Source organism: Flavobacterium sp. P1_E4 (assembly GCF_056405915.1).
Genome location: NZ_JBFUBE010000004.1, coordinates 1 through 57,671, shown reverse-complemented (window position 1 = coordinate 57,671; position 57,671 = coordinate 1). Strand labels below are relative to the sequence as shown.

General features: G+C 33.7%; 47 protein-coding genes and 1 tRNA gene (1 of these 48 running past the window's edge). 20 read left to right on the top strand and 28 right to left on the bottom strand.

The features are described from left to right. The 4 genes from rpoB to AC1DY0_RS05495 all read left to right on the top strand — a co-directional run. On the top strand, positions 1-647 hold the 3' end of the coding sequence (gene rpoB, locus AC1DY0_RS05510) for a DNA-directed RNA polymerase subunit beta (protein ID WP_477187649.1). Its footprint begins 3,166 nt before the window's first position; the window shows 647 of its 3,813 coding nt (coding positions 3,167-3,813); the start codon falls outside the window, past its left edge; its stop codon occupies positions 645-647. A 237-nt stretch (positions 648-884) separates the two neighbouring features. After that, the gene (gene rpoC, locus AC1DY0_RS05505) at positions 885-5,195 is read left to right on the top strand and encodes a DNA-directed RNA polymerase subunit beta' (protein WP_477187648.1); all 4,311 of its coding nucleotides are present in this window, start codon (positions 885-887) and stop codon (positions 5,193-5,195) included. A gap of 63 nt (positions 5,196-5,258) precedes the next feature. Beyond that, positions 5,259-5,570 (top strand): DUF3467 domain-containing protein, encoded by a 312-nt coding sequence (locus AC1DY0_RS05500; protein WP_116795918.1) that lies wholly within the window; start codon positions 5,259-5,261, stop codon positions 5,568-5,570. 292 nt (positions 5,571-5,862) lie between these two features. Next, positions 5,863-6,213, top strand: a complete 351-nt coding sequence (locus AC1DY0_RS05495; protein ID WP_477187647.1) for a hypothetical protein — start codon at positions 5,863-5,865, stop codon at positions 6,211-6,213. Between the two features lie 83 nt (positions 6,214-6,296). Here AC1DY0_RS05495 and AC1DY0_RS05490 read toward each other — a convergent pair whose 3' ends face one another. Beyond that, complete coding sequence (locus AC1DY0_RS05490) at positions 6,297-7,886, bottom strand: peptide chain release factor 3 (RefSeq protein WP_326399498.1); 1,590 nt, start codon at positions 7,884-7,886, stop codon at positions 6,297-6,299. Between the two features lie 161 nt (positions 7,887-8,047). Next, entirely contained in the window at positions 8,048-9,490 is a 1,443-nt protein-coding gene (locus AC1DY0_RS05485) for an alpha-amylase (protein ID WP_477187646.1), read from the bottom strand. 737 nt (positions 9,491-10,227) lie between these two features. On the opposite strand from AC1DY0_RS05485, the gene AC1DY0_RS05480 reads away from it, so the two are divergent. From AC1DY0_RS05480 to AC1DY0_RS05465, 4 genes are all read left to right on the top strand, one after another. Beyond that, entirely contained in the window at positions 10,228-11,658 is a 1,431-nt protein-coding gene (locus AC1DY0_RS05480; protein WP_477187645.1) for a peptidylprolyl isomerase, read from the top strand. A gap of 78 nt (positions 11,659-11,736) precedes the next feature. Beyond that, the gene (locus tag AC1DY0_RS05475; protein ID WP_326399494.1) at positions 11,737-12,690 is read left to right on the top strand and encodes an AAA family ATPase; all 954 of its coding nucleotides are present in this window, start codon (positions 11,737-11,739) and stop codon (positions 12,688-12,690) included. A gap of 286 nt (positions 12,691-12,976) precedes the next feature. Continuing rightward, positions 12,977-15,745: a bifunctional aconitate hydratase 2/2-methylisocitrate dehydratase gene (locus tag AC1DY0_RS05470; protein ID WP_477187644.1), complete on the top strand. Its 2,769-nt coding sequence runs from the start codon at positions 12,977-12,979 to the stop codon at positions 15,743-15,745. Between the two features lie 402 nt (positions 15,746-16,147). Next, on the top strand, positions 16,148-18,415 hold the full coding sequence (locus AC1DY0_RS05465) for an aconitate hydratase (RefSeq protein ID WP_477187643.1): 2,268 nt from the start codon (positions 16,148-16,150) through the stop codon (positions 18,413-18,415). A gap of 479 nt (positions 18,416-18,894) precedes the next feature. On the opposite strand, the gene AC1DY0_RS05460 is transcribed toward AC1DY0_RS05465, so the two are convergent. The 5 genes from AC1DY0_RS05460 to AC1DY0_RS05440 form a co-directional block, all read right to left on the bottom strand. Beyond that, positions 18,895-19,740 (bottom strand): HEPN domain-containing protein, encoded by an 846-nt coding sequence (locus tag AC1DY0_RS05460; RefSeq protein WP_477187642.1) that lies wholly within the window; start codon positions 19,738-19,740, stop codon positions 18,895-18,897. 8 nt (positions 19,741-19,748) lie between these two features. Further along, positions 19,749-20,945, bottom strand: a complete 1,197-nt coding sequence (locus AC1DY0_RS05455; RefSeq protein WP_477187641.1) for a GmrSD restriction endonuclease domain-containing protein — start codon at positions 20,943-20,945, stop codon at positions 19,749-19,751. Positions 20,946-21,220: 275 nt separating this feature from the next. Then, entirely contained in the window at positions 21,221-21,628 is a 408-nt protein-coding gene (locus tag AC1DY0_RS05450) for a hypothetical protein (RefSeq protein WP_477187640.1), read from the bottom strand. Between the two features lie 186 nt (positions 21,629-21,814). Next, positions 21,815-22,177 (bottom strand): hypothetical protein, encoded by a 363-nt coding sequence (locus AC1DY0_RS05445; protein WP_477187639.1) that lies wholly within the window; start codon positions 22,175-22,177, stop codon positions 21,815-21,817. A gap of 342 nt (positions 22,178-22,519) precedes the next feature. Continuing rightward, positions 22,520-23,017 carry a hypothetical protein gene (locus AC1DY0_RS05440; RefSeq protein WP_477187638.1) on the bottom strand — a complete coding sequence of 166 codons (498 nt, stop codon included), beginning with the start codon at positions 23,015-23,017 and terminating at the stop codon, positions 22,520-22,522. Between the two features lie 496 nt (positions 23,018-23,513). Here AC1DY0_RS05440 and trhA point away from each other — a divergent pair, with 496 nt between their 5' ends. Then, entirely contained in the window at positions 23,514-24,146 is a 633-nt protein-coding gene (gene trhA / locus AC1DY0_RS05435; protein WP_477187637.1) for a PAQR family membrane homeostasis protein TrhA, read from the top strand. A 220-nt stretch (positions 24,147-24,366) separates the two neighbouring features. Then, the gene (locus AC1DY0_RS05430) at positions 24,367-25,776 is read left to right on the top strand and encodes a C40 family peptidase (RefSeq protein WP_477187636.1); all 1,410 of its coding nucleotides are present in this window, start codon (positions 24,367-24,369) and stop codon (positions 25,774-25,776) included. Positions 25,777-25,865: 89 nt separating this feature from the next. On the opposite strand, the gene AC1DY0_RS05425 is transcribed toward AC1DY0_RS05430, so the two are convergent. Next, a complete protein-coding gene (locus AC1DY0_RS05425; protein WP_477187635.1) occupies positions 25,866-27,062 on the bottom strand; it encodes a TIGR03118 family protein in 1,197 nt (398 codons plus the stop codon). Positions 27,063-27,663: 601 nt separating this feature from the next. Between AC1DY0_RS05425 and AC1DY0_RS05420 the strand changes: the two genes are divergently transcribed. Further along, on the top strand, positions 27,664-29,073 hold the full coding sequence (locus AC1DY0_RS05420) for an APC family permease (protein ID WP_477187634.1): 1,410 nt from the start codon (positions 27,664-27,666) through the stop codon (positions 29,071-29,073). Positions 29,074-29,255: 182 nt separating this feature from the next. Here AC1DY0_RS05420 and ald read toward each other — a convergent pair whose 3' ends face one another. Then, positions 29,256-30,380, bottom strand: coding sequence for an alanine dehydrogenase (ald, locus tag AC1DY0_RS05415; RefSeq protein ID WP_477187633.1), 1,125 nt, complete (start codon positions 30,378-30,380; stop codon positions 29,256-29,258). 212 nt (positions 30,381-30,592) lie between these two features. Between ald and AC1DY0_RS05410 the strand changes: the two genes are divergently transcribed. Then, entirely contained in the window at positions 30,593-31,051 is a 459-nt protein-coding gene (locus tag AC1DY0_RS05410; protein ID WP_077370209.1) for an Lrp/AsnC family transcriptional regulator, read from the top strand. A 278-nt stretch (positions 31,052-31,329) separates the two neighbouring features. Here AC1DY0_RS05410 and AC1DY0_RS05405 read toward each other — a convergent pair whose 3' ends face one another. Beyond that, a complete protein-coding gene (locus AC1DY0_RS05405; protein ID WP_077370208.1) occupies positions 31,330-32,778 on the bottom strand; it encodes a glyceraldehyde-3-phosphate dehydrogenase in 1,449 nt (482 codons plus the stop codon). 155 nt (positions 32,779-32,933) lie between these two features. Next, a complete protein-coding gene (locus AC1DY0_RS05400) occupies positions 32,934-34,334 on the bottom strand; it encodes a trypsin-like peptidase domain-containing protein (protein ID WP_477187632.1) in 1,401 nt (466 codons plus the stop codon). Positions 34,335-34,473: 139 nt separating this feature from the next. On the opposite strand from AC1DY0_RS05400, the gene dapF reads away from it, so the two are divergent. From dapF to AC1DY0_RS05380, 4 genes are all read left to right on the top strand, one after another. After that, a complete protein-coding gene (dapF, locus tag AC1DY0_RS05395; protein WP_477187631.1) occupies positions 34,474-35,256 on the top strand; it encodes a diaminopimelate epimerase in 783 nt (260 codons plus the stop codon). 85 nt (positions 35,257-35,341) lie between these two features. Continuing rightward, positions 35,342-35,896, top strand: a complete 555-nt coding sequence (locus AC1DY0_RS05390) for a GNAT family N-acetyltransferase (RefSeq protein ID WP_477187630.1) — start codon at positions 35,342-35,344, stop codon at positions 35,894-35,896. Positions 35,897-35,912: 16 nt separating this feature from the next. Beyond that, a complete protein-coding gene (gene mltG / locus AC1DY0_RS05385; protein WP_477187629.1) occupies positions 35,913-36,953 on the top strand; it encodes an endolytic transglycosylase MltG in 1,041 nt (346 codons plus the stop codon). A gap of 582 nt (positions 36,954-37,535) precedes the next feature. Next, positions 37,536-38,171, top strand: a complete 636-nt coding sequence (locus AC1DY0_RS05380) for a peptidoglycan-binding protein LysM (protein ID WP_477187628.1) — start codon at positions 37,536-37,538, stop codon at positions 38,169-38,171. Positions 38,172-38,250: 79 nt separating this feature from the next. On the opposite strand, the gene AC1DY0_RS05375 is transcribed toward AC1DY0_RS05380, so the two are convergent. The 6 genes from AC1DY0_RS05375 to udk form a co-directional block, all read right to left on the bottom strand. Then, positions 38,251-38,787: a hypothetical protein gene (locus AC1DY0_RS05375; RefSeq protein WP_477187627.1), complete on the bottom strand. Its 537-nt coding sequence runs from the start codon at positions 38,785-38,787 to the stop codon at positions 38,251-38,253. Between the two features lie 629 nt (positions 38,788-39,416). Next, positions 39,417-39,953, bottom strand: a complete 537-nt coding sequence (locus AC1DY0_RS05370) for a hypothetical protein (RefSeq protein WP_477187626.1) — start codon at positions 39,951-39,953, stop codon at positions 39,417-39,419. A gap of 558 nt (positions 39,954-40,511) precedes the next feature. Next, positions 40,512-42,641, bottom strand: a complete 2,130-nt coding sequence (gene scpA / locus AC1DY0_RS05365; protein WP_477187625.1) for a methylmalonyl-CoA mutase — start codon at positions 42,639-42,641, stop codon at positions 40,512-40,514. A gap of 79 nt (positions 42,642-42,720) precedes the next feature. Next, positions 42,721-44,085 carry a methylmalonyl-CoA mutase subunit beta gene (locus AC1DY0_RS05360; RefSeq protein WP_477187624.1) on the bottom strand — a complete coding sequence of 455 codons (1,365 nt, stop codon included), beginning with the start codon at positions 44,083-44,085 and terminating at the stop codon, positions 42,721-42,723. A 35-nt stretch (positions 44,086-44,120) separates the two neighbouring features. Next, positions 44,121-44,444 (bottom strand): FtsB family cell division protein, encoded by a 324-nt coding sequence (locus AC1DY0_RS05355; RefSeq protein ID WP_116795895.1) that lies wholly within the window; start codon positions 44,442-44,444, stop codon positions 44,121-44,123. Positions 44,445-44,568: 124 nt separating this feature from the next. Then, a complete protein-coding gene (udk, locus tag AC1DY0_RS05350) occupies positions 44,569-45,177 on the bottom strand; it encodes a uridine kinase (protein WP_477187623.1) in 609 nt (202 codons plus the stop codon). A gap of 355 nt (positions 45,178-45,532) precedes the next feature. Here udk and AC1DY0_RS05345 point away from each other — a divergent pair, with 355 nt between their 5' ends. Next, positions 45,533-45,895 carry a BlaI/MecI/CopY family transcriptional regulator gene (locus tag AC1DY0_RS05345; RefSeq protein WP_116795893.1) on the top strand — a complete coding sequence of 121 codons (363 nt, stop codon included), beginning with the start codon at positions 45,533-45,535 and terminating at the stop codon, positions 45,893-45,895. Next, on the top strand, positions 45,892-47,898 hold the full coding sequence (locus AC1DY0_RS05340; protein ID WP_477187622.1) for a M56 family metallopeptidase: 2,007 nt from the start codon (positions 45,892-45,894) through the stop codon (positions 47,896-47,898). Before AC1DY0_RS05345 ends, AC1DY0_RS05340 begins: the two co-directional genes overlap by 4 nt. Before the next feature lie 142 nt (positions 47,899-48,040). Here the strand turns inward: AC1DY0_RS05340 and AC1DY0_RS05335 are convergent, their stop codons facing one another. The 9 genes from AC1DY0_RS05335 to AC1DY0_RS05295 all read right to left on the bottom strand — a co-directional run bounded on the left by AC1DY0_RS05335 (position 48,041) and on the right by AC1DY0_RS05295 (position 55,518). Beyond that, on the bottom strand, positions 48,041-48,511 hold the full coding sequence (locus AC1DY0_RS05335; RefSeq protein WP_477187621.1) for a CHRD domain-containing protein: 471 nt from the start codon (positions 48,509-48,511) through the stop codon (positions 48,041-48,043). Positions 48,512-48,684: 173 nt separating this feature from the next. Continuing rightward, entirely contained in the window at positions 48,685-49,227 is a 543-nt protein-coding gene (locus tag AC1DY0_RS05330; RefSeq protein ID WP_477187620.1) for a YceI family protein, read from the bottom strand. Between the two features lie 9 nt (positions 49,228-49,236). Beyond that, a complete protein-coding gene (locus tag AC1DY0_RS05325) occupies positions 49,237-49,581 on the bottom strand; it encodes a hypothetical protein (RefSeq protein WP_477187619.1) in 345 nt (114 codons plus the stop codon). 108 nt (positions 49,582-49,689) lie between these two features. Next, positions 49,690-50,553, bottom strand: coding sequence for a DUF5777 family beta-barrel protein (locus tag AC1DY0_RS05320; RefSeq protein WP_477187618.1), 864 nt, complete (start codon positions 50,551-50,553; stop codon positions 49,690-49,692). 5 nt (positions 50,554-50,558) lie between these two features. After that, positions 50,559-50,954: an OB-fold protein gene (locus AC1DY0_RS05315; RefSeq protein WP_477187617.1), complete on the bottom strand. Its 396-nt coding sequence runs from the start codon at positions 50,952-50,954 to the stop codon at positions 50,559-50,561. 19 nt (positions 50,955-50,973) lie between these two features. Next, the gene (locus AC1DY0_RS05310) at positions 50,974-51,342 is read right to left on the bottom strand and encodes a c-type cytochrome (RefSeq protein WP_477187616.1); all 369 of its coding nucleotides are present in this window, start codon (positions 51,340-51,342) and stop codon (positions 50,974-50,976) included. A 175-nt stretch (positions 51,343-51,517) separates the two neighbouring features. Beyond that, positions 51,518-54,016 carry a carboxypeptidase-like regulatory domain-containing protein gene (locus AC1DY0_RS05305; protein WP_477187615.1) on the bottom strand — a complete coding sequence of 833 codons (2,499 nt, stop codon included), beginning with the start codon at positions 54,014-54,016 and terminating at the stop codon, positions 51,518-51,520. A 36-nt stretch (positions 54,017-54,052) separates the two neighbouring features. Next, positions 54,053-54,952 carry a FecR family protein gene (locus tag AC1DY0_RS05300; protein ID WP_477187614.1) on the bottom strand — a complete coding sequence of 300 codons (900 nt, stop codon included), beginning with the start codon at positions 54,950-54,952 and terminating at the stop codon, positions 54,053-54,055. Positions 54,953-55,002: 50 nt separating this feature from the next. Beyond that, complete coding sequence (locus tag AC1DY0_RS05295) at positions 55,003-55,518, bottom strand: RNA polymerase sigma factor (protein ID WP_477187613.1); 516 nt, start codon at positions 55,516-55,518, stop codon at positions 55,003-55,005. A gap of 196 nt (positions 55,519-55,714) precedes the next feature. On the opposite strand from AC1DY0_RS05295, the gene AC1DY0_RS05290 reads away from it, so the two are divergent. Continuing rightward, positions 55,715-56,734 (top strand): hypothetical protein, encoded by a 1,020-nt coding sequence (locus AC1DY0_RS05290; protein WP_477187612.1) that lies wholly within the window; start codon positions 55,715-55,717, stop codon positions 56,732-56,734. Between the two features lie 210 nt (positions 56,735-56,944). On the opposite strand, the gene AC1DY0_RS05285 is transcribed toward AC1DY0_RS05290, so the two are convergent. Continuing rightward, positions 56,945-57,118 carry a GIY-YIG nuclease family protein gene (locus AC1DY0_RS05285; RefSeq protein WP_477187818.1) on the bottom strand — a complete coding sequence of 58 codons (174 nt, stop codon included), beginning with the start codon at positions 57,116-57,118 and terminating at the stop codon, positions 56,945-56,947. A 120-nt stretch (positions 57,119-57,238) separates the two neighbouring features. After that, a tRNA-Pro gene (locus AC1DY0_RS05280) sits at positions 57,239-57,313 on the bottom strand. A gap of 149 nt (positions 57,314-57,462) precedes the next feature. Between AC1DY0_RS05280 and AC1DY0_RS05275 the strand changes: the two genes are divergently transcribed. Beyond that, on the top strand, positions 57,463-57,671 hold a 209-nt coding region (locus AC1DY0_RS05275), incomplete at its 3' end, for an FAD-dependent oxidoreductase (protein WP_477187611.1).

Below are 57,671 nucleotides of genomic sequence, written 5' to 3'. Positions count from 1 at the left end.
AAGGTATTGTTGCTCGTATTGTTCGTCATGAAGATATGCCTTTCCTTGAAGATGGAACACCAGTTGATATCGTGTTGAACCCACTTGGGGTACCTTCACGTATGAACATTGGACAAATTTATGAAACGGTATTAGGTTGGGCTGGTATGAATTTGGGTAGAAAATTTGCTACTCCAATTTTTGACGGAGCAACTCTTGATCAAATCAATGAATTGACTGATGAAGCTGGAGTACCACGTTTTGGACATACACATCTTTATGATGGTGGTACTGGAGAGCGTTTCCATCAAGCGGCAACCGTAGGAGTTATCTATATGTTGAAATTAGGACATATGGTTGATGATAAGATGCACGCACGTTCTATAGGTCCATACTCGTTGATTACTCAACAACCACTTGGAGGTAAAGCTCAATTTGGAGGTCAACGTTTTGGAGAGATGGAGGTTTGGGCACTTGAAGCTTATGGAGCATCAAGTACTCTTCGTGAAATCTTGACTGTTAAATCTGATGATGTTATAGGTAGAGCCAAAACTTACGAGGCAATCGTAAAAGGAGAGTCTATGCCAGAACCAGGATTACCAGAATCATTCAATGTATTAATGCATGAATTGAAAGGTCTTGGACTTGATATTCGTTTAGAAGAATAAATTAAAGTTTAGTAGTAATCAGTCCGATTTTTTCGAGACTGATTACTCATTTTTACGAGTTTTTAGGATTTATGCCCGTAACCCGTTCCGATTTTTTATAAGACTTTAAATGTTTTATGACTAGCACTTCAAAATTTAGTTTGAAGTTTAGAGAAGTAATCCGAGGTAGTAGAAACGTAGCACTGCTCGTCTTTACAAAATCAATTTTTAATTGCAAATAAATCAATAGTAAAAACTATGATGAATAATAGAAATAATAATAAAGATAAGAATCCTGTAAAAAGATTTGATAAAATTTCAATAGGATTAGCTTCTCCTGAATCGATCTTGAAAGAGTCAAGAGGTGAAGTTTTGAAACCTGAAACTATCAATTACAGAACTCACAAACCAGAGCGCGATGGTCTTTTCTGTGAAAGAATTTTTGGACCTGTAAAAGATTTTGAATGTGCTTGTGGTAAATATAAAAGAATACGTTACAAAGGAATCATATGTGACCGTTGTGGTGTAGAAGTTACTGAGAAAAAAGTACGTAGAGATAGAGTAGGGCATATCAACCTTGTTGTGCCTATTGCACACATCTGGTATTTCCGTTCACTTCCTAATAAAATTGGTTATATCCTAGGTCTTCCATCTAAGAAATTAGATATGATCATTTACTATGAAAGATACGTAGTAATTCAAGCGGGTATCGCTAAAAATGCAGATGGTGAATCTGTACAAAGATTAGATTTCTTGACTGAAGAGGAATATTTGAATATTTTAGATACTCTTCCTGCAGACAATCAATATTTAGATGATTTTGATCCAAATAAATTTGTTGCCAAAATGGGAGCAGAGTGTATTATGGATTTATTGGCTCGTATTAATCTTGACGAATTGTCATATGATTTAAGACATAAAGCTAATAATGAAACATCTAAACAAAGAAAAACTGAAGCGTTAAAGAGACTACAAGTTGTAGAATCTTTCCGTGAGTCTACATTGAACAGAGAGAATCGTCCTGAGTGGATGATTATGAAAGTGATTCCGGTAATTCCACCAGAGTTACGTCCTCTTGTGCCTCTTGATGGAGGTCGTTTCGCAACTTCAGATTTGAATGATTTATACCGTCGTGTAATCATCCGTAACAACCGTTTGAAAAGATTAATCGAGATTAAAGCTCCTGAAGTAATCTTAAGAAACGAAAAACGTATGTTGCAAGAATCTGTAGATTCACTTTTCGATAATACTCGTAAAGCGTCTGCAGTAAAAACTGAATCAAACAGACCTTTGAAATCATTATCTGATTCATTAAAAGGTAAACAAGGACGTTTCCGTCAAAACTTACTTGGTAAACGTGTGGATTATTCTGCTCGTTCGGTAATTGTTGTTGGACCTGAATTGAAATTGTTTGAATGTGGATTGCCAAAAGATATGGCAGCTGAATTATACAAACCTTTCGTTATCCGTAAATTGATAGAAAGAGGAATTGTAAAAACAGTAAAATCTGCTAAGAAAATTATAGACAAAAAAGAGCCTGTAGTATGGGATATCCTTGAAAATGTAATTAAAGGACATCCAGTATTACTGAACCGTGCTCCTACTTTGCACAGATTAGGTATCCAAGCTTTCCAACCAAAATTAATTGAAGGAAAAGCAATCCAATTGCACCCTTTAGTTTGTACTGCATTTAATGCGGATTTTGATGGGGATCAAATGGCGGTTCACTTACCGTTAGGACCAGAGGCTATTTTGGAAGCACAATTGTTAATGTTGGCTTCTCACAATATCTTGAACCCTGCAAATGGTGCTCCGATTACTGTACCTTCTCAAGACATGGTACTTGGTCTTTATTATATGACCAAAGAGCGTTTGTCTACACCTGAGAAAACTATTTTAGGGCAAGGAATTACTTTCTACTCTGCAGAAGAGGTTAATATTGCTTTAAATGAAGGAAGATTAGAATTGAATGCTCAAGTAAAAATTAGAGCAAAAGATTTTAATGAAGAGGGTCAATTAGTATATAAAATTATTCAAACTACTGCTGGACGTGTATTATTTAATGAAGTAGTACCAGAAGCAGCTGGATATATCAATGACGTATTGACTAAGAAAAACCTTAGAGACATTATTGGACACGTATTGAGTTCTACTAGTGTTCCTGAAACTGCGGCTTTCTTGGACAATATGAAAGATATGGGGTATAAATTTGCATTCAAAGGAGGATTGTCATTCTCTCTTGGTGATATTAGAATCCCAGAACAAAAACCAAAATTAATTGCAGATGCTAGAGAACAAGTTGAAGGTATTTCTGCGAATTATAATATGGGTCTTATTACCAATAACGAGCGTTACAACCAAGTTATTGACGTATGGACTTCAGCAAATGCTCAATTGACAGAGTTGGCAATGAAAAACATTAGAGAAGACCAACAAGGTTTCAACTCTGTGTATATGATGCTTGATTCTGGAGCAAGGGGTTCTAAAGAACAAATTCGTCAGTTAACCGGTATGCGTGGTTTGATGGCTAAGCCTAAAAAATCTACTGCTGGTGGTGGTGAAATTATTGAAAACCCGATTCTTTCTAACTTTAAGGAAGGTCTTTCTATCCTTGAGTACTTTATCTCTACTCACGGTGCTCGTAAAGGTCTTGCGGATACGGCTTTGAAAACGGCCGATGCTGGATACTTGACTAGAAGATTACATGACGTTTCTCAAGATGTTATTGTTAACATCGAGGATTGTGGTACTCTTAGAGGTATTGAAGTTTCTGCTTTGAAGAAAAATGAGGAAATTGTTGAATCATTAGGTGAAAGAATCTTAGGACGTGTTGCATTGCAAGATGTAATTAATCCTTTAACAAGTGAGATTTTAGTTCATGCTGGTGAGCAAATCACAGAAGCATTAGTGAAAGGTATCGAAGCTTCTCCAGTGGAGAAAGTGGAAGTGCGTTCACCATTAGTTTGTGAGGCTACTAAAGGTATTTGTGCTAAATGTTACGGTAGAAACTTAGCTACTGGTAAAATGACTCAAAGAGGTGAGGCAGTTGGTGTAATTGCAGCACAGTCTATTGGGGAACCAGGTACACAGTTGACTTTACGTACTTTCCACGTTGGAGGGGTTGCAGGAGGTATTTCTGAAGAGTCTAGTATTATCACTCGTTTTGCAGGTAAACTAGAAATCGAAGATTTAAAAACTGTTAAAGGTGAAGATAGCGAAGGTAACGCAGTTGATATTGTAGTTTCTCGTTCAACAGAATTAAAATTAATTGACGAAAAAACAGGTATTTTATTAAGTACCAATAACATTCCTTATGGTTCTAGTATTTTTGTAGGTGACGGTCAGTCTGTTGCTAAAGGAGATGTAATCTGTAAATGGGATCCATATAATGGAGTTATTGTTTCTGAGTTTACTGGTAAAATTGCTTATGAAGATTTAGAGCAAGGACAATCGTTCATGGTTGAAATTGATGAGCAAACTGGTTTCCAAGAAAAAGTAATTTCTGAGTCAAGAAACAAAAAATTAATACCAACTTTATTGGTTTACGGTAAAGAAGGAGAGTTAATCCGTTCTTACAACTTACCGGTTGGAGCTCACTTGATGGTTGAAAACGGGGAGAAAATTAAAGCTGGTAAAGTTTTGGTTAAAATTCCACGTCGTTCATCTAAATCTGGGGATATTACAGGAGGTTTACCAAGAATTACAGAGTTGTTAGAGGCTCGTAATCCTTCAAACCCAGCTGTAGTTTCAGAGATTGATGGTGTTGTTTCTTTTGGAAAAATCAAAAGAGGTAACCGTGAAATCGTTATTGAGTCTAAATTTGGGGATATTAGAAAATACTTGGTTAAATTATCAAGCCAAATTCTAGTTCAGGAAAATGACTTCGTAAGAGCTGGTGTTCCTTTGTCTGATGGTGCAATTACTCCAGATGATATTTTGAGAATTCAAGGACCTGCTGCTGTTCAACAGTATTTGGTAAATGAAATTCAAGAAGTATACCGTCTTCAAGGGGTGAAAATCAACGATAAGCACTTTGAGGTTGTTATACGTCAAATGATGCGTAAAGTTAGAGTTCAAGATCCAGGAGATACTTTATTCTTAGAAGATCAATTGATTCATACTAAAGATTTTATCGTTCAAAATGATAATTTATACGGAATGAAAGTGGTTGAAGATGCTGGAGATTCAAGTATTTTAAAACCAGGTCAAATCATAACGCCACGTCAGTTGCGTGATGAGAATTCATTATTGAAGCGTACAGATAAAAACCTTGTTGTTGCACGTGATGTAATTACAGCAACTGCAACACCTGTATTACAAGGTATTACTAGAGCTTCTCTTCAAACTAAATCATTTATTTCTGCTGCTTCTTTCCAAGAAACAACAAAAGTATTAAACGAAGCTGCTGTTGCAGGTAAAGTTGATTTATTAGAAGGATTGAAAGAAAATGTAATTGTAGGACATAGAATCCCAGCTGGTACAGGTATGAGAGAATATGACAATGCAATTGTAGGATCTAGAGAAGATTATAATGATATGATGGCTAATAAAGAAGAATATATTTATTAATTCTTTTCCTCAATGTTCTCTCTCTGCTTTTGTAGGGAGAGAATTTTGATAAAAATAAATTTTATGAGCAATTCTAAACAACAACAAGAGCAGATTAACATAGAATTAGATGAAAAGGTAGCTGAAGGAATTTATTCCAATTTGGCTATAATTAATCATTCTTCGTCTGAATTTGTATTAGATTTTGTATGTATTATGCCAGGTGTTCCAAAAGCAAAAGTGAAATCAAGAATAGTTTTGACTCCACAACATGCTAAAAGATTACTCAAAGCGTTAGGTGAAAATATTCATCGTTTTGAAGTAACTCATGGTGAAATAAAAGAGGTAGAACAACCTGCAATTCCCATTAATTTTGGTCCTACAGGACAAGCATAATTTAAAATAAAGACTCCAGAAATGGGGTCTTTTTTTATTTAGGGTAAAAATTGCTACCTATATTATTTGTAAAAAAAAAATCATCTTATTTTAATGTTGAATTGTAATTGTAATACAGGTTAATTTTTCTTAACCGATTTTGATTTCGTATTTTTTGCACTTAAACGTTTTTTTTTACACTTCAACGACTATTTTTTTTCTGGCTTATCTATTCAATTAGTTTCGCGTCCTGTTGATGTTCCTTAATTCATCACAGACGAAAAAAATGAATAGAACTTTTAAAATAGTAAAAATGAACAATAATAAAATTCAATTTTGGGTTTTAGTTATGTTCGTATTTTTTGCAAGTTCTAATATTTTTGCTCAAAAGTCAGATTTTGAGATTTCTTCAAATGAAGTTTCAATCAATTCAAATAGTAATATTGATGACACAACTCCAGTAAAAGTTAAAGCATCTACTTCAGAATTGAATTCGAATATGAATTTTATTTTGTGGTTTATGGGAACGAAAGAAGATGTTAATAGTACTCTTTCTAGTGATTCATTCTACTCTAAAAAAAGTATTTTAACTTCCGGTAGAGAGCCAAACCACTTATTGGTGAAAACGCTTTTGAAAAAAGCTGTAAACAGCAAATCTTGTTAGTAGTATTTAAGGTTAAATTTAATTTGTATATATAAAAAACGCCAACTTTATGTTGGCGTTTTTTTGTATTTCTAATTGAAAATTTAATCAAATTCGGAAGTGAAAAATAATTTGACACTGGGGTATTTGCTCTGTGTCATTTGAATGGTAAAGTCAGAATCCGCAAGAAATACTAACTGATTGTATTTGTCTTTTGCGAGGAACTTTTGCTTTATGCGTTTAAATTCTTTAAACTCTTCATTCTTAGCATCGTCTGGTTTTACCCAGCAAGCTTTGTGAACAGGGAAGTTTTCATAAGTACATTTTGCACCATATTCGTGCTCCAATCGGTATTGAATAACTTCATATTGTAATGCTCCTACAGTACCAATTACTTTTCGATTATTCATCTCCAATGTAAATAATTGAGCGACACCTTCGTCCATCAATTGATCAACTCCTTTGTCAAGCTGTTTGGCTTTCATTGGGTCAGCATTATTGATGTATCTAAAGTGCTCTGGAGAGAAACTTGGGATTCCTTTGAAGCTCATAATTTCTCCTTCGGTCAAAGTATCACCAATTTTGAAATTTCCAGTATCATGTAGTCCAACGATATCTCCAGGATATGAAATGTCAACTATTTCTTTTTTCTCAGCAAAGAATGCATTTGGACTTGAGAATTTCAAGTTCTTTTTCTGGCGAACATGGAAATAGGGTTTGTTTCTTTCAAAAGTTCCGGAAACAATCTTTATAAATGCTAATCTGTCTCTGTGTTTAGGATCCATATTAGCATGGATTTTAAATACAAATCCAGACATTTTTTCTTCTTTTGGGTCTACTAGTCTAGTTTCAGAATCTTTTGGTCTTGGTGATGGTGCGATAGCTACAAAACAATCTAATAATTCCCTAACCCCAAAATTATTTAATGCAGAACCAAAAAATACAGGTTGTAATTTTCCGTCCAAATAATCTTGACGATCAAACTTTGGATACACTTCATCTATTAATTCCAGTTCCTCACGCAAACGATCGGCAGGTTTTTGACCAATTATTTTTTCTAATTCAGGACTTTGAACATCTGAAAAAGCAATTGTTTCTTCGATGTTTTTACGACTGTCACCACTAAATAAGTTGATGTTTTGTTCCCAAAGATTGTAAATACCCTGGAAGTCATATCCCATACCGATGGGAAAACTAAGAGGAGTAACTGTTAAGCCAAGTTTTTGTTCCACTTCGTCCATCAAGTCAAATGCGTCTTTTCCTTCACGGTCTAATTTATTGATGAAAACAATGATTGGAATTTTACGCATTCTACATACAGAAACCAATTTTTCGGTTTGCTCTTCTACCCCTTTTGCAACGTCTATTACAACAATTACACTGTCTACAGCTGTTAAGGTTCTAAAAGTATCTTCAGCAAAATCCTTGTGACCTGGTGTGTCAAGAATGTTTATCTTTTTTTCTTTGTAATTAAAGGCCAAAACAGAAGTGGAAACCGAGATTCCTCTCTGACGTTCAATTTCCATGAAATCACTCGTTGCTCCTTTTTTTATCTTATTATTTTTAACCGCACCAGCTTCTTGAATAGCTCCTCCAAAAAGAAGTAATTTTTCAGTCAGTGTTGTTTTTCCGGCATCGGGGTGTGAAATAATCCCAAAAGTGCGTCGTCTTTGTATTTCTTTTAAAAAACTCATATTTTTATATCAATAGTTTGCAAAAGTACTATTTATAAATTCTATATAAAAAAATATAGTTATAATAAAAGAGGTAGTTATATGCTCATTATTGTGATTATTCGAAAAAAAACAAAAAAAGCTACCCTTACTGGATAGCTTTAATTTGTAAATAATCATCTTTATATATTAAGTGACCAAACAGTATAGCTTTTTGGCGGGCATTGTATTTTTACCCATTGGTCTCCCTGAGTTGTTGGGTACCAAGTAGAATTTCCTGTAAAGTCTTTGATTTGTTTTGAACTCCAATTGGTTTGAATCCATCTTTCTAGAGTTGCTGTGGAATTATTAATATAAACGACTAATCCGGGGTTGCCATTATAGCCATTTCTTCTGGCAATGTATTCGTCATTATCAGCGTATAATATTGAAGTATTTCCTGTTGCCTTGTTGTTGTGAATCCAGATAAGATTATTCAATTTTGCTTTGTTAAGCCATTCTTCATAATCTCTATAGAAAATGGTTGGATAGCCTTCGTGTGTAAGAATGTATGCGTAAGCCAATTCTTTTGCCCAAATTTCATCAGTATCGTGATTAGTTACGAAAGTGACTGCTTTATATGGGTTTCTTTTCCACATCATATCGTCTGTCAATAAATTCAGATTATTTCCATCAAATGCATCATTCATTTTATAATAGCAGGCAAAATCAAATACAGAACTGTTTGCATTGTTTGCCCAGTCATTAAGAACATTTACATTAGAATCCCATAATTCACCAACGGAAAATCCACCTACATTTGCATTCCAGTCTCTTACTACCCAAGAGCCAAAACCTTTAACGTAGTCAAATCTCCATCCGTCAAATTTCATTGTGTTTTTGTAATATTTACCTACACCGTCTGTTCTTTTCCAAAGCCAGTCTTGTACGTTTGGAGCTGCATGACATAAATCAGGGAATCCACCAAATGCACCTTCGTCATTGTTTCCAAAGGAGTTTTTATAAAAATCCGCGTATGTTCTTTTGAATTTCCCAGAAGCGATACCTGTAAAATTTGTCCAAGTATTGGTTCCTGTAAATGGATTGCTTTCAGAAGCTCCTCCGCTGTTATGATTGATTACAATGTCGGCATATACTTTTATGTTTTCGGCATGGGCTTTTGTAATTAAATTGACTAATTCAGTTTTTGAACCAAACCGAGTTTCTGTAGAGCCATTTTGATTATAATCTCCAAAATCAAAGTAATCTGTTGGGTCATATCCCATTGAAAAAGCCCCATTTTGCGCTTTTGATGCTGGAGGTAGCCAAATAGAACCGATACCTGCATTCCCCCAAGCGGTTACTTTGGTTCCTACAGTGTTCCACCAATTTCCTCCGGAAGGTACATCCCAGTAAAAGGCTTGCATCATTACTCCTCCTCCTGGATTGTCCACATATTTCCCTGTTAGAGACGTTTTTGTGATTCCTAGGCTGAATGGGCGACCATCATGTGTTGTTACATTTATAACCTTGAAAGGTGTAGTAGCTGAAGTGTTTGAATTACTGATTTCATCTGATGAATTACACGAATAAAGTCCCACCAGTAAAGCGGTTAAGAAATACATTTTAAAAATTGGTTTTTTCATAATTTGGTTAATTTTTGGTTGGTAATTGGTTTTTTTGGGTTTAATAAAAATTTTGTGCTTAATACAAATCTATTTTATTTAAAGTTTTTTTATAATTAACTGTAAATTATTGGATTAACTTTTAAGCGTAGCGAATGTATTTAAAATACAAGAAGATTTGTAAATTTTTTATTTCAAAAGATAACTACAACGATATAGTGTTTATAAATTATTTTAAAACGCTATTAATTAATTGGTTGTGGATTTGTTTTTTAGGGATTCTGATAAAATTAAATGTTTTTTAGAGAATCGGTAAAAACATAAAAAGCGATTTAATTGATTAAAAATATTAATTTGATATTTATAACATTAATTAATAGTATTCTGTTAAAAAAAGAATAAAATGAATGGGATGGGAAAAGTAAGTCAGTATGAAGTTTTATTGAAATTTTTTAAGATTTTGTTCTTTTAAAATAGAATCCAATTTTTGAATTGGAAGCTATGAATATGCATGCGTTAAGGAACTTAATAATTTTTTGTTAATACTACTGAGGAAACTTGTTTAATGCAATCGAATTGTTATTTTTGTTCGGTTTAAATTCGGGAAACTGTAAGTATTTTGCTGAATTAATGTGTTTTAATTCATAGAACTTTAAAGTAAATAAATATGATTTGTTTTAAAGTGTTCTATTTGAGTAGGATGCGTTTTTTTTTGAAACAAATCCTATTTAAAATAATAATAATATAAAATATAAAAAATGCCTTTAAAAATTGTACAAATGAAATCCATAACTAATAAAGTTGTGTTGACTTTTTTTCTTTTGTTTTCTGCTTTAACCTTTGTAAATGCTCAAGAAATTATAAAAGATAGTGTTGCTGCTGTTGCTAAGCCAGTAGTTTCTTCTGGAAAAAAATTAAAGATTGATGGAGTTGTAGGGACTGTTGGAGATTATATTATTCTAGATTCTGATATTGATAAAGGTTTTTTGGAGATTACGGCTTCAGGAGGTTCTGCAAAAGACGTAACCAGATGTCAAATTTTAGGTAAATTATTAGAAGATAAATTATATGCACATCAAGCTGTTCAGGATAGTATAATTGTTAGTGATGCTGAAGTAAAAGGTCAGATGGATGAAAGATTAAGTTATATGATTGAGCAAATCGGATCTATGGATAAGTTAGTTAAATACTATCAAAAGGATTCAGAGGAAGAATTTAGAACTTATTTCTTTGATGTGTTGAAAGAGCAACAATTAACTAAAGAAATGCAGAAGAAAATTGTTGAAAAGGTAGAAATAACACCAGAAGAAGTAAGAGAGTTTTTCAAGAAGATACCCTCTGCAGATTTGCCTGTTTTTGGTGCAGAATTAGAAGTGGCTCAAATTGTTATAAAACCAAAAGTTACTGATGAAGACAAGAAAAAGGTAATTGATAAACTCAATGGTTTTAGAAAAGAATGTCTTGAAGGATCTAGTTTTGCGACCAAAGCGGTATTGTACTCGGAAGATCCTGGATCCAGTAAAAATGGTGGATACTATAAAATGACCCGTAAAACCCCTTTTGTAAAAGAATTCAAAGATGTGGCTTTTAGTCTTGCAGAGGGTGAAATTTCAGAGCCTTTTGAAACTCAGTATGGTTTTCATATTATTTATGTTGAAAAAATTAAGGGTCAAGAAATCGAGTTGAGACACATATTGATATCGCCCGTAGTTTCTCAAGAATCTTTGAAAGAAGCTAAAGAAAAAATTACTTTGATAAGAAAGAAGATTGAGGATAAAGAAATCACTTTTGCGGAAGCGGCAAGAACAATGTCGGATGAAAAAGAGACAAGGGCTAATGGAGGAACTTTGGTGAACCCAAAAACACAAGATACTCGTTTTGAATTAACTAAAATGGATCCTTCTATATATAGTCAAGTTTCTAATTTAAAAGACAACGAAATATCTATGCCGTTTCTAGAAGATGTTCAAGGGAAGAAAGATTATAAAATTATGATTGTAACTAATAGAATAGATTCTCATACTGCTGATTATGCTAAAGATTATATCAAAATTAAAGATTTGGCTTTAAAAGAAAAGCAATTTAAAGCTATTGGAAAATGGTTTGATACAAAAATAAAGGATACATACATTAAAATTGTTGATGAATATAAAGATTGTCCTTTTACTAATAATTGGATGAAAAAATAATTTTCGTTAAATAGATAAAAAGAGTTAGTTTTATGTTTTCATAGTACTAACTCTTTTTAATTTTAAAAAAGATATAAAATGTCGGATGTAACAGCGATACAAAATTTAGTTGAAAAGCGTAACGAATTAAAAAAAGAAATTGCCAAAATCATTGTTGGGCAAGAAGCGGTTGTTGATCAAATTTTGCTTTGTATTTTTTCAGGAGGTCACGCCTTGTTGGTTGGAGTTCCTGGACTGGCCAAAACTTTATTGGTAAATACATTGGCGCAAGCTTTAGGGTTGGATTTTAAAAGAATTCAATTTACTCCAGATTTAATGCCATCAGATATATTAGGGAGTGAAATATTAGATGAAAATAGACAGTTTAAATTTATAAAAGGTCCTATTTTTTCCAATATTATTTTGGCTGATGAAATCAATAGGACTCCACCAAAAACACAAGCGGCTTTATTAGAAGCAATGCAAGAAAGATCAGTTACTATTGCTGGTGCCAATCATAAATTAAGTTTGCCTTATTTTGTATTAGCTACTCAAAATCCAATTGAGCAAGAAGGAACTTATCCTTTGCCTGAGGCGCAATTAGACCGATTTATGTTTGCTATAAAACTGGAATATCCTTCTTTTGAGGAAGAAGTGCAAGTGGTGAAACGTACAACTGCAGACTCAGATACAAAAGTAAATGCATTGTTTACAGCTCAAGAAATTATAGATTTTCAGCATTTGATTCGTCGAATTCCTGTTGCGGATAATGTAGTGGAATATGCGGTAACACTGGTGAGTAAAACGCGTCCTGATAATGCGCTTTCTAATGGATTTGTAAAAAACTATCTGGATTGGGGTGCTGGACCAAGAGCATCTCAGAATTTAATTTTGGCGGCCAAAGCCAATGCTGCTTTTCATGGTAAGTTTTCTCCAGATATTGAAGATGTAAAAGCAGTTGCGACCGGGATATTAAGGCACCGAATCATTAAAAATTACAAAGCCGATGCTGAAGGGATTTCTGAGGAAATGATAATTGATAAGCTGATTTAAAAATAAAAAATAAGAAATTATTGAAAAGTGTCATGTTCTAATGGGAATGTGGCACTTTTTGTTTTAACAATAGTTTTTATTTTTGTTAAAATCCAATTTTAGAATTGCTGAATTTGTAAATTTGATAGGTGAAATATGCGTATTTCTTATTTTAACGCATCGAAATCTTTTATTTTGCAATAATAATTTTTAAAAATGGCACATCCATTAAATTTTTTTTAATTATCAGCTTTAATTCCTAAATTTGCGTACAAAAAAATAAAAATACCTATAAAAGACTTCTGTTATGACTTATAAGGATTACATTCAAGAGATTGAAGAAAGAAAAAACCAAGGGCTTAACCCGAAGCCAATTGATGGTGCTGAATTGCTAAGCGAAATCATTGTACAAATTAAAGATTTGAATAACGAGTACAGAGAGGATTCTCTTAAATTCTTTATTTATAATGTTGTACCAGGAACTACTCCTGCGGCTAATGTAAAAGCTAATTTTTTAAAAGAAATCGTTCTAGGTCAATCAGTAGTTGCCGAAATTACTCCTGCTTTTGCTTTAGAGTTATTAGCACACATGAAAGGTGGAACTTCTATAAAGGTATTACTTGATTTAGCTTTAGGTAATGATGTTTCTATTGCGAAACAAGCTGCTGAAGTTTTGAAAACACAAGTTTATCTTTATGAAGCGGATACAGATCGTTTAGAAGCAGCTTTCAAAAGTGGTAACGAGATAGCTAAGGATATTTTAGAGAGCTATGCTAAGGCTGAGTTCTTTACTAAATTGCCTGAAATAGCAGAAGAAATTAAGGTAGTTACTTTTATTGCAGGTGAAGGAGATATTTCAACTGATTTACTTTCTCCAGGAAACCAAGCGCATTCCCGTTCAGATCGTGAACTTCATGGAAAATGTTTAATTTCTCCTGAAGCACAAGCTGAAATTAAAGCGTTAGCAGATGCGAATCCTGATAAGAGCGTGATGTTAATCGCTGAAAAAGGTACTATGGGCGTGGGTTCTTCAAGAATGTCAGGTGTAAATAACGTGGCACTTTGGAGTGGAAAGCAAGCTAGTCCTTATGTTCCATTTATTAATATTGCTCCAATCGTTGCAGGAACAAACGGTATTTCTCCGATTTTCCTAACAACTGTTGATGTTACTGGTGGTATTGGTCTTGACCTTAAAAACTGGGTAAAAAAATTAGATGAAAATGGTAACGTTGTTCGTAATGAAAGCGGTGATCCTGTTCTGGAAGAAGTTTACTCTGTTGCTACTGGTACTGTTCTTACTATCAATACAAAAACAAAGAAACTTTATAACGGCGATAAAGAATTGATCGATATTTCTAAGGCATTTACTCCTCAGAAAATTGAATTTATAAAAGCAGGTGGATCTTACGCTATTGTTTTTGGAAAAAAATTGCAAACATTTGCATCAAAGACTTTAGGTATTCCTATTGTACCAGTTTATGCTCCGTCAAAAGAGGTTTCTATTGAAGGACAAGGTCTTACTGCTGTAGAAAAGATATTTAATAAAAATGCGGTTGGAACAACTCCAGGTAAAATTTTACACGCTGGTTCTGATGTTCGTGTTACCGTAAATATTGTTGGTTCACAAGATACAACTGGTTTGATGACTTCTCAGGAGTTAGAGTCTATGGCTGCTACTGTGATTTCACCAATCGTTGACGGTGCTTATCAATCGGGTTGTCACACAGCTTCAGTTTGGGATAATAAATCTAAGGCAAATATTCCTAGATTGATGAAATTTATGAACGATTTCGGATTGATCACTGCTCGTGACCCGAAAGGCGTTTATCACTCAATGACTGATGTAATTCACAAAGTACTTAATGATATTACTGTAAATGAGTGGGCTATCATCATCGGTGGTGACTCTCATACAAGAATGTCTAAAGGTGTTGCTTTTGGTGCAGACTCAGGAACTGTTGCACTTGCATTGGCTACTGGTGAAGCTTCAATGCCAATTCCAGAATCAGTAAAGGTAACTTTCAAAGGAGATATGAAAGGGTATATGGATTTCCGTGATGTGGTTCATGCTACACAAGCTCAAATGCTTAAAACATTTGGTGGAGAGAATGTATTCCAAGGAAGAATTATTGAGGTTCACTTAGGGACTCTTAATGCGGATCAAGCGTTTACGTTTACGGACTGGACAGCAGAAATGAAAGCAAAGGCTTCTATCTGTATTTCTGAAGATTATACTTTGATTGAATCTCTAGAGATGGCAAAGGGTAGAATTCAGATTATGATTGACAAGGGAATGGATAACAAAAATGAAGTTCTTAAAGGATTGATCGCTATAGCTGATAAGAGAATCGCTGAGATTATATCAGGTGAAAAACCAGCTTTAAGACCAGATGCAAATGCTAAGTATTATGCTGAAGTTGTTGTAGATCTTGACGTGATTGCTGAGCCAATGATTGCAGATCCAGATGTTAATAATGCTGATGTATCTAAAAGATATACTCACGATACCATCAGACCTTTATCTTTCTACGGAGGGGTTAAAAAAGTAGATCTTGGATTTATCGGTTCTTGTATGGTTCACAAGGGAGATATGAAAATCCTAGCTCACATGCTTAAAAATATTGATGAGCAGGAAGGTAAAGTAGAGTTCAAAGCACCGCTAGTTGTAGCTCCTCCTACTTATAATATTGTTGATGAATTAAAAGCAGAAGGTGACTGGGAAATTTTACAAAAATATTCTGGTTTCGAATTTGACGATAATGTTCCTAAAGCTGCGGCACGTACATCATACGAAAACATGTTGTATTTAGAGCGTCCAGGTTGCAACCTTTGTATGGGTAACCAAGAAAAAGCTGCCAAAGGAGATACTGTAATGGCAACATCTACTCGTCTTTTCCAAGGAAGAGTTGTTGAGGATACTGAGGGTAAAAAAGGAGAATCATTACTTTCTTCTACACCAGTTGTGGTATTATCTACAATCCTTGGTAGAACTCCAACTATTGAAGAATATAAAACTGCTGTAGAAGGGATCAACCTAACTAAGTTTGCACCTTCACATAAGTTATTAGTTAAATAATTCACATAATTAGTTAATTATAGTTTAAAAGCCTGAGTCTTATGATTCAGGCTTTTTTTATGACTATCCGCGATTCACAGCATTAAATTTCGAACTCATGATACAAGAAATGGCGCTAACTACTGATAGTCACAGGGCAAACGCATGAGTTGTTTTTACCGCAGATTCGCAGATTTTAATTGAAATTTCTATACCGAATTAACCGCTTTCAGCGGAATTAGCGCAAATTGATTTCTTTAAAATCAAAAAAAATCAGCTTTCCAATAAATTAATCAGCGAATCTGCGGCCATTATTTAGACTCATGAGTTTGCCCTGCGGACAGTCATATTTTTTTATAACTACTTAATTTTTTTCGTAACTTGTAATGTTTAAATTATTAATAACAAAAACAATTATATACTATGGCTTTTGATATTGAAATGATTAAAAAAGTGTACAGCAACATGACAGCTCGTGTTGATGCAGCACGTGAGATAGTTGGTCGCCCGCTTACTTTAACGGAGAAGATTTTGTACAGTCACCTTTGGGATGGAGCTGCTAAACAAGCTTACGGAAGAGGAGTTGATTATGTTGATTTTGCTCCAGACAGAGTTGCTTGCCAAGATGCAACGGCTCAAATGGCATTGCTGCAATTTATGCATGCAGGAAAGAAAACAGTTGCAGTACCAACTACGGTTCACTGTGATCACTTGATTTTAGCTAAAAACGGTGCTAAATCTGATTTAGCGGTAGCAAATACTCAATCTAAAGAAGTTTTTGATTTTCTATCATCAGTTTCTAATAAATATGGAATTGGTTTCTGGAAACCGGGATCTGGAATTATTCATCAAATTGTTTTAGAAAACTACGCTTTCCCTGGTGGAATGATGATTGGTACCGATTCACATACTGTAAATGCAGGCGGATTGGGAATGTTAGCAATTGGAGTTGGTGGTGCAGATGCTGTGGACGTAATGTCCGGAATGTCTTGGGAATTGAAATTTCCTAAATTAATAGGAGTAAAACTAACCGGAAAATTATCGGGTTGGACAGCTCCAAAAGATGTTATCCTGAAAGTAGCCGATATCCTTACCGTAAAAGGTGGAACTGGAGCTATTGTAGAATATTTTGGGGAAGGTGCTACTTCAATGTCTTGTACCGGAAAAGGAACTATCTGTAATATGGGTGCCGAAATTGGTGCCACAACATCTACATTTGGTTATGATGATTCCATGCGCAGGTATTTAACGGCTACAGATCGTCAGGATGTTGTTGATGCTGCCGATAAAGTAGCTTCTTACTTGACTGCAGATCCAGAAGTATATGCTAATCCTGAAAAATATTTTGACCAACTTATCGAAATCAATTTATCAGAATTAGAGCCGCATATTAATGGCCCTTTCACGCCAGACCGCGGAACTCCAGTTTCAAAAATGAAAGCAGAAGCTGCTGCAAACGGGTGGCCAATAAAAATTGAGTGGGGATTAATCGGTTCTTGTACCAACTCTTCTTATGAAGATATGGCTCGTGCCGCTTCAATCGTAAATCAGGCTGTTGAGCACGGAATCACTCCAAAAGCGGAGTTCGGAATCAATCCAGGATCGGAACAAATTCGTTACACTATCGAGAGAGATGGTATCATTGCCACTTTCGAAAAAATGGGAACCAAAGTATTTACAAATGCCTGTGGACCATGTATCGGACAATGGGATAGAGCAGGAGCAGATAAAGAAGAGAAAAACACTATTGTGCATTCATTCAACCGTAATTTCTCCAAAAGAGCAGACGGTAACCCAAATACGCACGCTTTTGTAACTTCGCCAGAAATGGTGGCTGCATTGGCTATTTCAGGAAGATTGGATTTCAATCCATTGACAGATACTTTAATGAATGACAATGGCGAAGCTGTAAAATTAACCGCTCCGTTTGGTGACGAATTACCAAAAAGAGGTTTTGATGTTGAAGATGCAGGTTTTCAAGCACCGGCCGAAGACGGATCAAGCGTTAAGATTGTAGTAAGCGAAACTTCAGATCGTTTACAGTTATTGGCTCCATTTGATCCATGGGACGGTAAAAACATTACAGGTGCTAAATTACTAATCAAAGCTTTCGGAAAATGTACAACAGACCACATCTCTATGGCAGGACCATGGTTGCGTTTCCGTGGACATTTAGATAATATTTCAAATAATATGCTGATTGGTGCTGTCAATGCATTCAACCAAACTGCAAATTCGGTTAAAAACCAATTGACAGGTGCTTATGAGGCAGTTCCTGCTGTGGCGCGTGCCTACAAAGCAGCTGGAATACCTTCTATTGTTGTGGGAGATCACAACTATGGTGAAGGATCTTCTCGCGAGCATGCCGCTATGGAGCCTCGTTTCTTGGGTGTAAAAGCAGTATTGGTTAAATCATTTGCCCGTATCCACGAAACGAACCTTAAAAAACAGGGATTGTTAGGATTGACATTTGCCAACGAAGCTGATTATGACAAAATCCAAGAAGATGACACGATCAACTTCACTGATTTGGTTGATTTCGCTCCAGGAAAACCATTAAGTATAGAATTCGTTCACGCTGATGGAAGCAAAGATATCATCTTGGCCAACCATACTTATAATGCAAGTCAAATAGGTTGGTTTGTTGCAGGTTCTGCATTGAACCTAATTGCGGCTGAAGCTAATTCATAAGCTTTTAAAAATTTATATAAAAAAACTCTCAAGGCAACTTGGGAGTTTTTTGTTTAGTCACCGTAAATGTAATAAGGAGCTAATCCTGCTGTCATTTCAAGCTTGTTCGTATCCTTGTTTTTTTCTAAGATATAAAAGGAGCTTCCTCTGGTCGCTCTTTTATGTCAAGAAAAAATTCAAGGCTGCTTCACAAGGCTTTCCATTCCCATCAGGGCTAGGGCATTCGTTTTCATAATGATATTTTTGTTTTGTTTGGCTTACGTCAGTCTGTGGAAAACCTAAAAAGAGGCATCGATAGGCACTTATAGCGGATTTGCAATCCGTGCCGACAACGTATATCAAAATAAATGTGAATTGTATTTATATATGATTTTTATTGTGGCTTATTGTGGCGGGCACGGATTGCAAATCCGCGCTATCGGGTTTGCCTAAACTTCACAAATACAAGACCATTTTTCCATTAAGACGATTGCCCGAATCTATTGTAGCAAGTGTTGGCTGCTGGCTTTTTCATCTTCTTTTCCTTTTTTTTCTTGACCAATTGCTACTATTGATGTTTCATAAACAGATCCTATTTCACAAATAAGTTTACCAAGCACCTCAAAATACTCAATATGCTTCATTACAGTTTTTGTATCTGGCCATTGGAAACTTCCTGATGGGTGTGCAACTTTATTTCGAATGTCCATAAAATCATTTAAAAATTTGGTTGCATCTTTTTGTGTTTTAGCAGCATCAGCTGTTTCAAAATAAGTTTGAAGTTTTGCTTGTTGTCCTAATTTTACCCAAATTTCTTTAGCACCAATTCTATTAAATAAATCTGTAAGTATTTGAGGGCGCATATTCTCGCTAGTAATCGACAGACATTTTGTGTTAATGTCAGTAATCTCTATCCCATTTACATTGTTTGAAAGATTAGTAATAAAAGTTTTTACACCATTATCACTGTGTCCGTATTTTGCGGGGGATTTAATAACTTCAGATGTTAACGAAATTAGATTTTCTTTAAATTCTTTTGGTAAATAATCAAATTTTTTAGATTTCAAAGCTATTGACATTGATAATTCTTCAAACAAAGTTTTAATGAAATATTCAAATCTACCTCCTAAATAAAGAACAATGGTTCCTGGAATAAAAACCATTCCAAAATTTGCGTCTCGAGAATTTAAATGAACACTTTCGGCTAATTGTAAATACTTGTTTTCAGGTATTTCAATTTTTGGTTCATTATTTTGTGCTGAAAAACTTTTAATACTATCAGCTAAGTTAAGTACTGCCTTAAGATGGTCGATATCTTTGCAAAAGTCTTGATATATATGTTCCATTTTAAGTCTTATTTCATTAAAATTCTTTTCGCCTCATCAATTCTAAGTCTAATGGCTTCAATTGAATTTCCTTTTCCTAGAAGTATGTCATAAGTCTCTGGAATAGATAAACTTTCTATGAGTTTGCTGTTAATATTTTCTTTAGTGTCAATTTGTTCTTTAGTAAGTAAACTATAAGCAACCATAAGTGCGTCATACAAGGCTCTACTTGGTTTATTTATATTTGGCAAAACGAATGGTCTTGAATCAAAAAGTAAAAATAGGTCGGAAAGCGTATTATTAAATAATTCTTTGCTTTTTTCTACAGCATCTTTGCTATCGTCTTTATGTTTTTTCATAGATTTATCAAGCAATGATTTGAGGCTTCCTTTTAATTTTTCAACAATAGTTTCTCGAATAGCAAAAAACCTAAGAACTAGTTCACAGTCAGCCATTGTTTTGTATAAAGCATTATTTATCAAAGCTTTTGGTGGATCGATTTCCTCATTACTTGTTTTTTGAGGAATATTCCAAATTGATGTAAATAAATCTGTTCTGGAAATTAAAAATAACATATTATTGAAATGGCCGTCATATAATGCATTTCGGAGTTCTTGTGGATTCAATTGAACCCCACCAGTATTTAGCCTATTAAACAAAACCATTCTAACATCAATTTCTGAATCTTCTGGCCTTGTAGTTTCTGCTAATAAAACAGTTGCAGAAATTGTTCTTCTTAATAAGCCTCTTTGAATTATTATAGGAAGTTCTTTAAATCTTTTTCCATTTAGTTCTTTCCAAAAAGTAAGATTTCTCAAAGGGAATAGATTGTCAAGATAATCCTTTAATGCTTCTAATCTTTGTCGCCCATCAACTACTTCATACTGACCATATTCGATTTCAAATAAAAATATTGGTGGAACTGGTATATTTAATAAAAGCGATTCAATAAGTAAAGAACGTTTTTTAATATCCCAACGACTACGTCTTTGATATTGAGGTTCTAAATCGATAGAACTTCCTAAAGATGATTTTAAGTAGTCAATTGAATAATCAAGATTTGTCCTTACAATTCTTAATTGTGTATTTGTATATTTAGAAGAAATATCTTCCTCCTTTGGTTGTTGTATAAGAACCGATTCTAATTGTTCATCTAACTCATCAGTTTCTTCTTCACTAAACCACTCTTCAATTTCTTTTTCGTCAATTTCGTTATTGTCGTCCATATTCAATATTTATTTCAATTTATTTTAAATTCTATTATGGTAAGCTTACAGCCAACGTTCTCGCGCTACAAGCAGTTTGGGATTAAATCAGCGTTATCTTTCGGATTTGCCAAATCTTCCAAATACAAACCAATTTTTCCATTAAGCCAAATCCCCAAATTGCTTGTAGCGTGTGTTGGGAGAGGTTTGTTTTTATTTAATCAGTTTACTTTTTAGGTTTATACTTTTCAAGCTTCAATTCTCAAGTTTGTTTCGGCTGTTGTGCGATATTTTTTTTAATTTCCATTAAAATCAATTTTCCAATCTCGATCTTCTAATTCTTGAAAAGAGTATTTTTTGACTATAGTACTTTTTGATGATTCATTTTTTAAATCACTTACAGAGTCATAAAAAATTAGTATTATATTCTTTTCATTAGGTTCTTTTTCAAGTGGAAGTGATTCTCCACCTGTAAACATTATTCTAGTATTTCCATTAGCTTTTAGTCTATAGAATTCTTCATTCATCGTTTCCATACAGCTTACAATATATCTTTCATTATCTTCTATTCCATAGACTATTAAAAATCTATCCTTATCTGTTTTGTTTGTTACATCTAAATAATTATAATCATATTTACAACAACTGATTAATATTAATGGAATTAATAAAACTAAATGTTTTATATAGATTATTTTTTTCATTATAGTGAATATTTACAAATCGAATTATTTTTTGGTTTTACGCTTTTTCGGTCAAATCTCTCCCAACTAGTATATATGTGTGACACTGTCACACATATTCACCTAAAAGTGAGTGTATAAATGTGATATAATACACACTTTTTATAAAACCAAATATAGTTGATTTTCTCACAATTCCAATTCGTTTTATTTTTTAATCAACTCCCTCATAGTCTCCATCTGGATTTCCATTTTTTGTATGATTGCCTCTTTCTCAGCCAGTTCTTCTTTTAGGGCTTTTTCACGAATGGTTTCAAAACGATAAGGAAGGTATTCGCCCAACTGAGCGATAAAATTGTGTTTCAAAGCCAAGCTTAGTTTCCATAAAACAGCAAACTGCAGCGTATCTCTTTTGCAATAGGCTGTCAGTCCTTTGGGGCGTATGTTCAGTGCTCTGGCTACATCTGCTTTGGTTACAAGTTGCTGTGAAATGTGGTAATTAATAAAATTCCCCACCTGCGGGTACTGATCGCCCCTGTCGAGGCTGTGTTTTTTATTGTTGTCTGTCATAATAGTCTTTTTTTAAATAGTTTATACCCAATAAAAGTGATCAAACCACCCCATTATGCACCCCTATACTACCTAAAAACAGTACCAATACTGCTATTTAAAGGGTGTATGGGTACTATAAAGTAGGGGTGTTGCTCCATTAAAAGAGGGGCTATACTCCCTAAAGGAGGGAGGTTTGACCCTTATTTGTAGGGGGTTAAGGGTGTTTTTATGGGTGTACTAGTAACCAAAAGCACCCCTATTAGTACTAGAAAACAAGCCGTATAGGTCGTTTTTTGATTCACTATTTCGGTAAAAAAAGCCCCATAGCATAATGGGGCCAGTTTAGCATTGCAACGGTTGTTATTGCACGGGTACAGGAGGTGCTGTATTAGTTCCTGTACTGCTATTGCTTGGGAAACGTTTTTTGAGTTGATCGACTATGCTGTCGGCGCCCTGAACTCCGGCATCGGCTGCCGACCCAAAGGATTTGTACAGCGCCAGCGCCACACTGTAGGCCTCGCTTCCTGTGAGCATTTTGGTGTCTTCAATGCGCTCACAAAGCTGGTTTGCCAATCCCGAGATTTCATCCAGTTGCGTAAAAAGTGTTAAATCGCTTTGCATAGTCGCCACCGAAAGATAGGAAGGAACAAGCGTTGGATTGTTTACCGCCGCATTAATGGCGTCTTCGGTAAACGCCTTGTTGCTGACATCAATAGTGATTAATGATTTTCTCTCATCGGCAGTTAAACCCACCAAAAAAGGAAGATTGGTTAGAATAGTTTGGAAAGCGGCTTTGACTGCCGTTACCTGTACTGCCGTAGCAGTAGCGTTTACGCGATTGTTAAGCAAATTTGACATAAATAGTTTTTTATTGGTTATTGTAATAATAGATTACAAAATCAAAACTAAACTATTCTTACTTTTTTACATAGTGTTTTTCTTTCATTATTTGTGTATTTTGTTAAATATATAGGTAAAGTACTATTTTGGTAGTTTTGAATAGTAAGTTTTTTATTGCGGAAGTGGTTTATGGAGGTGGTGCGAGAAATACCGAGAAATATAAAAAATTAATCGCAAAGGATTACCATAGAAAATTTCCGCAATATTGTCATCCCGAGGAACGAGGGATCTCCATAAGTGGCTCGACAAGCCTATTATAATTGCATTTTTTTTAATTAGGATTGCTTTACTAGTTGGAATAACCAAGATCGTGGAAGTGGATTGCGGAGATCTCTCCTCTGTCGAGATGACAATATTGGGGAACAGAATTTTAAAAGCTTATGCCTCGGAATGGTTGAAATTAAATGATGAAATCGTATCTTTAATGAAATAAAAATTATTAAATCAGACTGTAATGGAAGTAAGAATACAAACGCGCAACGAAGAATTAGCCAATGGAATTTCACATGCTCTTGGTGTGCTTTTTTGTTTAATCGGAATGCCGTTCCTTCTTATGAAATCAAGCGGACAGCACAATTTAATAACTGAATCATCCGTTATTATATTTGGAATAGGGATGCTGTTGGTTTATTCATTTTCATCTTTGTATCATTTGGCACAAAAAGAGAAAACGAAACAGTTGCTTAAAATTGCAGATCACATCAGTATTTACTATCTAATTGCCGGAACCTACTCACCATTGATGGTTATTTATTTGAATAAAGAAACTGCTTTGATTTTTTTGGGAATAATGTGGTCAATAGTTTTGTTGGGGACTTTTTTTAAGGTTTTTTATGTCGATCGTTTTAAGTTTCTTTCTGTTTTGTTCTATTTATTGATGGGCTGGATGATCGTTTTTGTGATAAAGCCTTTGTGGGGAGTTATTCCTTTGTCGATTTTTTTGTGGATACTTGCTGGGGGATTGAGTTATACTGTAGGCGTTTATTTTTATGTAAAAGGACATAAAAATTACTTTCATACTGTTTGGCATTTTTTTGTGCTTTTTGGGACGATATTCCATTTTATAGCCATTTTTAAAAGTTTGTAAGAGGTTGAGATATTAGAAAAAAATAACATTAGCGCTTGAAAAGTAGATGATTATAACTTTTTTGTAAATTTTAGTAATCCTTTAACTGTTGAATCTACTTAAAAACTTATATTTGTAAATCTTCAAAAAAAATGATTTTTGAGGCATAAAATACAGCAAAATTCAATAATTCACCTCAAAAATGGCTGTATTGTTAAAAATGAGGAAAAAATAATAAAGGATGAAGTATTTTAGATTAATTGTTATAGCACTTTTTTTATGCAGTATTAATGTTTTTTCGCAAGATAATAACATCAAGCACACCATAGTAAAAGGCGAAACAATTTCTAGTATTGCCCAAAAATATAATGTTTCTATTACTTCTATTTACAAGCTAAATCCTAAAGCTAAAAAAACCTTACAACTTAATCAGGTTTTATTAATTCCAAATTCTGAATCTAAAAAAACGAATGATTTAGTAGTTATTGATTCTGAAAAAGCAACAGAAATTAATCATCAAGTATTACCGAAAGAAACACTGTACGGTATTACCAAACAATTCAAAACTACTACAGAACTACTTTATAAAGCGAATCCTCAATTAGAAGCAGAAGGTTTAAAAGTAGGTCAGACGATTGTCATTCCATCGAGTTTGACAAAAAAAGAAATAGCAAGTTTATCAAATTCAAAAACGCAAGAGATAGTTGAGGAGGTAGAATCAACAAGTCCTTTAACGCATCAAGTGAAGCCCAAAGAATCTTTATATGTTATTGCAAAGATGTATGGTGTTTCGTTAAAAGAATTACAAAATGCCAATCCAAAAATTGGAAAAAAAGGATTGAGCATAGGACAGGCAATCGTAATTCCAAGTAACGGTAAGATGCCCGAAAATGAAGTTGTCGTTGAAGAGAAAAAAATAGAAGTAAAAGAAGTTCCAGTTGCAGAAAGTAAAGTGTCTGTTCCTGCTGAAAACGTAACTAAAGAGAAAGAAGTAAAAACAGATTCTCAAATTCAGACATCAGAAATTTTTCATGAGGTTTTGCCAAAAGAAACTAAATATGGAATAGCCAAGAAATACGGAATTACTGTAGCTGATTTAGAAAAGCAAAACCCGGCTATTCAACAAAAATTATTAGTTGGTTCAAAGTTGAGTATTCAAGTTCCTAACGATAAAATTGAAAAAATCAATAAAAAGGAAGTTGTCGTATCACAAACGGAAACAACAATTAAGGATACAATAAATGCAACAGTAAATATTCCGAATGCAGATTTGATAGATCAAATTATACAGTTAGCATCAGATAAAATTGGGACTAGATATAGAAGTGGTGGAACAACAGCTGCTGGATTCGATTGTTCTGGTTTTATGTATTCGACTTTTGGCGCTTTTGATATCAAATTACCTAGATCCTCAATTGAGCAATCCTCAATTGGTGAAAAAATTAATGATGAAAATGCTCAGAAAGGAGATTTGATTTTCTTTAAAACCAATGGAAGAAGTCATATCAATCACGTGGGGATGGTTATTGAAGTGGCTGAAGATGAAATTAAATTCATCCATTCTTCGACACATTCGGGAGTGATTATTTCCTCTACAAAGGAGCCTTATTACCAACGTAATTTTGCACAAGTAAATCGAGTTATTAAATAATATCTTTTTTGAATACAAAAAAAACTCCTAAGTAAAATTAGGAGTTTTGTGTTTTTTGATAATAAATTTCTAAGCATCAAGACTTTGACTTACTTACTGTCTTTTTTGCTTTCTGCCGTAATATATCCGTATAATCCATGCTCTTCGCCATCCGGTCCAGCTGTGAAATAAAGTCTGTTGAGATAGTCTTTATAAGCAGCATTTTCTTGAGGTGGATAGGAAATTTGCCATAATCCTTCAATTTCCAAAGGAGAGCCATTGCTTTGGAGTTGACCAAGAAACTTTCCATTACCGGCATAGGCATTGATGCGGCCGTCTCCAAAGTTCCCAATTAGGATTGTTTCTTGTGCAGGTGGCGTAACTGGTGCCAATTCAAATTCGGAAATATATTTCATTTGTTCAATTCCCCAAGGAGAATTAAGGGCTCCTTCCGAAGCAAATCGTTGTTTAAGTTGACCGCTTAAATTGAAGACATTTACATAACCATGACCTGGACCGGCTTCATCATCTTCATTGTCCGGTGCTAGTTGTTTGGCATAGGTTACAAATAGTCGGTTTCCGATTCTTTTGATGTTAAATGGTGCATAGCCCATTGGGATTTCGGGATCTGTAAACATATTGTTTCCCACGAAATTAAAATTTTGGTCAAACATATCCACTTTTCCATTGTGGAAATCAGTGGCGTATAGAAACCATTTTCCATCGTTGTTTACCAGTTCAAGGCCTTTATATACGGCTCCTTCAGCGGATCTGTCGGCAACTGTTGTGGTTGCTGGATCACCTGCGCCCCATGCGGCTACAGTTCCATTTTCCGTAACAAAAATAAAACGGCTAACTTTTCCTGACCCAGAAATAACAAATGAGGTGGTTGAATTGAAAACTTGACCAGTGGGATTGCCTAATCCGGTTCCAAACGTTACAGGAACTGGAGCACGAAGAATGGCTCCGTTTTGATTATAAATAGTTGAAACACCAGTTTCTGTAGCCGAAATCCATACAGGTGCTCCTGAACTGAATGCAAATCCCCAGGCATTGACGAGATTTGGGTCAAGGACTTTAGCCTTGTATTCTGCTACATCTGATACTAGATTTACTTGGGTAAAATTGGTGCTGGTTTTGAATTTTTTCCCCGTAACATTTGTGCTCATTTCGGAATCCGTATTGGACTCATAATTCTCGCATCCTGAAAATGCTAGAAACAAAAAAAATGTAATCAAGGTAGCGTAAATTCGGTTTTTGGAATTTATACCTACTTTGATATTGCTTTTGGATGTTTTGTTTTCCATGTCATTATTTTTTAGATGTTTATAAATGGTTTTTGATACTCATCCTATTAATGAAAGATTTTTATTTTGGAGTATACCTTTTATAAAGCATTAGTGCATGGAATCGAATTATATTTCATTACAAGGAGTATGATTTTTCTCTTTTATCAATCTGTTACTTAAGGAATGATTAAAGAACTGTAATAATTAGGATGTGATTTTCTTTTGTTTTTACCAAGCTTGATTTGGGGTTTTTTCAAGCATTTCTTTTTTTTGTCTTCTGTAATTTTCAGGACATCATTTAGTAAGATGTCAAATTTCAAGTTGAGATTTTTGGGCTCAGAACAATTTTTATTTTGGTTTGTTGTGAATTTTTCAACATATAAATGTACAAAATAATTTTAATTATTAAATATTAATCACCTTGTTTTTAAGTGATTACAGTCTATTTGTTATTGTTTTTAAATTTTGTATTTTCTTATGTCAGAATTGTTTTATTTGAGAAATATTTCGTTTTTCAAGAGGGGTGTTATTGTCTTTTAGGTGTCATCTTTTTTCTTAAGATTAGTCAATTTATAAAAAAAGTATATCTTTAGCCAACCAAAAAATTAAACCAATAAAAATGGAAGAAAACAAACCAGGAGAATTTAAAAGAGAGCTCGGATTACTAGACGGAACAATGCTTGTTGTGGGGTCGATGATAGGATCGGGGATATTTATTGTAAGCGCCGATATTGCCCGACAAGTTGGGTCAGCGGGTTGGTTAATGTTAATATGGCTTATTTCGGGCTTAATTACAATGGTAGCAGCCGTGAGTTATGGGGAATTGAGTGCTATGTTTCCTAATGCCGGAGGACAATATGTTTATCTTAAAGAAGCTTATAATAAGCTAATTGCCTTCTTATATGGCTGGAGTTTCTTTGCTGTAATACAAACTGGGACTATTGCTGCTGTTGGTGTAGGATTCTCCAAATTTGCAGCGTATTTATATCCGCCTTTGAGTGATGAAAATGTTTTGTATGAATTGGGGGCTTTTAAATTGAATGCAGCTCAAATCGTTTCTATAATCACGATTGTTTTATTGACTTATATTAATAGCCGTGGTGTGAAGAATAGTAAAATTCTTCAAACTGTTTTGACTATAATTAAAATTTTATCACTGTTTGGATTGATTGTTTTTGGATTTGTATTGGCTGCCAAAGCAGATATTTGGAATGCCAACTGGTCTAATGCCTGGAGTTCAAGAGCTTTTGATACTGAAAACGGTTCTTGGATGCCTATTGGTGGGACTGCTTTGTTGACAGGGATTTCAGCAGCAATGGTAGGGTCTTTGTTCTCAAGTGACGCTTGGGTTGGGGTTACTTTTATAGCTGGAGAAATCAAAAATCCAAAACGCAATGTAGGATTGAGTTTGTTTTTAGGAACATTTATTGTAACGATTATCTATTCATTGACCAACTTGATGTATCTAGCAGTTGTTCCTTTTCAGGAAATTGCAACAGCAAAGTCTGATCGTGTTGCAGTGGTTGCTTCCCAATATACTTTTGGTGACATGGGAACAATTATCATTGCCTTGATGATTATGATTTCGACTTTTGCCTGTAACAATGGATTGATTATGGCGGGTGCGAGAGTGTATTACACAATGGCAAAAGATGGTTTGTTTTTGAAAAAAGCAGGAGAGATAAATAAAGCAGGTGTGCCAGAATGGGCTTTGTGGGTTCAGTGTATTTGGGCATCTGCATTGTGTTTGACTGGGAAGTATGGTGATTTGTTGGACTTTGTAATCATCATCGTTTTGATTTTTTACATACTTACCATTTATGGAATTTTTATTCTTAGAAAGAAAATGCCAGATGTGGAAAGACCATACAAAGCTTTTGGGTATCCATTTCTTCCTTTGTTATATATTATTGTGGCGATTTCAATTTGTATTGGATTATTGCTGACTAAGTTCTCTACTTGTGGATGGGGTGTTTTGATTATGCTAACTGGTATTCCAGTTTATTATTTGACCAAGCCGAAGGAGTAAAAACTAATGTGATTTTATTATAAAAAAGAAATCCGCTTCAATTCATGAAGCGGATTTTTTTTTTGAGAATGATTTTATTTGATACTAATATGTCTTGTCTACAATTGTGTTCTTGATTAAAACAGAAAACCCGTTTTGATAACAAAACGGGTTTTTCTAGTGTAGTAAGCACTTATTTAATATTAGCAAACAGCGTTTTCTAATACTAACTCTTCATTAAAAGGAAGGTTCCAAGCTTCGGCTACTCCTTTGTAAAGGATTTTTCCGTTAGCGATGTTTAATCCTTTTTTTAATTCTTCGTTATCAGCACAAGCTTTTTGCCATCCTTTGTTTGCCAATTGTACAGCGTAAGGTAATGTAGCATTTGTAAGCGCCAAAGTTGAAGTATAAGGAACTGCACCTGGCATATTAGCCACACAGTAATGTACGATGTCGTCAATGATGAAAGTTGGATCTTCGTGAGTTGTAGGCGTACAAGTTTCGATGCAACCTCCTTGGTCAACTGCAACGTCAACAAGAACTGTTCCTGGACGCATTAATTTTAGCATATCACGAGTAATTAAGTGAGGTGCTTTTGCTCCTGGGATTAATACAGCACCAATAATTAAATCAGTATCTAAAATTGCTTTTCTGATATTGTAGTTGTTTGACATTTGAGTCATAACATTGGCAGGCATAATGTCGTCTAATTGACGTAAACGAGGCAAGCTCACATCCATGATAGTTACTTGAGCTCCTAAACCAGCAGCCATTTTTGCAGCTTGAGTTCCCACGATTCCACCACCAAGTACTAATACTTTAGCAGGAGGAACACCTGGAACACCACCTAGAAGAATTCCTCTTCCTTTTAATGGTTTTTCTAAGTATTTTGCACCTTCTTGAATAGACATACGACCTGCTACTTCAGACATTGGAACTAATAATGGTAAGCTACGGTCTGTTTTTTCAACAGTTTCGTATGCCAAGCAGATAGCTTGACGCTCAATCATTGCATGAGTTAATGGCTCAGATGATGCAAAGTGAAAGTATGTGAAAAGTAATTGATCTTTTTTAATAAGTGGGTATTCTGAAGCGATTGGCTCTTTTACTTTGATAATCATTTCGGCAATACCGTATACCTCTTCAATAGTAGGTAAGATTACAGCTCCGGCTGCAGCATATTCTTCATCAGCAAAACCGCTTCCTTCACCTGCAGTTGCTTGAACATAAACACTATGACCGTTATTTTTCATCTCAGCAACACCTGCTGGAGTTAGAGCAACACGATTTTCGTTATTCTTAATTTCTTTTGGTACACCGATTATCATAACTGTTGTATTTAGTGATTGATTTAAAATTCAATTACAAATTTAGCAGATAAAGAAAATTTTTGTTCATTGTAAATGTAAATAGGAAAATATTATTTTTATTTAGTAATTTAGCATGAAATATTTCTTTTTTTGATGCTTTTTTTATTTCGAAAAAGAAAATTAATCGGATTATTTTGTTATAAATTAATTTTCTTAAACCTCTTTTTGTTATGATTTTAGATGAAAACGACAGAAAAATATTGCGCCTCCTGCAGGAAGATGCCCATTTGACATTAAAAGACATTTCAAATCGTATAAATCTCTCGCTGACTCCGGTTCATGATCGAGTGAAACGTCTTGAAAAAGAGGGTATTATAGAGCGATATGTTTCTATTTTGAACAAGAAAAAACTAGGTAAAAACCTGACTGTTTACTGTCAAGTGACCTTAGTGAAACAAACTTTTGATATTTCGGATAGTTTTAATCAAGCGATATTGAATTTGCCTGAAGTGGTGGAGTGTAATTTTGTTTCGGGAAGTTTTGATTATATGCTCAAAATTGTATTGCCCGATATGGAAAGTTACCATCATTTTCATCAAATGAAATTGTCTATTTTACCTGAGGTATCTTTGATAAATAGTTTTTTTATTATTTCGGAAGTGAAGAGTACGACGGTTTTGCCGATTTAGATTTTACGAGTTATACATATCTAAAAATTAACCGCAAAGTACACAAAGAATACCGCAAAGTTCGCAAAGCTTTGTGTGCATAGTGTTTCCTTTGTGAACTTTGTGGTTAAAATGTTTTTAAGTATTTTGCTCGATAAATTTTTTCGAACTGAAAATAAAAAATCCGCCTTGTTCTAAAACTTGGCGGATTTCTGTTGAATTCAGGCTGGGGCACATTTATTATCTAAAAAACTAAAATTAAAACTAAAAGAGCGATACCCAACCTGTAAATCTAAATGCTAGTAGTACGTAAAACGTCTTACTTTGGCAATATATTTGGCTAGTCTTATTACTTGGTGACTGTAACCGTATTCATTGTCGTACCAAATGTAAAGCACTATGTTTTTCCCGTCTTTGGAAACGATAGTAGCATTGCTGTCATAAATTGAAGGCGCTGAAGTTCCAACGATATCTGAAGAAACTAATTCGTTATTCAATGAATATTTGATTTGTTCTACCAATTCGCCTTCAAGTGCGTACTTTTTCATAATACTATTGATGGCTTCAACCGAAGTTTCTTTGTTTACTTCAAGATTCAATACAACCAAAGAACCATTTGGAACTGGTACACGAATGGCATTTGAAGTTAATTTACCTTCAAGAGATGGTAATGCTTTGGCAACTGCAGTTCCGGCACCAGTTTCGGTGATGACCATATTGAGTGCTGCGGCTCTACCACGACGGTATTTATTGTGCATATTGTCAACCAAATTTTGGTCGTTTGTATATGCGTGAATTGTTTCTAGGTGACCTTTTACAACTCCCAAAGTGTCTTCAATCGCTTTAAGGATTGGAGTAATTGCATTAGTGGTGCATGAAGCAGCCGAGAAAATGTCGATTTCGTCTGGGTTGTATTCATTTTGATTAACACCGTGAACAATATTTGGAACTCCTTTTCCTGGAGCAGTAAGTAATACTTTATCAACTCCTTTTGAAACTAAATGGCGACTCAATGCTTCTTTGGTTGTGAAAGCACCTGTATTGTCAATCACTAAGGCATTGTCAATTCCGTATTTAGTATAGTCAATTTCCTCTGGAGTGTTTGCTGTGATGATATGAACGGTAGTACCGTTGATGATTAAGGCATTGTTTTTAGTATCGGCAACAACAGAACCTTGGAAATCTCCGTGAATGGAATCGTAACGTAATAATGAAGCTCTTTTTTCTAGGCTTGTAGCATCGTTTTTGTCTCTCGTAACGATTGCTCTCAAACGCATTTGCTCTCCTTTTCCTGTTTTGGACATTAGCTCTCGTGCCAATAAACGGCCAATACGGCCAAAACCATAAAGAATTACATCTTTGGGTTGGATTTCTTCAGAGAATTTAGCTTCTTTTAATTTGTCTAAAACAAAATGTCTTGCATCTGGATATTTTTCATCTTCTAGACGGTACTCGTAAGTAAGTTTCCCAATATCCAATTTTGATGGTGGTAAATCCAAAGTAAGAATTACATTGGCAATTTCAACTGAATCTGAAACTGAAATCGGTTTGCCTACAAATTTACCTGCATATTCATGTAAGTTGATAATTTCACTTACGTTTCTATCTATTAATTGATTGCGGAACAAAACCAATTCGATTGATTTGTCATACCATAAATCACTAATAATTTTAATTAATTCTACTCCTGAACGTCTTCTGTCGGCTTGAAACGAAACCTCTTTTTCGTATAAATCCATGTTATTCATGTTGAAAATTTGTATTGTTAATTAATGCAGTTTTTTAAAATTTGGTGCAAAAGTACTTATTTCAATCGATTTCGTAACTTTTTTTAAAACTTTTTTGGAATAAAAAAAACCGACTTGAAAATACAAGTCGGCTTTAAATTTATCGTTTTAACTTTTTAGATAATGATTCTCATGACCTCACCGTTTTTATTTATCATTTCGATACGGATACTTTGTTTTTCGTCTTTATTATTTAAAAGTTTAGAAACAGCTTCTACGTTTGTTGCTTTGACATTATCAATGCTCAAAATGATATTTCCGACTAGTTCATCAGAATATTGTGCTAAGTTTTCATTGTTAATGGATTTGATTTTTACACCATAATCCAATTTGAATTTCTTTTTGTCGGCAGCATCAATGTTCTCCAATTCGATTCCTTTGAATTCGGTATTGAAGTTTTCGTTTTTGCTCAATACGACAGGAACAATCATATTTTTTCCATCTCTAATGATTGTTACTTGTACTTTGTCATTAGGTCTTTTGGTATTTACATAACCAGAAAGATCTGCAAAAGTAGAAATGTCTTGATTGTCTAACTTGATGATAATATCTCCTTTTTGCAATTTAGCTTTTTCGGCACCAGAGTTTTTGGACACTTTGTTAATGTAAAAACCTTGGGTTTGAGAAATACCTAATTCTTTAGACGCAGTTCCGTTTAATTCGCCGCCTTCAACTCCCAGAATTCCTCTTTGTACATTTCCAAATTCCATTATGTCCTCAATTATTTTTCGGGCATTATTGGAAGGAATAGCAAAAGAATAACCTACATAAGAACCCGTCATTGATGAAATCATAGTGTTGATTCCTATTAATTCTCCGCGTGTGTTTACAAGTGCTCCACCACTGTTTCCTGGGTTTACCGCAGCATCAGTTTGTATGAATGACTGAATTCCTCTAGCGTCCAGATTTCTTGCTTTGGCCGAAACAATTCCTGCAGTTACGGTTGATGTCAGGTTGTATGGGTTACCTACTGCCAGTACCCATTCGCCCACTTTAACAGAATCGGAATTGGCAAATGTGGAATAAGGTAGTTTTTCATCGGCATCAATTTTTAGCAAAGCAATGTCCATTTTAGAATCGGTTCCAATGAGTTTTGCCTTGTACGTTTTTTTGTTGTTCAATGTGATTTCAATGTCTGTAGCGTCTTTTATTACGTGATTGTTGGTTACAATATAACCATCTTCAGAAATGATTACACCTGATCCAGTTCCAACTTGCTCTTGCTGTTGTTGTCCCCCATATCCGTAAAAGTATTCCATGATGGGATTAGAAATTGTTCTCACCGATACGTTTTTTACGTGCACTACAGTATGAACTGTTTTTTCTGCAGCAACTGTAAAATCGATGTTTTCTGCAGCTAGACCAACTGTTCTTCCGTAGGATTCAGGAGCAAGTGTTGTAATTCCATGTTTGTTGGACGAAAAATAACCATTGTTGTCAAATAACAATTTGTATGCGCCAAGGGTCGTTGCGCCACTCAACAAGGATACCAAGAATAATTTTGAAATTTGTTTCATTTTGCTTTTCGTTTTTATTAGTTATTTAATTACGAATTTAGCAGATTTTTTTTTTCGAACAATATGGTTTAACGCTCTTTAACAATGATTAACAATTCATTAATAGTTTGTACTTTTGTGTGATAAAATGGAAATAAAAATGCAATTAGAATTTTATAAATACCAAGGTGCTGGAAACGATTTTGTTATGATTGACAATCGTTCTGGATTTTTTCCAAAAGATAATACACAGCTGGTTGCTCATTTGTGTGACAGACGTTTTGGGATAGGTGGAGATGGACTTATTTTGTTGGAAAATGACTCGGATACTGATTTTAAAATGGTTTATTATAATTCAGATGGAAATCAAAGTTCGATGTGTGGTAATGGAGGACGTTGTTTGGTGGCTTTCGCCAAAGACTTAGAAGTGATTGAAGATAAAACTACATTTATTGCTACAGATGGTTTGCATCATGCGTCATTTGAAGATAATGGATTAGTCTCTTTACAGATGATTGATGTTCCGACTATTGCTATTAAAAATGACCACTCTTTTTTGAATACAGGTTCCCCACATCATGTTCAAATGGTGGAGGATTTAGAGCATTACAATATAAAAGAAGAAGGTGCTGCGATTCGTTATGGCGAATTATACGGCGCAGCAGGAAGCAACATTAATTTTGTAAAAAAAATTGATGATACTACTTTTAAGCTTCGTACCTATGAAAGAGGTGTTGAAGACGAGACTTTGGCTTGCGGAACTGGAGCTACAGCAGTTGCAATTGCTATGAATGCGACAGGACAAACAAATGCCACAGTTATTAATGTTAATGTCGAAGGGGGAAAACTAGTCGTTTCCTTCGATAAAGGTCAAAATGGTTTTACAAATGTTTTCCTTAAAGGTCCTGCTGAATTTGTGTTTAAAGGGACAATTGAAGTTTAGTGTTTAAACTTTCGAAAAATCAAATTCATTTCTAAATAGTAAAGAAATAAAAGTAAAGCTTTGGCTTGCTTTTTAACAAAAATAAATGAAAACATTAAAAGGCGATAATATTTATATTCGTGCACTTGAACCCAACGATTTGGAGTTTATTTATTGCATAGAAAATGACCAGAGTATCTGGGAAGTGAGCAACACGCATACGCCTTATAGTCGATTTTTGGTGAAGCAGTATTTGGAAAATGCCCATCAGGATATATATGAAGCCAAGCAACTGCGACTGGCAATTTGTCAAGATGAAGATTTTCCGGCTTTGGGATTGATTGATTTGTTTGATTTTGATCCAAAGAACAATAGAGCAGGTGTTGGGATTGTGATACAGGCGTCAGCCAATAGAAATCAGAATATTGGCTCGGAAGCATTGGACTTATTGATTCAGTATGCTTTTTATAATCTTAACTTACATCAATTATATGCAAATATTGGATGTGAAAATAAGGCTAGTATTGCTCTTTTTACTAAATTTGGTTTCCAAAAAATAGGCATAAAGAAAGATTGGACTTTGGTAAATGGAGTTTACAAAGACGAAGCAATTTTTCAATTAATTAATAATCACACGAGCGACAGCGAACTGGCGCAGTAATTTAAATTTTTTTATTTTGAATCTAAAAAAAATAGTATCATTAGTATCTGTTGCATTAATTTCAATATTAATCGTTTATGGATTTGTTTTGATGTATCAAATTTTTAGTGGTAACACAAAATTTGCAGATAAAGAGTTGTACGTATACGTACCAACAGGATCCGATTATGAGCAAGTAAAGCATATTTTGGAACCTTATGTCAAAGATATAAGCCGGTTTGAAATGGTAGCTGGAAAAACGAGTTATCCAGAAAATGTAAAAGCAGGTCGTTTTTTGCTAAAGAATGGTATGAATAGCTACGAGTTGGTCAAAGCGATGAAATTTAATGATCCCGTAAGTTTGGCTTTTAATAATCAAGAGCGTCTTGAAAATTTTGCGGGTAGAGTTGGTTCCCAAATCGAGCCGGATAGTCTTGAATTATTAAATACCTTTAAAGATTCTATCTTTTTGAAAGAAAACGGATTTACGGAAGAGAATGTTTTGGTTATGTTTATTCCCAATACATATGATATTTACTGGAATACTTCGGCAGAGAAGTTTCGTGATAAAATGATTAAGGAATACAATAAATTTTGGAACAAAGAGCGTACGGCCAAAGCTGCTGCGCAAGGTCTGACTCCAATTCAAGCTACTATTTTGGCTTCTATAGTACATAAGGAATCTGTTAAGAAAGACGAGCGTCCAAGAATTGCAGGTGTTTATTTGAATAGAATGAGACTTGAAATGCCATTACAGGCCGATCCAACCGTAATTTTTGCGATTAAAAAGAAGTCTAATGATTTTAATCAAGTAATCAAAAGAGTTTTTTACAATGATTTGTTTTTGAATAGTCCTTATAACACTTACAAGAACATCGGGCTTCCTCCTGGACCAATCGCCATGCCTGATATTACGGCTCTAGAAGCTGTTTTAAATCCTGAAAAAAACAATTATATCTATTTCTGTGCCAGTGTAGATCGTTTTGGATATCATGAATTTGCGGCTACTTTGGCAGAACATAATGTAAATGCCAAAAAATATTCAGATTGGATTATTAGTCAGGGAGTGGAACGATAGTTTTTTTTATTATCGTAATATTTTAAGGAAAGCTTCAAAATTGTTTAAGAACAGTTTTGAAGTTTTTTTTTGCCTTAACCTTTTTCTTGTAAAATTGAATTTTATCTAAAATGATGTTCTGAAAAATGAGATTGCATGAGGGATGGAAATGACATCTCCCGATTTAGAAAAACAAGGCTATTTTAGCCGTAGTTTTTCTAAATCGGGAATATAATGGACAGCCCGACCCTTGTGGTCATGTCCAAAAAATCAATATATTACTTAATAATTCTTATGTTTTTATTTCAAACGTTATCGTAAAATGAAGAATTTGTAATCATTTCAGTGTTATTTTGCTTTTTCTAGACGTTTTTTCTTTTTTTAAACAAGAATAAGCTTATGTTTTGATACTGAATAAGTTGTGTTTTTTCAATTATTTCGTTTTATTTTCAAAACTCGAACGTCCGCACAACTAGTTACTTATGGGCGATAAATTTAAAAAGTTGATAAGTTTAAAGCCTTGATTTTCAGCTTTATTTTTAAAGTCGTATCTTTGAGCATAGAAATTTCATAACGGGACAGCGTTTTGAAGAAAACCCAAATATGATAAAAAAATGGTATTTTTACACAAGTTTGATTGTTGTAGTAGCTTTTTTAAGCTTAGGTTTTAAACCCTCCAAATTAGAATCTACCCCATGGTTTCTAATTAACGAAACAGATGATACATCCTACTTACTACCATCATTAAATGTGAGCGATTATACCAATTCTGAGATTCCCTATACTGGAACTTTCTTTATTGGATATAAAGAAGCAATCGGCTTCAAAGAATCACAAGGAAAATACAGAAAAATTAATTCTCTCGGTTATTTAGGAAAATACCAATTTGGTATTGAAACTTTAAAAACTATTGGGGTTCACAATTCCGACGCATTCTTAAACAGCCCCAGAATGCAAGAAAAAGCTTTTATTGCCCTTTTGTCAAAAAACAAATGGGAACTAAGAAGAGTCATTGAAAGGTATGATGGAACTGTTTTGAACGGAATCCGAATTACTGAATCAGGGATTTTGGCAGCGGCACATCTTGCTGGTGTGGGATCTGTTAAAAAGTATTTCAGATATAAAGGGAAACGTTTTATTAAAGACGTTTACGGAACTTCGTTAAGAAGTTATCTGAGAAAATTTGGTGGTTACGATACTTCCTTTATTGTTCCTGACAGTACTGCAAAAGTGATTTAAATTGTATTAAACCTTGAATTTTTATTATTAAGAGGCGGTTTGGAAATGATTTACCAAACCGCCTCTTAAATTTTTTAGTTTAGCTTTTTTCGATAATTTCTCCTTTCGGATTTACTTTTAATTTAATTACTTCGTTGTTTTTTTTGAGTTTTAAATTGTATTCTTTTTTTGTAATATCCCCATTTTCTTGAGTGTAGAGATATTTGTCATTTACAATTTTCCAACCTGGGTATGCTTTGTATACAGAGTAAATAACCGCATGAGGTAACATAGTATCAGTGTATTTTTCAACAACACTAGTTAGTTTACCTTTCATGTCGTAAGTTGCTGATAATGTTCCTTTTCCTGTGGATAAAATGACAAGATAATTTTCATATCCCTCATAGTCTTTCCCTAAATCATAAGCTACAAATTCTTTCTCAAGCTGATTAACGGTTATGTCTGGGTTTTTGTCTGGTAAATAATAGGAGAAATCTTTACCAGCGTTTTTAATAACAATTTCTGGTAGGTCTACTGTGCTCATATTTCCTTCGTCATTACCTTCTCCTATCTTATTTTGAGAGTATGAGGTAATATGCATTCCCAAAACTAATGCAATAATTAAAACTGCTTTCATAATATTCTATTTTAAATTAATATTATATTTTGAAATTTTATTTTTAAAATAAATGGCAAGGCTTATTCATTTTCTTCCCCTTTTTGTTATATTATTTATTCTAAAAACTATTATAAAAATAGGTTAATTTTAATGCATGTATTGTTAACGCCTTGCTTAAAGGATGTTAATTTAAAAAGCTTTTTTTATTCAGATTGAAAGTCCTAAAATTTTAATTATTAAGCAAGTACCTCCCAATTTTAAATTTTAAGATTGAAAAAAGGTATAGTATATGAGAAATAAATGGAGTTAGGTTATTCTTTGACGAATAGTTTGTTTCTGGAGATTGGAATTTTTATTTGTGTTAGAGGAAAAGATATAAAGAAATGAAAAGAAGATAACTTTTAGGAAAAATTAAATGGATAGAGTATCTATTCAGATATTGTTTTGGAAAAATAGAGAAACGTTTTATTAAAGAGGTTTATAGAGTTTCGTTAAGGAAGCTATCTGAGAATTTGGAGGTTACGATACTTCTTTTATTGTTCCTGACAGTACTGCAAAAGTGATTTCAATTGTATTGAACCTTGAATTTTTATTATTAAGAGGCGGTTTGGAAATGATTTTCCAAACCGCCTCTTAAATTTTTTAGTTTAGCTTTTTTCGATAATTTCACCTTTCGGATTTACTTTTAATTTAATTACTTCGTTGTTTTTTTTGAGTTTCAAATTGTATTCTTTTTTTGTAACATCCCCATTTTCTTGAGTGTAGAGATATTTATCATTTACAATTTGCCAACCAGGATATGCTTTGTAAATTGAATAGATGACGGGGGTAGGCAGTTGCGTATTGGCATATTTTTCGACAACACTGGTAAGTTTTCCGTTGGAATCATAAGTGGCGGTCAAAATCCCATTTTGTCCTTCAAGAATTACAAGAAAATTTTCAAAACCTTCATAGTCTTTTCCTAAATTATAGGCAATAAACTCTTTTTGTAGTTGTTTAACACCTGGATCTGGGTTTTTATCTGGTAAATAATAGGAAAAATCTTTTCCTGCATTTTTAATAACAATCTCAGGTAGGTCTACTGTGTTTATATTTCCTTCATCATTACCTTCCCCTGCATTATTCTGCGAGTATGAGGTAATATTCAATCCTAAAACTAATGCAATAATCAAAACGGTTTTCATAATATTCTATTTAAAATTAATATTATATTTTGAAATTATATTTTTAAAACAAATAGTAAGGCTTCTTAATTATTACTTCCCCTTTTTGTTGTTTTATTTATTTTAAAAAGTGTTATAAAAATAGGTTAATTATAAAACATGTATTGTTAACGCCTTGCTTAACGGATGTTAATTTAAATGAATCTATTTTATTCAGATAGAGAGTTATAAAATTTTAATTATTAAGCAAGTACCTCCCAATTTTAAGTTTTAAGGTAGAAAAATATAGGATAATGTTTAAAAAATAAATCTTGTCTGGCTAATCTTTGATCAATAGTTTGTTTCTGACGATTTGGCTTTTGCTTGAGTTAGTTTAAAAAAAACTATTGAAAAAGAAGAAGATAACTTTTATGTAAATCCAAATGTATAGATTATCAATGCAGATATTGTTTTTTTATCGAAGTATTTTAATGTAGTTATTCAACACTTTAATAGCTGATTAAAGTGCTGAATAACTATAAAAAAGTAAAGAATCAATTTAATGTTGTCAATTGATTTTTTTTTAAAAGAAGGGTCTTATTAATCAATTAGAATTTCTAAAATTTGAATGGCTGCATCACTTATTTTTGTACCAGGTCCAAAAACGGCTACAGCTCCAGCATCAAATAAAAATTGATAATCTTGAGTTGGGATTACTCCACCAACAATAACCATAATGTCTTCCCTTCCGTATTTTTTTAATTCTTCGATTACTTGGGGAACCAATGTCTTATGACCTGCCGCAAGCGAGGATACACCAAGGATGTGCACGTCGTTTTCTACAGCTTGTTTGGCTGCTTCTGCTGGTGTTTGAAATAGTGGACMTATATCCACATCAAAACCCACGTCGGCATAGCCTGTGGCTACTACTTTGGCACCACGGTCGTGACCATCCTGTCCCATTTTGGCAATCATGATTCTTGGGCGACGTCCTTCTTGTTTGGCAAAGGCATCCGCCAGTTGTTTTGCTTTTTCAAAGCTTTTGTCGTCTTTCATTTCTTTGCTATATACTCCGCTAAAAGATTTAATTTGTGCTTTATATCTTCCGAAAACAGTTTCCAATGCATCGCTAATTTCTCCCAATGTACAACGATTTCTTGCTGCTTCAATTGCAAATTCAAGTAAGTTTCCTTCTCCAGTTTCGGCACAAAGCTTCAATTTTTGAAGGGATGCCTGTACTTTATCTGAATCTCTGGAAGCTTTGATTCTGTCTAATTGTTCGAGTTGTTGTTGACGAACCATTTGATTGTCTACATCTAGAATTTGTAATGGATCTTCTTTTTCCAAACGGTATTTGTTGACTCCAACAATGATATCTTGACTACTGTCAATACGAGCTTGTTTGCGTGCTGCAGCTTCCTCAATTCTAATTTTTGGAATTCCAGTTTCAATGGCTTTTGTCATTCCACCCAATTCTTCAACTTCTTCTATGAGTTTCCAAGCTTTTTCTGCAATTTCGTTGGTCAGGCTTTCTACATAATAACTACCAGCCCATGGATCTACAGTTTTGGTTATTTTGGTTTCTTCCTGTAAATAGATTTGGGTATTACGGGCAATTCGAGCCGAAAAATCAGTAGGTAAAGCAATCGCTTCGTCTAGTGCATTGGTATGTAGGGATTGTGTTCCTCCAAAGGCTGCAGCAGTAGCTTCGATACAAGTGCGCGCCACATTATTAAAAGGATCTTGTTCCGTTAAACTCCAACCTGATGTTTGGCAGTGAGTTCTCAGTGCCAATGATTTATCGTCAGTTGGGTTGAATTGTTTAATCAATTTGGCCCAAATCATTCTTCCTGCTCTCATTTTGGCAATTTCCATAAAATGGTTCATCCCGATTGCCCAGAAAAAAGAGAGGCGAGGAGCAAAATCATCAATTTTCATTCCCGTAGCCAATCCTGTTCTGATATATTCCAATCCATCGGCCAATGTGTAAGCTAATTCGATATCAGCCGTTGCTCCAGCTTCTTGCATATGGTATCCCGAGATGGAAATGGAATTGAATTTCGGCATTTTGTTGCTGGTGAATTCAAATATGTCAGCTATGATTTTCATTGATGGAGTAGGTGGGTAGATGTATGTATTACGCACCATAAATTCTTTCAAGATATCATTTTGAATGGTTCCAGAAAGTTGCTCCGGTTTTACACCTTGTTCTTCGGCTGCAACAATATAAAAAGCCATAATTGGTAAAACGGCACCGTTCATAGTCATTGAAACCGACATTTCGTCAAGTGGAATCTGATTGAATAATACTTTCATATCTTCAACAGAGTCTATGGCTACTCCCGCTTTTCCAACATCACCTACTACTCGTTCATGATCCGAATCGTAACCTCTGTGCGTGGGTAAATCAAAAGCGATTGAAAGGCCTTTTTGACCTGCAGCTAAGTTTCGTCTATAAAAAGCATTGCTTTCTTCAGCAGTTGAAAATCCTGCATATTGTCTTATTGTCCAAGGTCTGCGAACGTACATAGTTGCATAAGGCCCACGCAAGTTGGGTGCAAAACCAGCTCCAAAACCAAGATGCTCGATAGTTTCTATATCTTTTTCCGTATACGTTTTGTGAAGTTCAATCCCTTCAGCAGTTTGGAAATTTTGTCCCAAGTGTAAAGAGTCAGTTTCCAAATTGTTGGAATTGTCAAGCTTTATATGTTGTAAATCTTTTCTTTTCATTTTTTTAGCCTTTAATCACTTTAGTTACTTGACCAAATTGATTTTTAGTTTCTATTGAAGACTGAATATTGTAACTTGATTACTCTTCAGAAAGTCTTTCCTGCTCTAATTTTTCCGCCAATCTTTTTTCAATTATTGGAGTAATCAAAGTTTTTCTCGGTTTGATTTTTACAAAAGGAAACAATTCTAAATCATTTTTCATTTTGTCATTTTTGTTAGGATATTTATTGGTTCCCAAAAGTGTTTCTTTTCCAGAATCAAACAAGCTTTGTTCGGCATCCGCGCTTTCCTGTATTTTTCTTTTGATTAAACCTTCGTTCAGCTGCTTTAGAAAACCTCCGTTGGCTTCAATGTCTTTGAATAATACTAATGCTTTTTCGGCCAATTGATTGGTTAGGCTTTCGATATAATAACTCCCATCGCCAGGATTATCCACTTTGTCAAAATAACTTTCCTCTTTTAGAATCAATAATTGATTTCGAGCAATTCTATCTCCAAATTCATTGTCTTTATGATACAAAGCATCATATGGCAAATTTGCAATAGCATTTGCTCCACCAAGAATAGCACTCATACATTCGGTTGTGGTACGCAGCATATTCACATTGTAATCGTAGATAGTTTTGTTGCGCTTTGTTGGAGTTACCAGCAAATGACAATCCAGATTATGATTGTATTCTTTGGCTATGGTTTTGAAAAGGATTCGAAAAGCGCGAAGTTTTGCGATTTCGAAAAAATAATTGGCTCCTACAGAAATCTGAAAAACGATAGGTTGATTTATTTCTGGAATTCGATTGAAATATTCATTGGCGTGTGCCAGATTGTAAGCAATTTGCTGTACCATAGTGGCGCCGGCATTTTGATATAATCCACCGTTTATACTTATAATCGAAAGAGTTGAGGTTTCTTTTGATAATATATTTAAGGTGTCAAAGTTGTTTTTCTCTTGGGTATTGTACCAATTTCCGTCTTTGGCCAATTGTCCAATTGGATCTAAAAGACAATAGACAGTCGCTTTTTTTTCTTTTKCAATAGCGTTAATMTTTTTAACGAAATCGATTGAAATAAAATTGAAATGAAAGTAAATGGCAATTTTTTCTAAAGGAAGTTTTTCCAATAGTTTTCCAATATTTACGGTTTCTTCCGGAATGGTAAAACGCAGACTTTCGGCTCCACGATTGATGGAATCCAACGCTTTTTCAATTGATTTTTCTATATCAAAGACATAGATGTTTTGGCAAATTTTGAATTGCGAAGCTTTTGTGGAGACGGTATACTTTTTAGTAATATCTTCTTTATCGTAAAATGGTTTTACTTTGATGTCCTCGGGTGAATTCCAGATTACCGTTTCGTTATAATCGGCTCCTTTGAGTTCAAATTGAATTTTTTGTTTCCAAAGTTTTGCAGAAACAGGGCTGAAATCGTCGAATAAATTCTTGGCCATTTTTTAATTGTAATTAGATTTGAAATGCGATAGGATTATTTTTTTTTGACAGTATCACCATCAAATTCGATGATATAAATATCTTCACTATCTTTTTTCATATAGTATTTTTCCCGGGCATATTTTTCAATTTGCAAAGGATTTTTTAGCTGTTTGATGTTTTCTTCATCCTTTTTTATTTCACCCTGATAATAAGTAGCATTGTCTTCTAACTCATTAATTTGTTTGTCTAGAAAGCGATGTTCAAAATAGGAGTAATTATCCAAAAATACCATCCATGTTAAAAATGATAACGAGACCCAAACGTACTTGTTACTTAGGAATTTAAACCAAGATTTGTCTTTAAATGGGTTTTTCATTGGGAATATTTTTTAATCCAAATTTAATGGGGAACGACTATTTGTTTTATAACTCCTTAATTTACATTATACAAAATGCAACAAAGAATATTTGTGAATTAAACACGATAAAATTACAACAAAATTATAAAATACGTTGATTAATTACGGCGCGAACTACATCGATGGCTACAGTATTGAATTTGTCGTTTGGAATTATTATGTCGGCATAGGCTTTTGAAGGTTCAATAAATTGTTCATGCATTGGTTTTAGTGTACTTTGATAGCGGCTCAGAACTTCATGCATGTCTCTTCCACGTTCGGCAATATCTCTTTTCATACGACGAATTAAGCGTTCGTCTGAATCGGCATGAACAAATATTTTGATGTCAAAAAGATTTCTTAATTCGGGATTTGTCAGGATTAATATGCCTTCCACAATCATTACTTTTCTTGGATGGGTAACAACGATGTCGTCGGTTCTATTGTGTTGCACAAAAGAATAGACAGGTTGATTAATGGTATTTCCGGCCTTTAATTCTTTGAGGTGCGCTACCAACAATTCGAAATCAATAGCTCTTGGATGGTCAAAATTGATATGGGAACGGTCTTCGTAACTCAGGTCGTGCGTTTGTTTGTAGTACGAGTCTTGAGCAATAATTCCAACTTCAGCTTCGGGTAATTCATTCATGATTTGATGTACCACGGTAGTTTTTCCTGATCCTGTTCCTCCTGCGATTCCTATGATGAGCATAAAATAGATTTATTGTGTTTTAAGGTGCAAAAATAGGGATTTATATTTTTAAAAATAGAATTGATTTGCTCTGGATTATATTGGCATAAATAGAAAAAGGATTATTAGCGTATAAGTCATTTTATTTGAATTTGTGCTTCTCATTGAATTAGTGTTATTGTAAAATTAAGAAATAATGGGTTGGTTTTGTTTATAAATATGTTTTTAGTTTACTGTTTGTTAGTGTTTTATATGATATTTTTTTGTTTTTAAAATGTATGTGTTCAATGTTGGTACTAATCAATTAGTTAAAATACTAACAAATTAGTTTGCCTACTAACTAATTAGTAGTATCTTGCGCTAAAATATTTTAAGAATGATAAAATTAGCTAAGCGAGAAGAACAGATAATGCAAGTGTTTTGGGATTTAAACAAAGCCTTTATTAGGGATATAATTCCATTATTGCCAGATCCAAAACCACATTATAACAGTGTGGCAACAATAGTGAAGATATTGGAGGAAAAAGGGTTTCTGAATCATGAAACAGCAGGGAATATGCATAGTTTTTTTCCAGTTATCAGTAGAGAAGAATACCAACAATTTGCATTGAAGGATATTGTTAGCCAGTATTTTGATAACTCGTATCCTCGAATGCTTGCTTTTTTTGCTAAAGAGCAAAAGCTTACAGAAAATGAATTGGATGAAATAGTAAACATCATTAAAAAAGATAAAATATGATACCTTATATTTTGTATACAGCCCTTATTCTTTCTGCCTGTCTTATGTTTTATAAGTTGCTTCTGCAAAAAGAAACTTTCTTTCAATTGAACAGGCTTGTTTTGCTCAGCTGCATGATTTTGGCTTTTATTTTGCCATTGCTTCCGGTTCCTCAGCAACTGTCGTTAAGGAAAGATGCTATTGAAAAACATATTCCTTTGGCAGAAACGGCTGTTGACAAAAATCAGGCTGTCCAGTTAAAAGCACCGCCAGTACAGGAAGTGTTTATTGAACAAGCTAAACAGACATTTGATGTTGACTTGTTGCTCCAATGGCTAGTTTATTTGTATTGGTTTGGTGTATTAATCTTTGCGCTTAACTTTTTGATGCAGGCTTGCGTGCTGTTGTATAGAGCGTATTCCTTATCGGCAATTCAGGATGGTAAATTTCGAATTGTGGAAATTACCGGCGACAAAGCTCCTTGTTCATTTGCCAACAATATTTTTATCAACCCAGAGAAATACGAGTGGGAAACGTATACTCAGATTTTGCAGCATGAAAAAATTCATATTGAGCAAAAACACACTATTGACCTTTTACTTGCTGAAGTAGTTCTTATTTTTCAATGGTTCAATCCTTTTGCATGGCAATGGCGAAAAGCATTGGAAAGCAATCTTGAATTTTTGACTGATGATAAAATGCTGCAGCAGGACACTGTTGAAAAAGAAAGTTATCAGTTTAGTCTGCTTAAGGTAGCGGCACCCCATTTTCCATTGAGTCTTACAACTAATTATAATCAATCATTAATCAAAAAACGAATCATTATGATGAATTCAAAAAAATCAAGCGTGCACACTACTTGGAAATATTTTTTCCTGTTGCCTTTATTAGTCTTGTTTGCCTGCCTTTTTAATCAACCGGTAGCGCAAGGACAAACTCTAAGTTTAAATGAAGAATCCAAAGAGCCAAAGGAGCAGTCCAACATTCAAAATGGAATGAAAACAGAAGGGAATTGGTTTGCCACTATCAAAGGCAATACCATAAATATCCAATTCAAAAGTGATGAGGATGATACTTCTTCCAGTAGTTTTCAGTTGAATGATTTTAGTAGCCTTCCAAGAGATAAAGAAGGTTCATTTACGTTGACACGTGAAGCAGGAATAATGTATTTTATTGGAAAATTTGAAGGAAACAAAGGAATGGGAACCTATAAATTTACTCCTAATAAAGATTATAGTGAGAAGATGCGTCAAAATGGAATCGATATAGAAGAAGACAACGATATAATGGTATTCTTTATGGTAAACATTAAACATTCTTATGTAAAAATGCTCAGTAAAAATGGTTACAGGAATTTAGAGAACGATCAACTGATTCCTCTTGCATCCCTTGATATTGATGAAGCTTATATCACTTCAATTAAACAGTCGGGAATTACAGATTTTGATTTGGAGAACCTGATCCCTTTTAAGTCGCTTGGCATAGACAAAGCTTATATCGAAGAGATTCGTAAAGCGGGTTATAAGGATCTTTCATCAGATAACATTATAGCATTGAAATCTCAAGGGATTGATGGGAAATATATTGCTGATTTCCGTAGTTCTACTAAAAACAATGGTAATGATGAAATGGATGACGACAATATCATTGCTTTTAAATCTATGAATATTGATAAGGCATTTATTGATTCTTATAAAGAATTGGGATATAATGATCTTTCGAATGATGATCTTTTGGCTATGAAGTCGCTAAATGTAACCCCGGAATACATAAAGGGTTTTCAAAAAGCAGGATTTAAAAACATCAAACCAGATGATCTATTTGCTTTAAAATCACAAAATATAACACCTGAATTAATAAAAGAGTATCAAAATCTTGGGTTCAATGTTACAAATCTAGATGAAGTTATTGGAGCAAAAGCAACAGGAGCTTCACCATCTTTTATTAAATCGATGAAAGAGAAAGGACATGATTTTAAAAGCTTGGAAAAGTATATTGAATTGAAGTCTGTTCTTGATAATTAAGTTATTATAACTTATTAAGATAAAAAAGGGCTTTTAATCCTAGTCCTAACATAATAAAAAAACTAGAGTTGTAATGACTAAAAAAGCCCAAACCAAATATGGAATGGGCTTTTTTTAAAAAAAAAATGAGGAAGAGTTGGTTTTAATAAGATCCACCACCACCATCGCCACCAGAAGTGCCGGTTTTAATAAGTGTTCCTTTTATTTCTCCATTAGGAAAAGCTACAGTATGTAAGTTTACATAATAGTGATTGGCCATAAGTTCCACTATTTGAGCATCAGTTATAGCAAATGATAGAGTAAATGGAGAGGTTGTAACAGATGTATCAGGAAATGGAAATACAACTGATCCGTCGGCAGCATGTATATGACCATGATTGGGCGTAAATCCTGCCGTATAGGTTACCGTAATTTTAAATGTTTTTGCAGTCTGGTTAAATTCGAGTATTGCATCACCATGTGCGGAAGAACCAGTACCCTCTACTGGAGTTAACGTAGCTTTAAAAGTCACAATAACAGGAGTAGGAGTAGAATTGTTATCATCACTATTGGAGCAAGAAATTCCAATAAAAAGCAATAATAAGATTGCTGAAAAATTAAATACAGATTTCATGATTACATATTTTAAGGTTAAAAAGACAATTATTAAATTTTCACTATTATTTAAAGAAGAGTAAAACAAAATTTACTGGTTGGGAATGTTTTTCAAAATGGTAATCCAGTGATACAATTGCATTATAAAAAACATGCTTGCCATATGATACGGATAATACTACTTTTAAAAATTTATTTTTTATCAAGAATAAAATCTACATCAACATTAACATCTTCCGATACTTTGCTCTTCACAATACCGGGTATTTTTATGTTAAAATCCTGAGTTTTGACAGTAAAACTACTATTGATATATAATTTTTCCTCTTTTGAAAGCAAGCTGATTTTGGTTTTAATTTTTTTGGTAACACCATGTATGGTCAAATCACCCTCCAAATCGTATTTTCCCGAAGTGGCTAATTTTGAGGCATCAAAATTTGTGATTTTACCTTTAAAAGTAGCTTTTGGATATTTGGAAGATTCCATATAATTTTCATTGAAATGTTCTTCCATCAAAGGGACTTTAAATTTGAAAGACTTTATCAAAGCCAACGCGGCCAATTCTCCATTCGATTCATCAAAAATCGCAGAAACTGAATTATTTACAGCTGCTACAGGCTCAAAGGAAGGTACTGAGGCCTCAAATTTTATTTCACCAGTTCGGGTCATCATCTTCTGGGAGAAAATTATGTTTCCCACCAAAAAACATATCATTAAGAAGGCTGCTTTTTTCATTGTTTTCGCTTATTTTTCCACAAACCCATTAGCCACCCAAAGTTTTATCAAATCAATATCCGACTGTGGTAATTTTCCTCCTTGTGGCATTCTTTCCCCACAATTTTCCGATTCTATTCTGCAAACCAAATTAACGTTGATACAAGCATTTTTTACTCCTTCATAAGTTTCAAGATTGGGATATTGATTTGTACCGTAATGACAGCTAAGGCAATTGTGATGAATTATATGCTCTATGTCTGCTTCATAAGTAGGGTTTCCTGTCTTTTTGCCAATCTCGTCATAAGTATTAGATTCGCAGGAAACGATGAATACAGCAGATAATGCCATCAAAAAGAGTTGCGTTTTTTTCATACGTAGATAATATTTGTTTTTTAACTGAATATGGAATTCGCATATCATCATTGGTGTTTACTACCAATTTAAAGTCATGCTCATTTCATTAGTATATCTTATTAATTTTTAAAAAACCCTGTATAAGTTAAATCCAAAATAGAGGCTTCCTCCATTCCATTTTCCTGTGGCATTGGAAAACACATAAACATCATTCATCGTTTGGCAATTAGAGAATACTAACTGAAAAATATGCCCTCCCGTGTCTATGTCCAATCCCATCGAAAGTAAATCATGATATACCGTGTTTTCTGGTGCGTTTATTCGAGGTGCATATTCTAAATTCACACTTAACCTTTTTGTTAATTTGTATCTTCCTCCCATTCCTATTGTAAATTGATCTTCTCTTTCTGTAGTTTGATCATATAGGTCTTTATGGATATAAATTGGTGTTAGTTCTGCCGAAAACTTCTCAGTGAATTTTCTGGAAATCAGTAACTGGGTAGAATAAGCAAAACGATTATAGGTTTCTAATCCAGGATAGATATCTGTGCTTAAGTTTGTATTGATATCCATAGTGTTGTAGCCTACAATAGTGACAGGAAACCCATCTGTTTCTTGACTTTTCAACCTGTATTTTGCCGTTAATTCATAAATTTTATTATTGGTTTGTCTTGATAGTCCAACTGATAACCAGTTTGTAACCCCATAAATACCCCCTAATTTTGTGTAGGCATCATCAAGTCCAAAAAAATTGTCTAACCCTTCGGTTAAATCGCCAAAACGGTGTGAAATAAGTACATACCATTCTCCTTTGGCAGTTAGTTTCGTTGATTGCATATTACAAATTTGCAGTCCTTTGAAACTCGCAATTTCAACTTGCTTTTCTTTGGATTTTACGGTGTCTAACTCCTTTAGCAAATCATCTTGCGCCGATGCTTGACTGGTGAACGAAAGACCAAATACTAAGGGTAAAAAAAATTTTAGGTTCATTTAGTTTAATTTTTGATTATAAAACATTGATCCAATTTTAACTCGCCCATCAAATCATCATAACCCACAACTCTCCCTTTTACGGTTACCATTTTGCCTTTTTTGATTGATGAATCCTGATTTTTAAAATCACAAATAATTATCTCGTCCAGAATAACTTCATTTCCATTGGAAGCAGTGATTTTCCCTTTGATAGCCACTGCTTTTTCAAGATATTTTTTATTTGCGGTTTCGATGTCAGTGATAAATTCTGAGGTAATGGATGCTGAAGTAACTGTGAAATTCGTTTTTTCGGATGTCAAGTTTCTGGCACCACCATGGATTACATAATTATAGGCAAATGAGCCAATCAGGATAATTGCGATTAGGGCAAAAAGGATTATTTTGATTTTTTTACTCATTTCTTTTTAACATACGTCTTTAATTAGGCATACCGTTGGCAATCCATTTATTGATCAAATCAATATTAGCCTGTGACAATTTCCCGCCTTTGGGCATCACCATTGGATCTCCGGCCGGTTTTCCTATTCTTTCTTTTATATCCGAAGATCTGGCACTTACTTGTTCATACGTTAAAAGTGGATGATCGCTTTGTTCTCCCCCAGGGCCATGGCAGGTAATACAATTCCCATCTATAATTGCTTTAATATTTGCCGTATAGGTAGGATTGGTTACTCCTCCTGTTGGTGGTGTTACGGGAGGAGTCACTGGATCATCACCGCCTCCACTACATGACATTATTGTCGAAGCTACAACTAGCACTAAACAGACTGCTTTTAATTTTTTCATAGTCAATTAATTTATTCGATTAATAAAATAGACCTCTCGAGTCATTTTTTACTCTTTTAATAGGATTCAATAGTTAAAACAGCTTTGATGCAGATTACCCTACCAAAAGAGTTATTATTTTATTAAAAAAAATAAAAAAAGGACAAGGATTTTTCACAAACTTTGTAGAAATAATTTAAAATGAAACTCTAAAACTCATATTTGGAGTTCTGCGAAGTGCGGATGTTTCAACTTCCTCTATAGAATTTGTTAAAGAACTTATTCTATAATATTCGTTGATTTCATTTTTCCTGTTTAGAATATTTAAAATTGATATTCCTAATTTGTATTGAATTCCATTTGTAGTTTCCCACTTATAAGTCGAGGAAAAATTAACTTGTGAAAAAATATTTACATTGGTATTGTTAGGTTTGTTGTAAACCAGTACGGGATTGGAAAGGTCAATTTGAGAACTGTCGGGAGAGGTTTTTGGTCTTCCTGAAGACAATTTTGTTCCCAATGCAATTTTGAAATTATTTTTCTCATAAATTCCTGCCCAAGATAAAGTATGGGTTAACTCAAAATTGTTTGGAAAACTTGGGTATTCATAATTGGTAAACTGATAATTATTTTTATTATAGGTATAACTTAACCAGGTCAGAAAATGATTTATTTTTTTCTGAACAAGCATTTCTGTTCCTAAAACTTCATAATCGCCAGTTGTTCGAATAAATTCTAATTGGTTTTGAAAACCTTGGCTGGAGGTTGTAATTCCGTTTACTTTTTTATAAAAATTTTCTATATCTAACAGCCAATTATTCTTTTTATAGAATAGATTTAAGGATATTTGTTTACTTTTTTGAATGGGGATCGTTGTGTTGTTTGAGAGAATCCAACGCCTTTTTTCAATGCCAAAATAATCTTTTTGCAAATCAATGATTTGTTGCGAATTCTGGCTTTTTACTTCGCCCAACACTTCTAAATTTAAGCATTTATTGATGCCATAACTAAATTGAATACGGGGTTCTACAATAAATTTTTCAAATTTTTCGATATAATTAATTCGAGCTCCTGCTTTAAAATATATTCTGGAAAGCGTATCATTATATTTCCCTTCCAAAATTAAGGCGTGGGTCCTCAGGACGTCTTTAACTTTACGATAGAAATCAGGATTGCTTACCTGTTCTAAATTAGTGACTCCTATTTCGTTAAATTGATATCCTTCATTAAAATTAAATTTAGAGCTAATGATATGATTGTTCTCTAAATTAATTCCATTATTGTTAACAGTATTTTCCTGAATGACGATTTGATTGCCAATAGTATTTCTTTGGTCAGCCAAAAGTTCATAGGCCGAGTTATAAATATTAATTTTAGTTGTATTGAAGTTATTCCACTTTCTTTCCCACGCTAAATTTCCGCCATAATTCTGTTGGCGCAAAACATTGTTTTCCGATTTGTTTATGTCGTTTACTGTCGCGCTTTGAAAGACTTCTAAGTTGTCCTGTATGGTTATTAAATCCAGTATCAATTGGTCTTTAAGACCAATTTTTTGAGCATATTTAAGAGTAGCGTCATAGAAGCCAAATTTTTTATCACTTTGATAATCGACATTTTGGATTTGTGAAAAATCAGTGATTGTAGTATTCTGAAATACTTTATTGAAATATTCTTTGTACGTGGGTGTTTCTACAAAATCAGTAATGGATTTACGTGCTGAAATTTCGAAATAGCTCTTTTTCGAAATATTGTACTTAGCATAAATATCGGCATTAATCATATTTATTCCTGCACTGATTGCATTTTTTTCGTCTGTTTCGGGAGTTGAAGAAATAGCAACTACACTGGATACACTTTCTCCGAAAAATGCAGAACTACCATTCTTATAAATTGAAATGGTATGTGCAAGATTAGGATTGAAGACGGATATTAAACCAAAAAAATGTCCCGTTTGGTACATTCGTATTCCGTTCCATAAAAATAAATTCTGATCGTGTGTACCACCACGTACATTGATACTCGATACACTTTCATCTATACTGTTTACGCCAGGTATTTGCTGCATTGCCTGTAAAGCATCAGGTTCGATAAGTCCCGGTAGAATACCAAATTTCTTAGGTTTAATTTCAAATGATCCATCTTTGTTTTTTGAAATTCCTGAAGCCAAAATTGCATTAGTTTTAATTTCTTCAAGTTCTGTAATTTCAGGTTCTAATAGTATTTGGAGACAATTTTCAGAGACTGAATCATCCGCCACAATTCTTTTGGTTATAAAGCCTATATGACTGATCAAAAATATAGTTGAATCCGCTTTTTTAAACTCAAAATAGCCATTTGAATCAGTTGTAACCTGAGTTTTATTACTGAAATTAATATTTGCGTTGTCAATAGGTTTTTTTTCCGTACTAGAAAAAATGTACCCGCAAATTATTTTGGATTCAGTATCTTTTTTGTAAATATTAACGAATTTGTTGCCTATATTTTCAAAAGATAAATTGGTTTCTTTTGCAAGATATCGTAGTTTTTGATCTAAAGAAAGGGATTCTTTTGGGGGATTTATTTGGAGACCAGCAATATTATCCTCGGTGTAATTAAAAGTAACCTGATGTTGTTTTTCAATATCATTAATGATTTTTTTAAAAGGCATAACTTCTCCTTTGTCTTGAGCAAAAAGATTCAAGGCAAGGAAAAACATACAAAACAAAAAATGAAATTGTTTTGGGTGCAACATTTATTTTTTGTCAAAAATTATTTTATTTTTTTCTGCTTTTTCTGCTTTTAAGTGGTAAGTTGTACTAATGATTTGTAATGCTACATCCAAGTCTTTAGCGGGTAATTTTCCCGTAAATAGGGCGTTAGTATCTTTTGTGTTTAATTCAATCGTTATGTTGTATTGCCTTTCGACTTCGTCTAATATGGGTCTAATATTTTCTCTATAAAAACTCATTTGGTTTTCCATCCATTCTGGTTTCAATGAATGTGTTCTCATATTAATTTGTTTTCCGTTTTCAAAAATAACGCTTTGACCATGAGTTAATAAAATTTGAGTATTTGCATAATTTACCTTCACACGTCCTTCATAGCAGACTACATTAAACCTGTTTTTTCGGGCTTTAACGTTAAATTGAGTTCCTAAAACCGTTACTTTTCCAAGACTGGTCAGTACTTCAAATCGTCTCCCTTTGGATACCCTGAAATAGGCTTCTCCTTTTAGTTCAAGATATCTATTGTTATCCCAGTTCCATTTTTTATAGTTTATTTCAGAACCGGAATTTAATACCACTTCGGAATTATCCGGTAATGAAAAAGTTGTTTTTTCTCCAAAATTTGCTGTTTGAGTTTGGGATACAAAGAATTTCAATGAAATAGTAATTCCAAGAGCCAGAACAAATATAGCGGCTACACGAAACATCCATTTTTTATTTATAAAAATTACTTTTGGAGCGGCTTTTTTCTGCTTAAGAATGTTCGATAACATAGCATTTTCATCCAAATCATCAACCTCCAAATGTTCCGTATAATTTTTTATTTTTTGATATTTTTCGAAATCAGGGTTTGATTTAAATTCAGCTAATTCATCCTCCGACAAATCATTGTCGAGCCATTTTGCTAATAATCGATTTTCTTTCATTTTGCTGGTATTATATCATTAAAACAAATGGAACTAAATTTCCCCTACTTTTATAACTCAATTTCTTTGCGCAAGCTTAGTAAAGCCAAATGAATGCGCTTTTCGACTGCCTTTACGCTAATGTTTAAATTCAAGGCAATTTCGCTGTATTTTTTTCCATCAATTCGATGCATCAAAAAGGCAATTCGATGTTTTTCGTTCAAGTTTTCAATAGCTTTCAGAAGTTTGGCTTGAAATTGTTTTTCCTCCAAAAGATATTCTGGATTTTCATTTGTTTTATCTAAACCAGTGAAGTTTTTTTCATATCTCAAAACAACTTTTTGATGTGCAATTTCGTTCAAACTGCTATTGTTTGCAATAGTATAAATATATGATTTTGCTTTTTCTATCGGTACTGATGCACAATTTTGCCAGAGTTTTATAAATGCTTCCTGTGCCAAATCTTCTGCTTGGGTTATATTGCCAAATTTGTAAAAAAGAAAATTCCGAAGTGCTTTTACCTGACTTTTAAAAAAAGACGAAAAGATTATTTCGTCACAAGTGTCTGATTGGTTTTTGTTTGGCATTTAGATTTTTCAATTTGTACTTAACAAAAGTATTTATTTTTAGTTTAAGTAGGGTAAAAGTAAAGCTGATTGTTTTATAGAGGTATGAAATGTTGTTTTCTTTTTGATAATTTTAAAAAATGAAATCGAAACCCTTGATGATGAATTTGTTAAAACCAGGTTCTTTTAATTTTATTATCTTTGTAAAAATATAGATATGTCCCCTTTAAAAAAATATTTATCAATAGTAGTTTTCTTGTTTTTGTTTTCTTGTCAAAGTGAAACGGACGAGCAAAATTATAATCTACAAGGAACAGTTACAAGTGTTTCTCCTCTTACTACTTATTTGCAAAGGGTTGCAATGGTTAATACAGTCCAGGATAATGTAATCGACGGATCTACTTACTGTACCATAAAACTTCCTTATACTGTTACTGTCAATAATGAACAAATTGCAGTTAATACAACTGCCGATTATCAAAAAGTAGTTGATAATATCAATGCAAACAGTAACGATAATGATATCGTAAAAATAGATTTTCCCGTAACAATGATCTATTATAATTACTACGAAAAAAATATTCCTAATGAAACCGATTTTAATTCCCTAATCGATTACTGGAATCGTTACCCTGATCTTTTATCTAAAATCAATGGACTAAACATCAATTATCCCATAACGATCAATATATATGACAGCTCAAATCAAGTAGGAAGTTCTGTATCGATTGTAAGTGATCAGGCATTTTTTAATTTTATAAAAAACTTAAGTAGCAGTGAGTATATTTCATTAAATTATCCAATTTCTATAGTTGATTACAACAATCAAACCAAATCAATTACAAGTAATTTAGATTTTGAAAATGCTATAAAATATGCCATTGATTACTGCCCTGAAAATAACATTGTAGCACTTGATTTTGCAACAACAATAACAAATGGTTCTTGGGAAATACCTTATTTTTATGTTGATTCAGAAAAAACCGCATCTTATAGTGGATATTCATTCGTCTTTAATAGTGACAAATCGGTTGTTGCTACCAATGGGACTATTTCTGAAACAGGTCAATGGGAAAGTACAGTACAGAATGGTGTTAGGGAATTAAAAATAAATTTCAGTTCTGAATTACTCAGTAAATTAAATGATAATTGGGAGCTGTTTGAGTTTAATAATTCGAAAATAAGATTACGTGATGTAAGTAATAGTACTAGTTATCTTTATTTTGAAAAAAAATAAATGCTAAGTACTTGATTTTACTAAATTGAAATATCGAACAAGAAAGCCTGCAAAATATTGATTTTTGCAGGCTTTTGAATTTTTAAGTCGGGGTGGCAGGATTCGAATCGGCGGTCTTCCCGCCTTAGCGGGACGCTATAACCGAGTTACTCTATACTCTAATTTAAAAGAAACCAATATCAGCAAAATATCTTTTGGGACCTCTTTTTTTTATTCTAAAAGCATTGCTTCAGAAAGCGTTGTTAATTCAATTTTATAAATCAAAACCCAAGGCTTATCATTTTTAGTTGATAAATTCAATCTTGAATTATGTCTTTGTAATCTGTTTTCAAGATTGTCAGTTTGACCTGTATAATATTTTAAGTAACTTTTAATGAATAAGATATATACGATTTACATGAAAATTTGCATTTAACTGCAGTACTTCTTTCATAAGTGGAGCACGATAACGCAACAATATTTTTTTACAAAAAAAAAGCCGAACATTGCTGTTCGGCTTTTTTGTCGGGGTGGCAGGATTCGAACCTGCGGCCTCCTGCTCCCAAAGCAGGCGCGATAACCGAGCTACGCTACACCCCGTAATTCGAGTGCAAATATAAGGTTTATTTCTGCTTTTCAAAGTGATTTTGTAAAATAATTAAAATTTATTTAGGCATCAGTTTTTTGGATTTATTAGAGTGTGTATTTTTTATAATAAAGATTACATTTGCAATTCAAAAAATAAAAATATGTCGGATACAATAGAAAAAATTAAATGCCTTATTATAGGTTCTGGGCCAGCGGGTTATACTGCGGCCATATATGCAGCAAGAGCCAACATGAATCCTGTGTTATACCAAGGAATGCAACCAGGAGGTCAATTAACCACAACTAATGAAGTAGAAAACTTTCCTGGATATGTAGATGGTGTTACCGGTCCAGAAATGATGGTTCAGTT

Coding starts and splice junctions, on each gene's coding strand:
- AC1DY0_RS05485 (WP_477187646.1), bottom strand. CDS start 9,490: ATGAAAAAACCAATTTTTAAAATGTATTTCTTAACCGCTTTACTGGTG.
- AC1DY0_RS05335 (WP_477187621.1), bottom strand. CDS start 48,511: ATGAAATCTGTATTTAATTTTTCAGCAATCTTATTATTGCTTTTTATT.
- AC1DY0_RS05460 (WP_477187642.1), bottom strand. CDS start 19,740: ATGGAACATATATATCAAGACTTTTGCAAAGATATCGACCATCTTAAG.
- AC1DY0_RS05380 (WP_477187628.1), top strand. CDS start 37,536: ATGATAAAAAAATGGTATTTTTACACAAGTTTGATTGTTGTAGTAGCT.
- AC1DY0_RS05405 (WP_077370208.1), bottom strand. CDS start 32,778: ATGAATAACATGGATTTATACGAAAAAGAGGTTTCGTTTCAAGCCGAC.
- AC1DY0_RS05490 (WP_326399498.1), bottom strand. CDS start 7,886: ATGAGTTTTTTAAAAGAAATACAAAGACGACGCACTTTTGGGATTATT.
- AC1DY0_RS05425 (WP_477187635.1), bottom strand. CDS start 27,062: ATGGAAAACAAAACATCCAAAAGCAATATCAAAGTAGGTATAAATTCC.
- trhA (WP_477187637.1), top strand. CDS start 23,514: ATGGAAGTAAGAATACAAACGCGCAACGAAGAATTAGCCAATGGAATT.
- AC1DY0_RS05390 (WP_477187630.1), top strand. CDS start 35,342: ATGAAAACATTAAAAGGCGATAATATTTATATTCGTGCACTTGAACCC.
- AC1DY0_RS05330 (WP_477187620.1), bottom strand. CDS start 49,227: ATGAAAAAAGCAGCCTTCTTAATGATATGTTTTTTGGTGGGAAACATA.
- AC1DY0_RS05450 (WP_477187640.1), bottom strand. CDS start 21,628: ATGAAAAAAATAATCTATATAAAACATTTAGTTTTATTAATTCCATTA.
- AC1DY0_RS05320 (WP_477187618.1), bottom strand. CDS start 50,553: ATGAACCTAAAATTTTTTTTACCCTTAGTATTTGGTCTTTCGTTCACC.
- AC1DY0_RS05455 (WP_477187641.1), bottom strand. CDS start 20,945: ATGGACGACAATAACGAAATTGACGAAAAAGAAATTGAAGAGTGGTTT.
- AC1DY0_RS05295 (WP_477187613.1), bottom strand. CDS start 55,518: ATGCCAAACAAAAACCAATCAGACACTTGTGACGAAATAATCTTTTCG.
- AC1DY0_RS05500 (WP_116795918.1), top strand. CDS start 5,259: ATGAGCAATTCTAAACAACAACAAGAGCAGATTAACATAGAATTAGAT.
- AC1DY0_RS05305 (WP_477187615.1), bottom strand. CDS start 54,016: ATGTTTTTCCTTGCCTTGAATCTTTTTGCTCAAGACAAAGGAGAAGTT.
- AC1DY0_RS05465 (WP_477187643.1), top strand. CDS start 16,148: ATGGCTTTTGATATTGAAATGATTAAAAAAGTGTACAGCAACATGACA.
- AC1DY0_RS05340 (WP_477187622.1), top strand. CDS start 45,892: ATGATACCTTATATTTTGTATACAGCCCTTATTCTTTCTGCCTGTCTT.
- AC1DY0_RS05495 (WP_477187647.1), top strand. CDS start 5,863: ATGAACAATAATAAAATTCAATTTTGGGTTTTAGTTATGTTCGTATTT.
- udk (WP_477187623.1), bottom strand. CDS start 45,177: ATGCTCATCATAGGAATCGCAGGAGGAACAGGATCAGGAAAAACTACC.
- AC1DY0_RS05325 (WP_477187619.1), bottom strand. CDS start 49,581: ATGAAAAAAACGCAACTCTTTTTGATGGCATTATCTGCTGTATTCATC.
- AC1DY0_RS05375 (WP_477187627.1), bottom strand. CDS start 38,787: ATGAAAGCAGTTTTAATTATTGCATTAGTTTTGGGAATGCATATTACC.
- AC1DY0_RS05480 (WP_477187645.1), top strand. CDS start 10,228: ATGCCTTTAAAAATTGTACAAATGAAATCCATAACTAATAAAGTTGTG.
- AC1DY0_RS05400 (WP_477187632.1), bottom strand. CDS start 34,334: ATGAAACAAATTTCAAAATTATTCTTGGTATCCTTGTTGAGTGGCGCA.
- AC1DY0_RS05430 (WP_477187636.1), top strand. CDS start 24,367: ATGAAGTATTTTAGATTAATTGTTATAGCACTTTTTTTATGCAGTATT.
- dapF (WP_477187631.1), top strand. CDS start 34,474: ATGCAATTAGAATTTTATAAATACCAAGGTGCTGGAAACGATTTTGTT.
- AC1DY0_RS05315 (WP_477187617.1), bottom strand. CDS start 50,954: ATGAGTAAAAAAATCAAAATAATCCTTTTTGCCCTAATCGCAATTATC.
- AC1DY0_RS05310 (WP_477187616.1), bottom strand. CDS start 51,342: ATGAAAAAATTAAAAGCAGTCTGTTTAGTGCTAGTTGTAGCTTCGACA.
- AC1DY0_RS05410 (WP_077370209.1), top strand. CDS start 30,593: ATGATTTTAGATGAAAACGACAGAAAAATATTGCGCCTCCTGCAGGAA.
- rpoC (WP_477187648.1), top strand. CDS start 885: ATGATGAATAATAGAAATAATAATAAAGATAAGAATCCTGTAAAAAGA.
- AC1DY0_RS05475 (WP_326399494.1), top strand. CDS start 11,737: ATGTCGGATGTAACAGCGATACAAAATTTAGTTGAAAAGCGTAACGAA.
- AC1DY0_RS05355 (WP_116795895.1), bottom strand. CDS start 44,444: ATGAAAAACCCATTTAAAGACAAATCTTGGTTTAAATTCCTAAGTAAC.
- AC1DY0_RS05300 (WP_477187614.1), bottom strand. CDS start 54,952: ATGAAAGAAAATCGATTATTAGCAAAATGGCTCGACAATGATTTGTCG.
- AC1DY0_RS05440 (WP_477187638.1), bottom strand. CDS start 23,017: ATGTCAAATTTGCTTAACAATCGCGTAAACGCTACTGCTACGGCAGTA.
- AC1DY0_RS05370 (WP_477187626.1), bottom strand. CDS start 39,953: ATGAAAACCGTTTTGATTATTGCATTAGTTTTAGGATTGAATATTACC.
- ald (WP_477187633.1), bottom strand. CDS start 30,380: ATGATAATCGGTGTACCAAAAGAAATTAAGAATAACGAAAATCGTGTT.
- AC1DY0_RS05420 (WP_477187634.1), top strand. CDS start 27,664: ATGGAAGAAAACAAACCAGGAGAATTTAAAAGAGAGCTCGGATTACTA.
- AC1DY0_RS05445 (WP_477187639.1), bottom strand. CDS start 22,177: ATGACAGACAACAATAAAAAACACAGCCTCGACAGGGGCGATCAGTAC.
- AC1DY0_RS05290 (WP_477187612.1), top strand. CDS start 55,715: ATGTCCCCTTTAAAAAAATATTTATCAATAGTAGTTTTCTTGTTTTTG.
- AC1DY0_RS05470 (WP_477187644.1), top strand. CDS start 12,977: ATGACTTATAAGGATTACATTCAAGAGATTGAAGAAAGAAAAAACCAA.
- AC1DY0_RS05345 (WP_116795893.1), top strand. CDS start 45,533: ATGATAAAATTAGCTAAGCGAGAAGAACAGATAATGCAAGTGTTTTGG.